This window comes from Streptomyces sp. NPDC048644 (genome assembly GCF_043199105.1).
Taxonomy (GTDB): domain Bacteria; phylum Actinomycetota; class Actinomycetes; order Streptomycetales; family Streptomycetaceae; genus Streptomyces.
The window spans coordinates 172,461-228,798 of record NZ_JBICVO010000004.1; the positions used below are offsets into that span (position 1 = coordinate 172,461).

54 protein-coding genes and 1 tRNA gene (2 of these 55 only partly in view) are annotated in these 56,338 nt (G+C 71.1%); 15 read left to right on the forward strand and 40 right to left on the reverse strand.

All coding sequences use genetic code 11. The annotated features are described in order from the left end of the window. Positions 1–543: the 5' portion of a methylmalonyl Co-A mutase-associated GTPase MeaB gene (gene meaB / locus ACGFNI_RS10405; protein ID WP_393682415.1), read on the reverse strand. The gene continues 414 nt to the left of window position 1, outside the view; the window shows 543 of its 957 coding nt (coding positions 1–543); its start codon is at positions 541–543; its stop codon lies beyond the left edge, outside the window. A 61-nt stretch (positions 544–604) separates the two neighbouring features. Further along, positions 605–1,780, reverse strand: coding sequence for an acetyl-CoA C-acetyltransferase (locus ACGFNI_RS10410; RefSeq protein WP_393683016.1), 1,176 nt, complete (start codon positions 1,778–1,780; stop codon positions 605–607). A gap of 173 nt (positions 1,781–1,953) precedes the next feature. Between ACGFNI_RS10410 and mce the strand changes: the two genes are divergently transcribed. The 7 genes from mce (at position 1,954) to ACGFNI_RS10445 (ending at position 12,498) form a co-directional block, all read left to right on the forward strand. Further along, entirely contained in the window at positions 1,954–2,394 is a 441-nt protein-coding gene (gene mce, locus ACGFNI_RS10415; protein WP_393682417.1) for a methylmalonyl-CoA epimerase, read from the forward strand. Positions 2,395–2,633: 239 nt separating this feature from the next. Continuing rightward, positions 2,634–6,896, forward strand: coding sequence for a polarized growth protein Scy (scy, locus tag ACGFNI_RS10420; protein ID WP_393682418.1), 4,263 nt, complete (start codon positions 2,634–2,636; stop codon positions 6,894–6,896). A 114-nt stretch (positions 6,897–7,010) separates the two neighbouring features. Then, positions 7,011–7,949: a cellulose-binding protein gene (locus ACGFNI_RS10425; RefSeq protein WP_393682420.1), complete on the forward strand. Its 939-nt coding sequence runs from the start codon at positions 7,011–7,013 to the stop codon at positions 7,947–7,949. A gap of 103 nt (positions 7,950–8,052) precedes the next feature. Continuing rightward, a complete protein-coding gene (locus tag ACGFNI_RS10430; RefSeq protein WP_393682422.1) occupies positions 8,053–9,060 on the forward strand; it encodes an ABC transporter ATP-binding protein in 1,008 nt (335 codons plus the stop codon). Positions 9,061–9,062: 2 nt separating this feature from the next. Then, on the forward strand, positions 9,063–9,833 hold the full coding sequence (locus ACGFNI_RS10435) for an ABC transporter permease (RefSeq protein ID WP_393682424.1): 771 nt from the start codon (positions 9,063–9,065) through the stop codon (positions 9,831–9,833). A 140-nt stretch (positions 9,834–9,973) separates the two neighbouring features. Beyond that, the gene (locus tag ACGFNI_RS10440; RefSeq protein WP_393682425.1) at positions 9,974–11,212 is read left to right on the forward strand and encodes an ATP-binding cassette domain-containing protein; all 1,239 of its coding nucleotides are present in this window, start codon (positions 9,974–9,976) and stop codon (positions 11,210–11,212) included. After that, positions 11,209–12,498, forward strand: a complete 1,290-nt coding sequence (locus ACGFNI_RS10445) for an ABC transporter permease (RefSeq protein ID WP_393682427.1) — start codon at positions 11,209–11,211, stop codon at positions 12,496–12,498. Before ACGFNI_RS10440 ends, ACGFNI_RS10445 begins: the two co-directional genes overlap by 4 nt. Positions 12,499–12,501: 3 nt before the next feature. Here the strand turns inward: ACGFNI_RS10445 and ACGFNI_RS10450 are convergent, their stop codons facing one another. Continuing rightward, a complete protein-coding gene (locus ACGFNI_RS10450) occupies positions 12,502–12,834 on the reverse strand; it encodes an ATP/GTP-binding protein (RefSeq protein ID WP_393682428.1) in 333 nt (110 codons plus the stop codon). Between the two features lie 190 nt (positions 12,835–13,024). On the opposite strand from ACGFNI_RS10450, the gene ACGFNI_RS10455 reads away from it, so the two are divergent. Then, the gene (locus ACGFNI_RS10455) at positions 13,025–14,074 is read left to right on the forward strand and encodes an LLM class flavin-dependent oxidoreductase (protein ID WP_393682430.1); all 1,050 of its coding nucleotides are present in this window, start codon (positions 13,025–13,027) and stop codon (positions 14,072–14,074) included. A gap of 167 nt (positions 14,075–14,241) precedes the next feature. Here ACGFNI_RS10455 and ACGFNI_RS10460 read toward each other — a convergent pair whose 3' ends face one another. Beyond that, positions 14,242–14,634 carry an SCO5389 family protein gene (locus ACGFNI_RS10460; protein ID WP_030080104.1) on the reverse strand — a complete coding sequence of 131 codons (393 nt, stop codon included), beginning with the start codon at positions 14,632–14,634 and terminating at the stop codon, positions 14,242–14,244. Positions 14,635–14,881: 247 nt separating this feature from the next. Here ACGFNI_RS10460 and nucS point away from each other — a divergent pair, with 247 nt between their 5' ends. Further along, positions 14,882–15,544 (forward strand): endonuclease NucS, encoded by a 663-nt coding sequence (nucS, locus tag ACGFNI_RS10465; protein ID WP_393682432.1) that lies wholly within the window; start codon positions 14,882–14,884, stop codon positions 15,542–15,544. Between the two features lie 97 nt (positions 15,545–15,641). On the opposite strand, the gene ACGFNI_RS10470 is transcribed toward nucS, so the two are convergent. The 4 genes from ACGFNI_RS10470 to ACGFNI_RS10485 all read right to left on the reverse strand — a co-directional run bounded on the left by ACGFNI_RS10470 (position 15,642) and on the right by ACGFNI_RS10485 (position 20,657). Beyond that, positions 15,642–18,212, reverse strand: coding sequence for an ATP-binding protein (locus ACGFNI_RS10470; protein WP_393682434.1), 2,571 nt, complete (start codon positions 18,210–18,212; stop codon positions 15,642–15,644). A 336-nt stretch (positions 18,213–18,548) separates the two neighbouring features. Beyond that, positions 18,549–18,872 carry an STAS domain-containing protein gene (locus ACGFNI_RS10475; RefSeq protein WP_393682435.1) on the reverse strand — a complete coding sequence of 108 codons (324 nt, stop codon included), beginning with the start codon at positions 18,870–18,872 and terminating at the stop codon, positions 18,549–18,551. 147 nt (positions 18,873–19,019) lie between these two features. Beyond that, positions 19,020–19,868 carry a 3-hydroxyacyl-CoA dehydrogenase family protein gene (locus ACGFNI_RS10480; RefSeq protein ID WP_393682437.1) on the reverse strand — a complete coding sequence of 283 codons (849 nt, stop codon included), beginning with the start codon at positions 19,866–19,868 and terminating at the stop codon, positions 19,020–19,022. Between the two features lie 147 nt (positions 19,869–20,015). Beyond that, positions 20,016–20,657, reverse strand: a complete 642-nt coding sequence (locus ACGFNI_RS10485) for a TetR/AcrR family transcriptional regulator (RefSeq protein WP_393682438.1) — start codon at positions 20,655–20,657, stop codon at positions 20,016–20,018. Between the two features lie 80 nt (positions 20,658–20,737). On the opposite strand from ACGFNI_RS10485, the gene ACGFNI_RS10490 reads away from it, so the two are divergent. The 3 genes from ACGFNI_RS10490 to ACGFNI_RS10500 are packed head-to-tail and all read left to right on the forward strand — an operon-like array spanning position 20,738 to position 22,908. Then, a complete protein-coding gene (locus ACGFNI_RS10490) occupies positions 20,738–21,520 on the forward strand; it encodes an ABC transporter ATP-binding protein (protein ID WP_393682440.1) in 783 nt (260 codons plus the stop codon). Between the two features lie 31 nt (positions 21,521–21,551). Continuing rightward, positions 21,552–22,325 (forward strand): ABC transporter permease, encoded by a 774-nt coding sequence (locus ACGFNI_RS10495; RefSeq protein WP_393682442.1) that lies wholly within the window; start codon positions 21,552–21,554, stop codon positions 22,323–22,325. Positions 22,326–22,335: 10 nt separating this feature from the next. Beyond that, a complete protein-coding gene (locus ACGFNI_RS10500; protein ID WP_393682443.1) occupies positions 22,336–22,908 on the forward strand; it encodes a cob(I)yrinic acid a,c-diamide adenosyltransferase in 573 nt (190 codons plus the stop codon). 31 nt (positions 22,909–22,939) lie between these two features. Here ACGFNI_RS10500 and ACGFNI_RS10505 read toward each other — a convergent pair whose 3' ends face one another. Next, positions 22,940–23,536 carry a hypothetical protein gene (locus ACGFNI_RS10505; RefSeq protein WP_393682445.1) on the reverse strand — a complete coding sequence of 199 codons (597 nt, stop codon included), beginning with the start codon at positions 23,534–23,536 and terminating at the stop codon, positions 22,940–22,942. Positions 23,537–23,699: 163 nt separating this feature from the next. Between ACGFNI_RS10505 and ACGFNI_RS10510 the strand changes: the two genes are divergently transcribed. Next, positions 23,700–24,935, forward strand: a complete 1,236-nt coding sequence (locus ACGFNI_RS10510) for a sensor histidine kinase (RefSeq protein WP_393682446.1) — start codon at positions 23,700–23,702, stop codon at positions 24,933–24,935. Continuing rightward, a complete protein-coding gene (locus ACGFNI_RS10515; RefSeq protein WP_393682448.1) occupies positions 24,932–25,624 on the forward strand; it encodes a response regulator in 693 nt (230 codons plus the stop codon). Before ACGFNI_RS10510 ends, ACGFNI_RS10515 begins: the two co-directional genes overlap by 4 nt. Positions 25,625–25,634: 10 nt before the next feature. On the opposite strand, the gene ACGFNI_RS10520 is transcribed toward ACGFNI_RS10515, so the two are convergent. The 25 genes from ACGFNI_RS10520 to ACGFNI_RS10640 all read right to left on the reverse strand — a co-directional run bounded on the left by ACGFNI_RS10520 (position 25,635) and on the right by ACGFNI_RS10640 (position 52,285). After that, positions 25,635–26,084 carry a DUF2550 domain-containing protein gene (locus ACGFNI_RS10520; RefSeq protein WP_393682449.1) on the reverse strand — a complete coding sequence of 150 codons (450 nt, stop codon included), beginning with the start codon at positions 26,082–26,084 and terminating at the stop codon, positions 25,635–25,637. A gap of 118 nt (positions 26,085–26,202) precedes the next feature. Next, on the reverse strand, positions 26,203–26,586 hold the full coding sequence (locus ACGFNI_RS10525) for a F0F1 ATP synthase subunit epsilon (RefSeq protein ID WP_393682451.1): 384 nt from the start codon (positions 26,584–26,586) through the stop codon (positions 26,203–26,205). A 108-nt stretch (positions 26,587–26,694) separates the two neighbouring features. Beyond that, the gene (gene atpD, locus ACGFNI_RS10530) at positions 26,695–28,149 is read right to left on the reverse strand and encodes a F0F1 ATP synthase subunit beta (protein WP_393682453.1); all 1,455 of its coding nucleotides are present in this window, start codon (positions 28,147–28,149) and stop codon (positions 26,695–26,697) included. A gap of 5 nt (positions 28,150–28,154) precedes the next feature. Beyond that, positions 28,155–29,075, reverse strand: a complete 921-nt coding sequence (locus tag ACGFNI_RS10535) for a F0F1 ATP synthase subunit gamma (RefSeq protein WP_393682455.1) — start codon at positions 29,073–29,075, stop codon at positions 28,155–28,157. A gap of 20 nt (positions 29,076–29,095) precedes the next feature. Continuing rightward, complete coding sequence (atpA, locus tag ACGFNI_RS10540) at positions 29,096–30,688, reverse strand: F0F1 ATP synthase subunit alpha (protein WP_393682456.1); 1,593 nt, start codon at positions 30,686–30,688, stop codon at positions 29,096–29,098. A gap of 213 nt (positions 30,689–30,901) precedes the next feature. Next, entirely contained in the window at positions 30,902–31,717 is an 816-nt protein-coding gene (locus ACGFNI_RS10545) for a F0F1 ATP synthase subunit delta (RefSeq protein WP_393682458.1), read from the reverse strand. Continuing rightward, positions 31,714–32,277, reverse strand: a complete 564-nt coding sequence (locus ACGFNI_RS10550; protein WP_227049433.1) for a F0F1 ATP synthase subunit B — start codon at positions 32,275–32,277, stop codon at positions 31,714–31,716. The genes ACGFNI_RS10545 and ACGFNI_RS10550 overlap by 4 nt, the downstream gene beginning before the upstream one ends. A 41-nt stretch (positions 32,278–32,318) precedes the next feature. Next, positions 32,319–32,585: an ATP synthase F0 subunit C gene (atpE, locus tag ACGFNI_RS10555; protein WP_393682459.1), complete on the reverse strand. Its 267-nt coding sequence runs from the start codon at positions 32,583–32,585 to the stop codon at positions 32,319–32,321. Between the two features lie 77 nt (positions 32,586–32,662). Beyond that, positions 32,663–33,460 (reverse strand): F0F1 ATP synthase subunit A, encoded by a 798-nt coding sequence (gene atpB, locus ACGFNI_RS10560; protein WP_393683018.1) that lies wholly within the window; start codon positions 33,458–33,460, stop codon positions 32,663–32,665. A gap of 279 nt (positions 33,461–33,739) precedes the next feature. Next, positions 33,740–34,177 carry a hypothetical protein gene (locus tag ACGFNI_RS10565; RefSeq protein ID WP_393682461.1) on the reverse strand — a complete coding sequence of 146 codons (438 nt, stop codon included), beginning with the start codon at positions 34,175–34,177 and terminating at the stop codon, positions 33,740–33,742. A gap of 289 nt (positions 34,178–34,466) precedes the next feature. After that, complete coding sequence (locus ACGFNI_RS10570) at positions 34,467–35,831, reverse strand: MraY family glycosyltransferase (RefSeq protein WP_393682462.1); 1,365 nt, start codon at positions 35,829–35,831, stop codon at positions 34,467–34,469. Between the two features lie 97 nt (positions 35,832–35,928). Continuing rightward, entirely contained in the window at positions 35,929–37,338 is a 1,410-nt protein-coding gene (gene glyA / locus ACGFNI_RS10575) for a serine hydroxymethyltransferase (RefSeq protein WP_393682464.1), read from the reverse strand. 95 nt (positions 37,339–37,433) lie between these two features. Beyond that, entirely contained in the window at positions 37,434–38,168 is a 735-nt protein-coding gene (locus ACGFNI_RS10580; RefSeq protein WP_393682466.1) for a protein-tyrosine-phosphatase, read from the reverse strand. Further along, on the reverse strand, positions 38,168–38,815 hold the full coding sequence (locus ACGFNI_RS10585; RefSeq protein WP_393682468.1) for an L-threonylcarbamoyladenylate synthase: 648 nt from the start codon (positions 38,813–38,815) through the stop codon (positions 38,168–38,170). Before ACGFNI_RS10585 ends, ACGFNI_RS10580 begins: the two co-directional genes overlap by 1 nt. Positions 38,816–38,865: 50 nt before the next feature. After that, a complete protein-coding gene (gene prmC / locus ACGFNI_RS10590; RefSeq protein ID WP_393682470.1) occupies positions 38,866–39,747 on the reverse strand; it encodes a peptide chain release factor N(5)-glutamine methyltransferase in 882 nt (293 codons plus the stop codon). A gap of 29 nt (positions 39,748–39,776) precedes the next feature. Then, positions 39,777–40,856 (reverse strand): peptide chain release factor 1, encoded by a 1,080-nt coding sequence (gene prfA, locus ACGFNI_RS10595; RefSeq protein ID WP_393682472.1) that lies wholly within the window; start codon positions 40,854–40,856, stop codon positions 39,777–39,779. A gap of 160 nt (positions 40,857–41,016) precedes the next feature. After that, on the reverse strand, positions 41,017–41,241 hold the full coding sequence (gene rpmE / locus ACGFNI_RS10600) for a 50S ribosomal protein L31 (protein WP_227049443.1): 225 nt from the start codon (positions 41,239–41,241) through the stop codon (positions 41,017–41,019). 185 nt (positions 41,242–41,426) lie between these two features. Beyond that, a complete protein-coding gene (locus ACGFNI_RS10605) occupies positions 41,427–42,551 on the reverse strand; it encodes an LCP family protein (protein ID WP_393682474.1) in 1,125 nt (374 codons plus the stop codon). A 333-nt stretch (positions 42,552–42,884) separates the two neighbouring features. Further along, positions 42,885–44,921, reverse strand: a complete 2,037-nt coding sequence (gene rho / locus ACGFNI_RS10610) for a transcription termination factor Rho (RefSeq protein WP_393682475.1) — start codon at positions 44,919–44,921, stop codon at positions 42,885–42,887. Positions 44,922–45,296: 375 nt separating this feature from the next. Continuing rightward, positions 45,297–46,214, reverse strand: coding sequence for a homoserine kinase (thrB, locus tag ACGFNI_RS10615; RefSeq protein WP_393682476.1), 918 nt, complete (start codon positions 46,212–46,214; stop codon positions 45,297–45,299). A gap of 330 nt (positions 46,215–46,544) precedes the next feature. Then, a complete protein-coding gene (gene thrC, locus ACGFNI_RS10620; RefSeq protein ID WP_393682478.1) occupies positions 46,545–47,630 on the reverse strand; it encodes a threonine synthase in 1,086 nt (361 codons plus the stop codon). 8 nt (positions 47,631–47,638) lie between these two features. Further along, positions 47,639–48,931 carry a homoserine dehydrogenase gene (locus tag ACGFNI_RS10625; protein WP_393682479.1) on the reverse strand — a complete coding sequence of 431 codons (1,293 nt, stop codon included), beginning with the start codon at positions 48,929–48,931 and terminating at the stop codon, positions 47,639–47,641. A gap of 139 nt (positions 48,932–49,070) precedes the next feature. Further along, the gene (gene lysA, locus ACGFNI_RS10630; RefSeq protein ID WP_393682481.1) at positions 49,071–50,462 is read right to left on the reverse strand and encodes a diaminopimelate decarboxylase; all 1,392 of its coding nucleotides are present in this window, start codon (positions 50,460–50,462) and stop codon (positions 49,071–49,073) included. Positions 50,463–50,488: 26 nt separating this feature from the next. After that, positions 50,489–51,580: an ArgS-related anticodon-binding protein NrtL gene (gene nrtL, locus ACGFNI_RS10635; protein WP_393682482.1), complete on the reverse strand. Its 1,092-nt coding sequence runs from the start codon at positions 51,578–51,580 to the stop codon at positions 50,489–50,491. Between the two features lie 153 nt (positions 51,581–51,733). Beyond that, positions 51,734–52,285 carry a response regulator gene (locus tag ACGFNI_RS10640; protein ID WP_393682483.1) on the reverse strand — a complete coding sequence of 184 codons (552 nt, stop codon included), beginning with the start codon at positions 52,283–52,285 and terminating at the stop codon, positions 51,734–51,736. Between the two features lie 240 nt (positions 52,286–52,525). Between ACGFNI_RS10640 and ACGFNI_RS10645 the strand changes: the two genes are divergently transcribed. Continuing rightward, positions 52,526–52,597 (forward strand) — tRNA-Arg (locus ACGFNI_RS10645). Positions 52,598–52,729: 132 nt separating this feature from the next. On the opposite strand, the gene ACGFNI_RS10650 is transcribed toward ACGFNI_RS10645, so the two are convergent. From ACGFNI_RS10650 to ACGFNI_RS10675, 6 genes are all read right to left on the reverse strand, one after another. Continuing rightward, a complete protein-coding gene (locus ACGFNI_RS10650) occupies positions 52,730–54,118 on the reverse strand; it encodes a tyrosine-type recombinase/integrase (RefSeq protein WP_393682485.1) in 1,389 nt (462 codons plus the stop codon). Positions 54,119–54,198: 80 nt separating this feature from the next. Next, the gene (locus tag ACGFNI_RS10655; RefSeq protein WP_393683019.1) at positions 54,199–54,369 is read right to left on the reverse strand and encodes a helix-turn-helix transcriptional regulator; all 171 of its coding nucleotides are present in this window, start codon (positions 54,367–54,369) and stop codon (positions 54,199–54,201) included. Between the two features lie 20 nt (positions 54,370–54,389). Continuing rightward, positions 54,390–55,124: an HNH endonuclease gene (locus tag ACGFNI_RS10660; RefSeq protein WP_393682486.1), complete on the reverse strand. Its 735-nt coding sequence runs from the start codon at positions 55,122–55,124 to the stop codon at positions 54,390–54,392. After that, the gene (locus ACGFNI_RS10665; protein ID WP_393682487.1) at positions 55,121–55,579 is read right to left on the reverse strand and encodes an XRE family transcriptional regulator; all 459 of its coding nucleotides are present in this window, start codon (positions 55,577–55,579) and stop codon (positions 55,121–55,123) included. The genes ACGFNI_RS10660 and ACGFNI_RS10665 overlap by 4 nt, the downstream gene beginning before the upstream one ends. Next, the gene (locus tag ACGFNI_RS10670; protein ID WP_393682489.1) at positions 55,576–55,971 is read right to left on the reverse strand and encodes a hypothetical protein; all 396 of its coding nucleotides are present in this window, start codon (positions 55,969–55,971) and stop codon (positions 55,576–55,578) included. Before ACGFNI_RS10670 ends, ACGFNI_RS10665 begins: the two co-directional genes overlap by 4 nt. Before the next feature lie 174 nt (positions 55,972–56,145). Continuing rightward, positions 56,146–56,338, reverse strand: the 3' end of a protein-coding gene (locus ACGFNI_RS10675; RefSeq protein ID WP_393682490.1) for a GntR family transcriptional regulator. It continues 554 nt past the right edge of the window; only the last 193 of its 747 coding nucleotides appear in the window; the start codon falls outside the window, past its right edge; it ends in the stop codon at positions 56,146–56,148.

Sequence of the window (56,338 nt, forward strand, 5' to 3'; positions counted from 1 at the left end):
GGCCTTCGCCGCCTGGATGCCGTCGCCCATGCCAGGGGCCAGCAGGACCACGCTGGTGTCGGCCTGCGAGGCGATCTCGACCTCGGACTGGCCGACGCCGACCGTCTCGACCAGCACCACGTCGCAGCCGGCCGCGTCCAGCACCCGGATCGCCTGGGGCGCGGCCCAGGCGAGGCCGCCCAGGTGGCCGCGGGTGGCCATCGAGCGGATGTAGACGCCGGGGTCGGACGCGTGCTCGCTCATCCGGATCCGGTCGCCGAGCAGCGCGCCGCCGGAGAACGGCGAGGACGGGTCGACGGCCAGCACCCCGACGCGTTTGCCGGCCTTGCGGTAGGCGGTCACCAGGGCCGATGTGGTGGTGGACTTCCCGACACCGGGTGAGCCCGTCAGCCCGACGACATAGGCGCCGCCGGTGAGCGGTGCCAGCGCCGCCATCACTTCACGGAGCTGCGGCGATGCCCCCTCGACGAGGGAGATCAGCCGGGCCACCGCCCTCGGCCGGCCCTGCCGTGCCTGCTCCACCAGCTGCGGGACGTCCACCATCGCTGCTCGGCTCCTTCGGCTCGCTCGTTCGCGCTCGTCTACCCGGCCCGCCCGGTGCCGCTCACTTGCCCGGGACGCGGATGATCAGGGCGTCGCCCTGGCCGCCGCCGCCGCACAGCGCTGCCGCGCCGGTGCCGCCGCCGCGGCGCTTCAGCTCCAGCGCGAGGTGCAGCACGATGCGGGCGCCCGACATGCCGATCGGGTGGCCGAGAGCGATGGCACCACCGTTCACATTCACCTTTTCGAGGGAAACTCCGAGGTCCTTCACCGACTGCACGGCGACCGCGGCGAACGCCTCGTTGATCTCGATCAGGTCAAGATCGTCGACGGTCAGGCCGTCCTTGCCGAGTGCGTGCCTGATCGCGTTGGACGGCTGGGACTGGAGGGAGTTGTCCGGGCCCGCGACGTTGCCGTGCGCGCCGATCTCGGCGATCCACTCCAGGCCCAGCGCCTCGGCCTTGGCCTTGCTCATCACGACGACGGCGGCGGCACCGTCGGAGATCTGCGAGGAGGTGCCGGCGGTGATCGTGCCGTCCTTGGCGAAGGCCGGGCGCAGCTTGCCGAGCGACTCGGTGGTGGTCTCGCCGCGAATCCCCTCGTCCTGGCTGAAAACCACCGGTTCGCCCTTGCGCTGCGGGATCTCGACCGGGGTGATCTCGGCCTCGAAGAGCCCGTTCTTCTGGGCAGCCGCGGCCCGCTGGTGGGAGCGCGCGGCGATCTCGTCCTGCTCGGGGCGCGCGATACCGAGACGCGTGTTGTGCTTCTCGGTCGACTCCCCCATCGCGACGCCTTCGTACGCGTCGGTCAGGCCGTCGTGGGCCATCGCGTCGAGCATCTGCACCGCGCCGTACTTGTAGCCCTCGCGGGACTTCGGCAGCAGATGCGGGGCGTTGGTCATCGACTCCTGGCCGCCGGCCACCACGACGTCGAACTCGCCGGCGCGGATCAGCTGGTCGGCCAGGGCGATGGCGTCCAGGCCGGAGAGGCAGACCTTGTTGACGGTCAGCGCGGGGACGCTCATGGGGATGCCGGCCTTGACGGCCGCCTGGCGGGCCGGCATCTGCCCGGCGCCGGCCTGGAGGACCTGCCCCATGATCACGTAGTCCACCTGGTCGCCGCCGATGCCCGCGCGGTCCAGCGCCGCCTTGATGGCCACCCCGCCGAGGTCGGCGCCGGAGAAGGAACGCAGGGAGCCGAGCAGCCGGCCCATGGGGGTGCGCGCACCCGCCACGATCACTGAGGTGGTGCCGTTCGTGCCGTTCGATGCAGACATGCGGTGCGGCCTTCCTTTGCAGGGAAGTTAACGAGGGTTCCCGTCAATGTACTGAGGGGTACGCGCCGGGTCACCGGCAAGTGGGTGTGATCGCGCGCACGTTGCGTAACCGGCCGTGCGGGCGGTGCACTGGAGGCATGCTGACGCGAATCGACCACATCGGGATCGCCTGTTTCGACCTGGACAGGACCGTCGAGTTCTACCGTGCCACCTACGGCTTCGAGGTGTTCCATTCCGAGGTCAACGAAGAGCAGGGTGTCCGGGAAGCGATGCTCAAGATCAACGAAACGTCGGACGGCGGTGCCTCCTACCTCCAGCTGCTCGAACCCATCCGCGAGGACTCCGCGGTCGGCAAGTGGCTCGCCAAGAACGGCGAGGGTGTGCACCACATCGCGTTCGGCACCGCGGACGTGGACACCGACGCCGCGGACATCCGCGACAAGGGCGTCCGGGTGCTGTACGACGAGCCGCGGAAGGGCTCGATGGGCTCCCGGATCACCTTCCTGCACCCCAAGGACTGCCACGGCGTGCTGACCGAACTGGTCACCGCCGCGCCTTCCTCCGCGACGGACCACTGACCTTCACCTTCCTCGGCCGGTAGAGTGCTGCTTCGGCCGGGGTAAGAGGTGCTCGCATCGCGTGCGGGAGCCTTCTGGGGATGGGGCTCGGTCCATACTCCGCCGATGATCTGACACCATTTCTTCGGAAGGGTCAGCTCCGGGGGGCGTAGCTCCGTACGACGTGACGTGTACGGGACGATCGCCTGTACGTCCGGGGACGGCCGCCACCATGACCAGGGGACGGATGGGACCGCGCAGTGCGGGGCAACGAGCGCCACGAACGTGAGTGGGCTGAGGCCGACCACCTCTCGCAGTTCGAAGCCGAGATGGAACGGCTGAAGACCGAGCGGGACAAGGCCGTCCAGCACGCCGACGATCTCGGGTACCAGGTCGAGGTGCTGCGCGCCAAGCTCCACGAGGCGCGCCGCAACCTCGCGGCCCGCCCTGCCTACGACAACGTCAGCCACCAGGCCGAACAACTGCTGCGCAACGCGCAGATCCAGGCCGACCAGCTGCGCGCCGACTCCGAGCGCGAGCTGCGCGAGGCCCGCGCGCAGACCCAGCGGCTGCTCCAGGAGCAGGCCGAGCAGCAGGCCCGTCTGGAGGCCGAGCTGCACGCCGAGGCGGTGTCCCGCCGGCAGCGGCTCGACGAGGAACTCAACGAGCGCCGGCAGACCGTCGAGTCACACGTCAACGAAAACGTCGCGTGGGCCGAGCAGTTGCGGGCCCGCACCGAGGCCCAGTCCCGCCGGCTGATGGACGAGTCGCGGACCGAGGCCGAGCAGGCGCTGGCGGCGGCACGCGCCGAGGCGCACCGGCTCGCCGAGCGGGCCCGTGAACGCCTGGGCACCGAGGCCGAAGAGGCACGCGCCGAGGCGGAGAGCATCCTGCGCCGGGCGCGCACGGACGCCGAGCGGCTGCTGAACGCCGCGTCCTCCCAGGCCCAGGAGGCCACCGACCAGGCGGAGCAGCTGCGTTCGACCGTCGGCAGCGAGTCGGAAGAGGCCCGCAAGCAGGCCGCCGAGCTGACGCGGACCGCCGAGGCGCGCATCCAGGAGGCCGACACCGCGCTGCGCGAGGCGCGCGCCGAGGCCGAGAAGCTGGTGGAGGACGCGCAGCAGAGCGCCACCAAGCGGCTGTCCGCCACCGAGTCCGAGAACGAGCAGCGCACCCGCACCGCCAAGGCGGAGATCGCCCGGCTGGTCGCCGAGGCCACCAAGGAGGCCGAGGCGCTCAAGGCCGAGGCCGAGCAACTGCGGGCGGACGCGGGCACGGAAGCCGAGCGGCTGGTCACCGAGGCGCGGGAGGCCGCGCGTTCGCAGGCGGCCGAGGACTCCGCGGCGCAGCTGGCGAAGGCCGCGCGGACCGCCGAGGAGGTGCTGACCAAGGCGTCCGACGACGCCAAGGCCACCACCAAGGCCGCGGCCGAAGAGGCCGAACGGCTGCGCAGCGAGGCCGAGTCGGAGGCCGACCGGCTGCGTGAGCAGGCCCATGACACCGCCGAGCAGCTCAAGGGCGCGGCGAAGGACGACACCAAGGAGTACCGCGCCAAGACCGCCGAACTCCAGGAGGAGGCACGGCGGCTGCGCGGCGAGGCCGAGCAACTGCGCGCCGAGGCCGTCGCCGAGGGCGAGCGGATCCGCAGCGAGGCGCGGCGCGAGGCCGTCCAGCAGATCGAGGAGGCAGCAGGTTCCGCCGAGGAGCTGCTGACCAAGGCGAAGTCGGACGCCGACGAGACCCGCGCCGGGGCCGGCGCGGAGAGCGAGCGGGTACGCACCGAGGCCATCGAGCGGGCCACCGCCCTGCGCAAGCAGGCCGAAGAGGCGCTGGAGAAGGCCCGCGCGGAGGCCGAGGAGCTGCTCACCGAAGGCGCCCAGGCCGCCGAGCTGGTCACCACCGAGGCGGAGGAGTCCGCGGCGCGGCTGCGCGCCGAGGCCGAGCAGGCCGCCGATGAGCGCCGGGAAGAGGCGCAGGCCGAGCTGGACCGGCTGCGGACCGATGCCGAGGAGAAGGTCGCCGCCGCCGAGGAATCGCTGCACGAGGCGCGCACGGAAGCGGAGCGGCTGCGCCGCGAGACGCAGGAGGAGGCCGCCCGGCTCAAGGCGGAGGCGGCCGAGCGGCGCCGTCACCTCCAGCAGCAGGCCGAGGACGAGGCCGAGCGGCTGCGCGCGGAGGCCGCGTCGGACGCGTCGGCGGCCCGTACCGAGGGCGAGTCCGTCGCGGAACGGCTGCGCGCCGAGGCCGCGGCCGAGGCGGAGCGGCTGAAGACGGAGGCGCAGGAGAGCGCCGACCGGGTACGGGCGGAGGCCGCAGCCGCGGCCGAGCGGGCCGGGAGCGAGGCGGCGCAGGCGCTGTCCGCCGCCCAGGAGGAGGCCGCGCGGCGCCGCAAGGAGGCCGAGCAGCAGCTGGGCGAGGCCCGCGAGGAGGCGCACCAGGAGCGCACCGCGGCCCGCGAGCAGAGCGAGGAGTTGCTGGCGTCGGCCCGTACCCGGGTCAGCGAGGCGCAGGCCGAGGCGGAGCGGCTGGTCGAGGAGGCCGACCGGCGGGCAGCCGAGCTGGTGGCCACCGCGGAGACCACAGCCCAGCAGGTGCGGGACGCGGTCGCCGGGCTCCACGAGCAGGCCGACGAGGAGATCGCCGGGCTGCGGTCGGCGGCCGAGCACGCGGCGGAGCGGACGAGGACCGAGGCGCAGGAAGAGGCCGACCGGGTCCGCACGGACGCGTACGAGGAGCGCGAGCGCGCCTCGGAGGACGCGGCACGGGTGCGGCGGGACGCGCAGGAGGCGTCGGACGCCGCCAAGGCCCTCGCGGAGCGGACCGTCGCGGAGGCCATCGAGGAGGCCGAGCGGCTGCGCGCGGAGGCCACGGACGCGCTCGACGAGGCCCGCCGGGACGCGCACGCCGCGCGGACCGACGCGGCCGAGCAGGCGGACCGGCTGATCGCCGAGGCGACCGCGCAGGCCGAGAAGCTGGTCGCGGACGCCACCGCCAAGGCCCAGCAGCTGCGGACCGACGCGTCGGACGCGCTGGCGGCCGGCGAGCAGGACGCGGCACGGGCACGGGCGGAGGCACGGGACGACGCCAACCGGATGCGGTCGGACGCGGCCGGGCAGGCCGACCGGCTGATCGCCGAGGCCCGTACGGAAGCCGAACGGATCGTCACCGAGGCGACCGAGCTGACGTCTTCGGCGCAGGACGACGCCGACCGTACGGTCAAGGAGGCCCAGGAGGCCGCCGAGCAGCTGCGGACGGCGGGCGAGGAGCAGGCGCAGGCGCGCCTGGCCGAGGCGACCGCCGAGGCCGAGCGGCTGCGGGCCGAGGCGTCCCAGGCGCTGGAGAGCGCGCGGGCGGACGCCGAGTCGACCGGCGACGAGGCACGCAAGGCGGCCAACAAGACCCGGTCGGACGCCGCCGAGCAGGCCGACCAGCTGGTGTCCGAGGCCACCACCGAGGCCGAGCGGCTGCGCACCGAGGCGGCGGAGACCGGCGCGGAGGCGGAGCGGGACGCCGACCGTACCCGCGCCGACGCCCGCGAGCAGGCCGACCGGATGATCGCCACGGCGACGGCCGAGGCGGACCGGCTGCGGGCCGAAGCGGCCGAGACGGTCACCGCGGCCCAGGAGCACGCCAACCGCACCCGCAGCGAATCGGCCAAGGTCGAGCAGGACGCCGAGGCGGCGGCCGAGCGGCTGCGCGCGGAGACCGAGCAGGAGGCCGAGCGGCTGCTCGACGAGGCCCGCAAGGACGCGGCCAAGCGCCGTGGCGACGCGGCGGAGCAGGCCGACCAGCTGGTCGCGAAGGCCCAGGAGGAGGCGCTGCGGGCCGCCGCCGCGGCCGAGGAGCAGGCCGACACGATGGTCGGGGCGGCCCGCACGGAGGCCGACCGGATCGTCACGGAAGCGACGGCGGACGGCAACTCCCGGGTGGAGAAGGCCCGTACGGACGCGGACACCCTGCTCAGCGAGGCGCGCGGGGACGCCACGGCGATCCGGGAGCGCGCCGAGGAGCTGCGGGTGCGGATCGAGTCCGAGGTCGAGGAGCTGCACGAGCGGGCCCGTCGCGAGTCCGCGGAGACGATGAAGAACGCCGGCGAACGCGTCGACAAGCTCATCGCGCAGGCCACCACCCAGCAGGTGGAGGCCGAGGAGAAGGCCGAGCAACTGGTGTCGGACGCAAACAGCGAGGCGAGCAAGGTCCGGATCTCGGCGGTGAAGAAGGCCGAGGGCCTGATCAAGGAGGCCGAGAACAAGAAGGCCGAGGCGGTGCGCGACGCGGAGCGGATGCGCACCGAGGCCGAGGCGGAGGCCGCCCGGATCGTGGCGGACGGCCAGCACGAGCTGGAGGTCCTGGTGCGCCGCCGCGCGGATATCAACACGGAAATCTCCCGCGTCCAGGATGTCTTGGAAGCGCTGGAGTCGTTCGAGGCGCCGTCAGGTGCAGCGGACGGCAAGACCGCGGGGTCCAAGACCGCCGCGGGAGCGGGTGCAACTCGTTCGAGTGGCAAGCAGTCTGAGGGGTAGCCACTCAAATGAGGGGTCATTCTCCACTTCAAACGGGCATTGACTCGATGACACGCCGTTTGGGCCCCTAGGATTCTCCTTATCACCTCACCGGTCTCTTTCGACAGGAACCCCATGAGCGACACTTCCTCCCCCTTCGGCTTCGAGCTCGTGCGGCGTGGGTACGACCGCGGTCAGGTGGATGACCGCATTACGAAGCTCGTCGCGGACCGCGACGGCGCGCTGTCCCGTATCACCTCGCTGGAAAAGCGGATCGAGGAGCTGCACCTCGAAACGCAGAACGCCCAGGCCCAGGTCAATGACGCCGAGCCGTCCTACGCGGGCCTCGGTGCGCGCGTGGAGAAGATCCTCCGTCTCGCCGAGGAGGAGGCCAAGGACCTGCGCGAGGAGGCCAGGCGGGCCGCCGAGCAGCACCGCGAGCTGGCCGAGTCGGCCGCCCAGCAGGTCCGTAACGACGCCGAGCAGTTCGCCGCCGAGCGGAAGGCCAAGGCCGAGGACGAGGGCGCCCGGATCGTCGAGAAGGCCAAGGGCGAGGCGTCCACGCTGCGTGCCGATGCGCAGAAGGACGCGCAGTCCAAGCGTGAGGAGGCGGACTCCCTCTTCGAGGAGACCCGCGCCAAGGCCGCGCAGGCGGCGGCCGACTTCGAGACCAACCTCGCCAAGCGCCGCGAGCAGTCCGAGCGTGACCTGGCCTCGCGTCAGGCCAAGGCCGAGAAGCGTCTTGCGGAGATCGAGCACCGCGCCGAGCAGCTTCGCCTGGAGGCCGAGAAGCTGCGGACGGACGCCGAGCGCCGGGCCCGCCAGACGGTGGAGACCGCGCAGCGCCAGGCCGAGGACATCGTGGCCGACGCGAACGCCAAGGCCGACCGGATCCGCAGCGAATCGGAGCGCGAGCTGGCGGCGCTGACCAACCGCCGCGACTCGATCAACGCGCAGCTCACCAACGTCCGCGAGATGCTGGCGACGCTCACCGGTGCGGCCGTGGCCGCCGCCGGTGCCCCGGGCGACGAGGAGTCCGCCACCCGCGGCGTCCCCGCCCAGCAGACCCGCTGACGGTCCGTCCGTCCCCCACCCGCCCCCGCGCCGCCTCTCCGGTGGCCGGGGGCGCAGGCGTGTCCGGTGGCGGGCGGCATCGGGCGCCCTTAGCGTGCAAGACATGATCGAGCTGGCTGGGCTGACCAAGCACTACGGCGACAAGGTGGCGGTGGATCACCTGACGTTCGTGGTGCGGCCCGGGATCGTCACGGGCTTCCTCGGGCCCAACGGCGCGGGAAAGTCCACCACCATGCGGATGATGCTCGACCTGGACAACCCGACGGCCGGCTCGGTCCGCATCGACGGCAGGCACTACCGCCAGTTGAAGGACCCGCTGCGGTACATCGGCGCGCTGCTGGAGGCCAAGGCGATGCACGGCGGGCGCAGCGCCTTCAACCATCTGCTGTGCCTGGCGCAGAGCAACGGCATCCCGCGCCACCGGGTCGGCGAGGTGCTGGACACCGTCGGGCTGACGACGGTGGCCAAGAAGCGCTCGAAGGGCTTCTCGCTCGGCATGGGCCAGCGGCTCGGCATCGCCGCCGCGCTGCTCGGCGACCCGCAGGTGCTGCTCTTCGACGAGCCGGTCAACGGCCTCGACCCCGAGGGCATCCTGTGGGTGCGCACCACGATGAAGAACCTCGCGGCGCAGGGCCGTACCGTCTTCGTCTCCTCGCACCTGATGAGCGAAATGGCGCTGACCGCCGACCACTTGGTCGTCATCGGCCAGGGCCGGCTGCTCGCCGACACCTCGATGGCGCAGTTCATCCGGGAGAATTCACGGTCCTACGTGCGGCTGCGGTCGCCTGATCAGGAGCGGCTGCTCGACGTGCTGCACGCGGAGCGGATCACCGCGGTCCAGGCCGGCGGCGGCACGCTGGAGGTCGACGGCGAACCGGCCGAGCGGCTGGGCGAACTGGCCGCCGCCCATCAGCTCGTGCTGCACGAACTGAGCCCCCAACAGGCTTCTCTGGAAGAGGCGTTCATGCAGCTCACCGCGGAATCGGTGGAGTATCACGCACATGACGGCGAGCCGCCTGCCGGGGCGATGGACGGCCCGGCGGGGGCTCCGGCCGCGGCTCCGGCCCCGGCCGGAGGCTGGGGTGCCGACTGGCGGAAGAAGGGGGGCTGACGATGGCGGTCGTCGGGCAGGTGCTGCGCTCGGAGTGGACCAAGATCCGGTCGGTGCGGTCCACGGTGTGGACGCTGGGCGTCGCCGTGGTGGTCACCATCGGCATCGGTGTGCTGATCTGCGCCCTCGCCAAGAGCGACTTCGACGCGATGCCGGTGCGCGACCGGATCGGCTTCGACGCCACCAACATCAGCTTCGCGGGCATGGGCCTTGGCCAGCTCGCGATGATCGTGTTCGGGGTGCTGGTCGTCTCCAACGAGTACAGCACCGGCATGATCCGCAGTTCGCTGGCCGCCGTACCGCAGCGCGCCACCTTCCTGTTCTGCAAGCTCGCGGTGGCCACCGCGCTGGTCTTCCTCGTCGGGCTGGCCACGAGCTTCCTCGCGTTCTTCGCCGGGCAGGCGATGCTGGGCGGCCACGCGGCGCGGATCGGCGATCCCGGGGTGCTGCGCGCGGTGATCGGCGGCGGGCTCTACATGACGCTGATCGCGCTGTTCTCGATGGCCGTCGCCACGATGCTGCGCTCCCCGATGCTCTCGCTCGGCATCCTGATGCCGTTCTTCTTTCTGATCTCCAACATCCTCGGGAACGTCTCGGCGACGCGGAAGGTCGGCCACTACCTGCCCGACCAGGCGGGCCGGCGGATCATGCAGGTGGTCCCGACGGGCGACGAGGTCCCGTACGGGCCGTGGGGCGGTCTCGGCATCATGGCAGCCTGGACGGTGGCCGCGCTGATCTGCGGATGCGTCCTGCTGAAGCGGCGCGACGCGTGAGGAAGGCGCGGGCGGGACACCGCCGGGTGACGCCCGCCTCTTCCCTGTTTTGGCGGGAACCGTCAAGGGACCGATAGCCTCCTAACCCGCACGGGGGTACGAGGGCGCCTCTGCCCCGACGATCTCGCGAGGGGCGGAGAATGATCGAGGCAGTCGGCCTGACGAAGCGCTATGGCGCCAAGACGGCCGTGCACAACCTGTCGTTCCAGGTACGGCCGGGCACCGTGACCGGCTTCCTGGGGCCGAACGGCTCCGGCAAGTCGACCACGATGCGCATGATTCTGGGCCTGGACGCCCCCACTTCGGGACGCGCCACCATCGGTGGCCGCCCCTTCCGTGAACTCCCCAACGCTCCCCGCCAGGTGGGCGCGTTGCTCGACGCCAAGGCCGTGCACGGCGGACGCAGCGCCCGCCAGCACCTGCTGTCGCTCGCGCAGCTGTCCGGCATCCCGGCCCGCAGGGTCGACGAAGTGCTCGGCGTGGTGGGCCTCCAGGAAGTCGCCAATCGCCGTTCCAAGGGCTTCTCGCTCGGCATGGGCCAGCGGCTCGGCATCGCCGCCGCGCTGCTCGGCGACCCGCAGGTGCTGCTCTTCGACGAGCCGGTCAACGGCCTCGACCCCGAGGGCATCCTGTGGGTGCGCAACCTCATGAAGCAGCTGGCGTCCGAGGGCCGTACCGTCTTCGTCTCCTCGCACCTGATGAGCGAAATGGCGCTGACCGCCGAGCACTTGATAGTGATCGGCCGCGGCCAGCTGATGGCGGACATGGCGGTCAAGGACTTCATCTCCGCCAACTCCGCCGATTTCGCCCGGGTCCGTACCCCCGACACCACACCCGAACTGCGCGAGAAGCTGACCGCGACGCTCGGCGAGGCGGGCGGCCAGGTCACCCCTGAGCCGGACGGCGCGCTGCGGGTGACCGGCCTGCCGCTCCCCCGGATCAGCGACCTCGCGCACGAGGCGGACGTCCGCCTGTGGGAGCTGTCGCCGCACCAGGCGTCCCTGGAAGAGGCGTACATGCGACTCACCCAGGGCGCCGTGGACTACCGCTCGACGGCCGACCCGCGGGCCGGCCTCCAGCAGCAGCCCGCCGGGTACGCGTTCCAGGGCGGCGCACCGCAGGGCTACCCGCCCGTCCAGGGACAGCAGGGCATGCCCGGCGGCCCCGTCCAGGGACAGCCTCACCCGTACGCCCAGCCGGGGCCCTACGCCCCGCAGGCGCCGGGGGCGGTCCCCGGCCAGGGGTACCCGCCGCCCGTCCAGGGACAGCCCTACGGGGCACCCCACCCCTACGGGGCCCCGCAGCCGCAGCCCGCGGCGCCGATGCCGCCCGCCGCCCCCGCCGACCCGACCGTGCCCCACAACGAGGACGCCCGATGACCAGCCCTCAGCAGCCGCAGCCGCAGGCACAGCCTGAGCGCGGACCGAACGACCAGGCCGCGGCGCAGGGACAGACGCCGCCCGCGCCCCCGATGCCGCCCGCCGCACCGGCGCAGCAGCCGGCGCCCGAGCAGCCCGCGCCCGCCCGTGAGGCCGGGACGATGGTGCTCCAGGCCCAGCAGCAGCCGCAGCAGCAGCAGCAGCCCGCCAAGGAGGCGGGCACGATGATGCTCCAGGCCCAGGCGCCCCAGCAGGCCAGGGGCGAGGGCCCGGCGCCGCAGCCGCTCGCGGCCGGCGGCAGCCTGGCGAAGGACCCGGGCACGATGATGCTCCAGGCCCAGGCGCCCCAGCAGCAGCCCCCGGTACCCCCGCAGGGCCACCCCCAGCAGGGCCACGCGCCCCAGGGAATCCCGCAGGGGAACCCCCAGGGGAACCCGCCCGGCGGCCCCCAGGGCGCACCGCAGAACGGCGGCGCCAACTGGCAGGGCGGTCAGCCCGGTTATGTCTCGCCGATCCCGGTGCGGAGCACCCACATCGGGCACGCGCTGGCCTCCGAGTGGACGAAGATCCGCTCGGTGCGTTCGACGATCTGGACGCTGAGCGCGATGGTCGTGCTGATCGTCGGCATCGGCCTGCTGACGGCTCTGGCCCTGGGCTCGCAGCGGGAGGTCGACCCGAAGCTCGGATTCTCCTTCTTCGGCGTCCTGTTGGGCACGCTGTGCGTCATCCCGCTCGGCGTGCTGGTGATCTCGTCCGAGTACGGCACGGGCATGATCCGCACGACCATGACCGCCTGCCCCAGCCGGGCCCGGGTGCTCGCGGCCAAGGCGATCGTCTTCTTCGTGCTGGCCTTCGTCATCACGACGCTCGCCACCGCCGTCGTCTCGGTGCTCACCGCCGGGATGGTGAACGGCCCCGACCCGACGGCCGACGCGTGGCTCCGCGCCACCGTGGGCGCCGGCCTCTACGTGTCGGTGCTCGGCCTGCTGGCGCTGGCCGTCGGCTCGCTGCTGCGGCACTCGGCGGGCGCGATCAGCGCCATGCTCGGACTGGTGCTGCTGCCGATGCTGCTCGCGGTCTTCATGCTGGGCTCGGAGAGCCTGAAGTCGGTGAGCCAGGCGCTGATCGAGTACTCCGTGCCCAACTCGCTGGCGACGCTGTACGGCAACCCGTTCCTCGGCGCCGACACCGGCCCGCAGGGCTGGACCCCGCTGTGGGTGCTCGCCGGGGTGACCGCGCTCGTGCTGGGCGGGGCGTTCGCCGCCCAGTCGCAGCGCGACGTGTAGCGCTCAGTACCTGGGCGCGTTACGGGACCGCTGGAGCCGCGCGCTCCGGCGGTCCCGTGCGTTCCAGCACGCCTTGTGCCAGTGCCTGCGGTCGTCGACGTCGCCGCCCTGCGGCCAGGCCACGATGTGCCCGACGCCGGGCGGGATCTCCTGGTCGCAGCCGGGGCAGCGGTAGTGCTTGGCGGCCCCGGAGCCGCCGACCTGCCGCACGACCCAGTCCTCGCCGCGCCACTCCTCGGTCTTCTCCCAGCCGAAGCCGGACGTTCCGTAGCCGCCCGTGCCGGAGTGTTCGGCGGGCTTCGCACCGCCGCGCTGGCGGTTTCGACGCGGAGACACAAGGCACCTCGGGAGATCTACGGGGTCACGGGCTGTCACCAGCGTAGCGGCGCCGTCGACCCCGGTGGCGGCCCGGCCCTTTCCTGCGATGATCGGGAAATTCCGCTGTACGGACCGTGCCTTTGGCACGTGTCAGGCGTTAGTGCCGGTAGGGGGGGAAGCCGCGTCGGCTGCGAGGAGGCAGAGAGCGATGCGCGTTGGGGCTTTCATCCTGGCCGCTCAATTCCCCGGCCAGGGACAGGGGGAAGCACTGTATCGGGCGGTCCGTTCCGCGGAGATCGCGGAGACGGCCGGGCTCGATGACGTCTGGCTTGCGGAGCACCACTTCGTTCCGTACGGCGTCTGTCCTTCGGCGGTGACGCTCGCCGCCCTGCTGCTGGGGCGCACCCGCCGGATCGGGATCGGGACAGCGGTCAGCGTGCTGCCGACCCAGCATCCGGTGGCGCTCGGCGAACAGGCCGCGCTGCTGCATCTCACGTCCGGCGGGCGGTTCACGCTCGGCGTCGGCCGCGGCGGCCCGTGGGTGGACCTGGAGGTCTTCGGCTCCGGCCTCGCCGCGTACGAGCACGGCTTCCCCGAGGCGCTGGATCTGCTGCTGCGCTGGCTGCGGGAGCCGCGGGTCGGCGCCCGGGGCGAGCGGTACGCCTTCCGCGAGGTGGCGGTCGTCCCGAGCCCGGCGGAATCCCTGGTGCCGCTCGACGATCCCGCGTCCGGGCCTCCGGGACCTGGCGTGGTGGTGGCGTGTACGTCCCCCGCGTCGGTCCGGCTGGCGGCCGAGCGCGGGCTGCCGATGCTGCTCGGCATGCACTGCGGGGACGAGGAGAAGGCGGACATGATCGCGCTGTGGCGGTCCGCGGCCATCGAAGCCGGCCGGGACGGCGACGAAGTGGCCGCCGCCGGGCACGTATCGGCGGGTGTGGTGCAGATCGCCGACGACCGCACGGCCGCGGTGGAGTCGCTGACGAAGGCGATGCCCGGCTGGCTGCGGCAGGGACTCGGCGCGCATGTGACGGTCGACGGGCGCTACCGGTCGATGCGCGATCCCCTCGCGTACACGGAGCAGCTCTGCGGGCTGCATCCCGTCGGGCCGCCGCGGCTGTGCGCCGACCGGCTCGCGGCGACGGCGGAGCGTACGGGCATCACGAAGTACGCGCTGCTCGTCGAGGGATCGGGCGATCTGGCCGCGACCGAGGAGAACGTCCGCCGGCTGGGCACGGAGGTACTGCCGCAGCTCGGGTGACCCGGCCGGCTCGGCAGGGCGGCGTGCGGCGGTGCTTCCGTGGTGCGGTCATGCACTGTTCGTCGAAGGGCCTGTCGGGTGACCGGTGGTGCTGCCGCCGGCGCACCGGCACCGGACGGTGCCGTGATGAGCGCAGGACATGACGCGCGCAGCGGCAGCAACTCCGGTCAGCAGTCGCGGAGTTCGGGCGACTGGTTCAGCAACTGCCCGCGGATGGAGGTGAAGCGGGCCAGGCGGTCGTCGACCACCGGGTCGAGCGGGAAAACCGCGACGCGATGGCAGTTCTGAAAGGCGAGACGCACACCGAAGTGGCGCTCCAACGATCCGCGTATCGCGTCACTCGCCAGTGCGCGCAGCAGCTGGCCGCGCGCCTGCTCGTCCGGCGGCGGCGTCTGATTGTCGGCGAACTCTCCGCCGTCCACCTTCAGCTGGGCCACCAGAGAGCTGATCATCCCCCATGCATAGGGCAGGGAGGTCCGGACGCAGTCGACAAACGCGGCTTCGTCGACCTCGCCTCGCTCGGCCTGTTCGAGGAGGGCCGGTGAGACGTCGAGCGACATGAGGTTCTCCTCTCGCGGCCCCGCCGGGACGGGGCCTCAGGAATGGGACAGGGGTCATCGCGACGGAGCGTGTTCGCTTCACGACCCCCTGCATCAACGGTATGCCGCACAAGGGCCCCGCACCAGGAGATTGCACATACAACCGGCCAAGCGCAGGCGCCGGGGGTGCGGGGGTTTCCCCCGTAAACGCACGGCGGTCCCGGGCCGAATCGCGTCGGCGGCCCTCGGTCGAGTAGCGTGACGCCCCATGCGTCTCGTCATCGCCCGCTGCTCCGTGGACTACGCGGGCCGGCTCACCGCCCACCTGCCCTCCGCCCCCCGCCTCATCCTGGTGAAGGCCGACGGCTCCGTTTCCGTCCACGCGGACGACCGCGCCTACAAACCCCTCAACTGGATGTCCCCGCCGTGCTCCCTCAAGGAGGGCGACGGCGACGTGTGGACGGTGGAGAACAAGGGCGGCGAGAAACTCATCATCACCCTGGAGGAGGTCATCCACGACTCCTCGCACGAGCTGGGGGTCGACCCCGGACTCATCAAGGACGGTGTGGAGGCGCACCTCCAGGAGCTGCTCGCCGACCGGATCGAGACCCTGGGTACGGGCTATTCGCTGATTCGGCGTGAATACCCCACCGCCATCGGCCCGGTGGACATTCTGTGCCGGGATGCGGATGGCCAGACCGTCGCCGTCGAGATCAAGCGGCGGGGCGAGATCGACGGTGTCGAGCAGCTCACCCGCTACCTCGAACTCCTCAACCGCGACCCGCACTTGGCGCCGGTGAAGGGCATCTTCGCGGCGCAGGAGATCAAGCCGCAGGCCCGGGTCCTGGCCACCGACCGCGGGATCGGCTGCGTGGTGCTCGACTACGACGGCCTGCGCGGCATCGAGGACGACAAGCTGCGCCTGTTCTGAGCGCCGCGCACGCGCACGACGCGACGGCCCGGTACGTGACCTGCCGCCCCGAGGGGCGGCGTCCGTACCGGGCCGTCGTGCGCTGCGCCGGGGGCGGTCAGCCGGCCGGGGCGTCCTCGCTGTAGGTGGCGGGGGCACTGCCCTCAGGAGCCGTGTCCGACGGGGCGGTTTCCGGCGGGGCGGCCTGCTGCGGGGCGGTTTCCGCCGGGGTGGTGTAGCCGGCCGAGCTGCTGCTCATCGGGCCCGACGCGCTCTGCGACGGGCTCTGGGTGGTCGGCTTGCCGGTGGGCTCGCCAGTCGGCGTCGGGGTCGTCGGCTCGTCCGTCGGGTCGTCCGTCGGGGTGGGGTCGGTCGGCTTGCCGGTCGGCTTGTGCGTGGGGTCGGTGGGCCCGTCCGTGGGTTCGGTGGGCCTGCCGGTCGGGCCGGTCGTCGGGTCCGTCGGCGCCGTACTCGGGTCCGTGGGCGAGGCGCTGGTGGCGGGGGCGCTGGTGGACGGGGACGGGCTGGCTTCGGTGCTGGGTGCGCCGGACGGTGAGGCCGCCTCGACGGGAGGCAGGCCGGGCCCGGTGCCCGTGACATCGGCCGGGGGCTCCTGGCCCTGGTTGTCGGGCGCGGTGCTCTGCTCGGTGCTGACCTGGCCGCCGTGGCGGCCCTCGCCGCCCGAGGTGAAGCCGAGGGTGACGACGGTGCCGAGGACCGCGGCCAGCAGGACGCCGGCGCCGATGGCGACGAGGTTGCGCCGGGCCCGGCCGAGAACCGGCCGCTCACCGGCGGCGCCCTTGTGCCGGGCGGGTCCGACGGGTGCGGACGGCGCACCGGAACGGGCGGCCGGGCCGCGGACGACGACGGTCGGCGCGGTGGTGCCGGCCGCCGGTGTCGCAGGGCCCTGGCCGTCCGCTGCGGACAGCGGCGCGGCGGGCGTGACGATCCGTTCGCCCGGCACCGGCGGCGTGGGGATGACCGAGGGGAAGGCGCGGGTGCGGTCGGCGACGAGCGCCAGCGCCCGGCGTCCGGCGACCGCGCCGCTGCGGTCGGAGAGCACCCCGCGCAGCCCGATGGCGGCCTCCAGCTCGGCGCGCGCCCGGTCGAGGCTGTCGGTGCACAGGGCCAGCACGCCCAGCTCGTGGTGGAAGTACGCCTCTTCGGCGACCTCACCGGCCAGCCGTGCGGCCTCCTGCCCGTGCCGCAGGCTGCGCTCCCAGGCGCTCCAGTGCAGCGCGGCGGCGAACGCGGGTGCGGCGGTACGGGCGAGCAGCACGGCGGCGCTGGGGTGGCCGCTCTCGCGGCTGCCGGTCAGCACACCCATCGCGGCGAGTACGGCGTCGGACTCGGCGGCGGCCCGCTCGGGGGTGACCGAGGGATGGCCCGCCCACCAGGCGTAGTGCTGGGCCGCGGTGTGCGCGCGGGCAGCCGCGTCCTCGCCGTATCCGGCGGCCTCCAGCTGCTCCTGGACGGTCGCGGCGAGGCGGTAGTGGGTGCCTGCCGGGGTGATCAGGCCGCAGCCCAGCAGATCGCCGAGTGCGGCGTCGGCGTGGGTGTCCTGGGTGAGGGCCGGCAGGTGGGCCTGGTGCGGCAGTTCCCCGCCGAGCGCGACGGCGAAGCGGAGGGTCTCCCGGGCGGCCCGTCCGAGGTGGCCTGCCAGCAGGGGCGCGGGCGAGGCGGCCTCGGCGAGGGTCGGCAGCGGGATCTCGGCGGGCTCCGCCGCGTCGTCATCGTCGGCCGGCTCGGCGAACAGGCCGTAGCCGTCGTCGAGGGCGCCGGGCGCGCTGCGCTGCCGGTCGCGTCTGCGCAGCAGTGCCGCCGCCTGGACGAAGCGCAGCGGCAGCCCTTCGGACTCGAACCAGAGGTCACCGGCCCAGGCGCTCTCCTCGTCGGTGAGCGGGCGCTGCACGGCGCGCTCCAGCAGCCGCAGGCAGGCGGCGCGGCCGATGCCGCCGAGGAAGACCTCTTCGACGTGCGAGTCGGTGCTGGGGGCGGCGATGTCCGGGGTCGCGGAGAAGAGGAAGGCGCACTCGGGGGTGGCGTCGAGGAGTTCGTCGAGTGCCCGGCCGCCGAATTCGAGGTCGTCGACGACGACGATCGCGCCGATGCCGCCCAGCAGCCGCAGCAGCTCAGCGCGGTCGGGACGGTGCCTGGGCGCGCGGTGGACGGCGGCGAACAGCGCGTACAGGAGGTCGTTGGGGGTGCGGTGGTAGCCGGAGAGGCGGACGACGCCGTCGGGCGCGATGTCGGCGCAGGCGTGCGCGACGGCGGCGAGCAGCCGGGTGCGGCCCGCGCCCGAGGGGCCGGTGAGCCGTACGGAGCGCCCGCGGGAGAGCAGGCGCACCAGGCGTTCGGTCTCCTCGCCGCGTTCTTCGAGTGCGGCGGTGTGGCCGGCGTAGACGGGCGCTCCCGGCGGGACCGGGGGCGTGGCGGCCCGGACGACGTCGGCGCGCTCCTCGGGGCCGAGCTTCCCGGGGGCGGCCGGCAGCTCGCCGGGCGGACAGGGTTCCATCTCGCTGCCGTCAAGGGGGTTGACGGTGACGAGGTAGCTGCCGGAGATGAGCCGCACGACGCGGACCGGTTCGTCGGGGCCGGTCTGCTTGCCGCCGAAGGCCGGCACGGGCGGCTCGGCGGTGTGTGCCCGCTCGCCGTTCTCCTCAGGTCCCCGCTGGGTGTTCGGGTCCATGCTCACAACCCCCAGATGCCCTTCTTGTCGCTCCGGCTGCGCCGCGTGGGTCCGTCCGGGAGGGCGGGCGCGGGTACCGTCCGTCGCCCGGCCGGGGCGTGCCCCGCGTGGCTGCGGCCGGTGCCGCCGCGGCTGCTGGCGGACGGCGCGATGAACCCTAGCCGCGGGGGTGGTGCCGTCACACCGCCGGGGCCCTGACTTGTCCGGAAAGGACCACTCCGGTGCGGATGGCGCGGTTGGTGACGTACGGGGTGTTGCACACCGCATCGCTCCCCGGCGCCGTGCCCCGGCCGTCCGCACCGGACACCCACCGCCCCGCCGGGTGGATGCCGTGCCTCACACGCGAGGAAGCGATTCCGCTGCGAGCCCGCCCTCGATGGCGAGGATGCGGTGCAGGCGGGTGGCGACCAGCAGCCGCTGCATCTGGGGCGGGACGCCGCGCAGCACGAGCCGTCGGCCCACCCGGCCCGCGCGGCGGTGCGCCCCCATGATCACGCCGAGCCCGGTGGCGTCCCAGGAATCCAGCTCGGTCAGATCCAGCACGAGATCGCCGCGACCGGAGTCGACGGCGGTGTGCAGGGCCGTACGGGCGTCCGCCGCGCTGCGGACATCGAGGCGGCCCCCGACGACCAGCTCGGCGTGGTCGCCCCTGATATGCATATGTACTCCCCGGAATGGTGGTTCTCGTACGGTGAGGTCTACCGAACTGACGGCCTCTCACGCGGCGAAGTTTCCGCCTGTAAGCGAACCGATACCGAATTCACCCCACGGAGTGACGAATCGGGCCCGCCCGGCCCTGACGCGGTATCAGTGCGCGTAGAAGCCCTGCCCGCTCTTGCGGCCGATATCGCCCGCGTCGACCATCCGCCGCATGATCTCCGGCGGCGCGAACTTCTCGTCCTGGGACTCGGTGTAGATGTTGCCGGTGGCGTGCAGCAGGATGTCGACGCCGGTGAGGTCGGCGGTGGCCAGCGGCCCCACGGCGTGACCGAAGCCCAGCTTGCAGGCCACGTCGATGTCCTCGGCGCTCGCCACACCCGATTCGTAGAGCTTGGCGGCCTCGACGACCAGCGCCGAGATCAGCCGGGTGGTGACGAAGCCGGCCACGTCGCGGTTGACGACGATGCAGGTCTTGCCGACGGATTCGGCGAACTCCCGCGCGGTGGCGAGGGTTTCGTCGCTCGTCTTGTAGCCGCGCACCAGCTCGCACAGCTGCATCATCGGCACCGGCGAGAAGAAGTGCGTGCCGACCACACGCTCCGGGCGGGACGTGGCCGCGGCGATCTTGGTGATCGGGATGGCGGAGGTGTTGGAGGCCAGCACCGCCTCGTCCTTGGCGATCTTGTCGAGGGCCTGGAAGATCTCCCGCTTGACCTCGATCTTCTCGAAGACCGCCTCGACGACGACATCCGCGTCGGCCACCGCGTCCAGGTCGGTCGTGGTGGTGATCCTGGCCAGCGCCTGCTCGGCGGCGGCGGCTTCCAGCTTGCCCTTGGAGACGAACTTCTCGTACGAGGCCGCGATGCCGTCCTTGCCGCGGGCCAGCGCCTCGTCCGTCACATCCCGGAGGACGACATCCCATCCCGCCTGGGCGGAGACCTGCGCGATGCCGGACCCCATGAGTCCGGCTCCGATGACGGCGAGCTTCCTTGCCACTGCTGTCCCCTAACACGCTGTGCATTTGAGAGCCTGTGAAGGTGACGTTAGCGTCCGTGAGCGATCGTTTGGTAGGTAAGAGAGGCGCGTCACGTCTCACATGACGGACATCACACCGACCGGAGCCGTTCACCGTCCGGAAGGCCGTCAGCCGCCCGCCCGTACGGCGTAGTTGAGGACCCGCTCACTGAGCAGTTCCTCCATGTCGTCGAGCAGGACCAGCGCTTCACGGGAGACCTCGGCGGGCTTGCGGCCGGCCAGCATCTCGCGCGCGATGGCCGCCGTGAGCGACTGGTGCACCCAGGCGATCTGGCCCGCCATCAGGCCGGGCAGCGGGTCGTCAGCGGCGGCGCCGGTCTCCTCGCGGAGCGTCGCCTCCAGGTCGTCGAGGATCTCCTGCTGCAGGTACCAGAGGCGGGCCTTGAGGGTGGGGGCGCCGTGCACCACGCGCATGAAGCGGTCATAGCCCTCCATCAGGCCGACGCGCGGCGAGACCGCCTCGACCTCGTCGCGCAGTTCGCGCAGCACGGCGACGGCGGCGGACTCGCCGGCCGCCCGGCCCCGTACGAAGCGCGAGAGCCGGTCGAGCACACCCTTGCTCCGGTCGAAGAAGAGGTCTTCCTTGGCCGGGAAGTAGTTGTAGACGGTGTTGACGGAGACCTCCGCCGCCTCGGCGATCTCCGCGATGGTCACCGCGTCGAAGCCGCGCTCCAGGAAGAGGCCGGTGGCCACGTCCGAGAGGTACTGGCGGGTCTGCCGCTTCTTCCGCTCCCTGAGTCCCTCAGCCATGGCGCCATCCTACCTTTCACTGGGGACGGTTGATTTTTGGAGGCGTTGCAATTTTTCAGTCCCTCTGTTTTTCTGAGGCCATGCCCGTCCTCAGCACGTCCCAACTGGCCCGGACCTTCACCACCAAAAGCGGCACTGTCGAAGCGGTCCGCGGCATCGATCTCACCGTCGAGCGCGGCGAGATCCTCGGCTTCCTCGGCCCCAACGGCGCGGGCAAGACCACCACCCTGCGGATGCTCACCACCCTGCTGGCGCCCACCGGCGGCAGCGCGACCGTCGCCGGCTGCGACCTGGCGGGAGACCCGGCCGGGGTGCGGCGCGCGTCCGGTTACGTCGCCCAGTCCGGCGGCGTGGACCCGAACGTCTCGGTACGCGAGGAACTGGTCACCCAGGGCCGCCTCTACCGGCTCGGCAGGGCGCGGGCCACGGCTCGCGCCGCGGAGGTGGCCGGCGAACTCGGCCTGGGCGGGCTGCTCGACCGCAGGACCGCCACGCTCTCCGGCGGCCAGCGGCGCCGGCTGGACATCGCGCTGGGCCTGACCCACCGCCCCGAGATCCTCTTCCTCGACGAGCCGACCACAGGACTCGACCCCGGCAGCCGCGCCGACCTGTGGGACCTGATCCGCCGCATCCGCGCCGAGCACGGCACCACCGTCTTCCTGACCACCCACTACCTCGACGAGGCCGACGCGCTCGCCGACCGGCTGGTGATCGTCGACAAGGGCGTGGTCGCCGCCGACGGCACCCCCGCCGCGCTCAAGACGCGGTACGCGGGCTCGGCAGGCGCGACCCTCCAGGACGCGTTCCTCGCCGTCACCGGACGCGGCGCCGCGCCGCAGCCGCACACCCCCGTCACCGTCTGACCGGTCCGCCGCCCACACCACAGGAGTCCCCGTGCCGCCGCCCCCGTCCCCCGCCGCGTTCCTCTCCGACACCGCGCTGATCTTCGGCCGCTATGCCAGACAGACCCTGCGCTCCCGGATCCAGATGCTGTTCGGCGTTCTGATGCCGCTGCTGTACCTGCTCTTCTTCGGCCCGCTGCTGACCGGTCTGCCGCTGGCGTCGCAGGGCAGTTCCTGGCAGTTGCTGGTTCCCGGACTGCTGCTCCAACTCGCCCTGTTCGGGGCCTCGTTCTGCGGTTTCGGCATCGTCGTCGAGAAGCAGTACGGCGTGGTCGAGCGGATGCGGGTGACGCCGGTGAGCCGCCCGGCGCTGCTGCTGGGCCGGGTGCTGCGGGACGCCGCGCTGTTCGTCTTCCAGTCCGTGCTGCTGGTGCTGGCCGCGCTGGTCATGGGCCTGCGCGCGCCGCTGCCCGGCATCCTCATCGGCTTCGCCTTCGTCGCCGTCCTGACCGTGGCGCTCGGCTCGCTGTCGTACGCGCTGGCGCTGCGGGTCAGCACACCGCAGGAGTTCGGTCCTGTGGTCAACGCCCTCACGCTGCCCGCGATGCTGCTGTCCGGGCTGATGCTGCCGATGACGCTGGGGCCCAAGTGGCTCGACGTGCTCTCGCACTTCATGCCGTTCCGCTACCTCGTGGACGCCGTGCGGGCCGCCTTCGTCGGTGCGTACACCTCGCCGGACCTGCTCCGCGGCGTGCTGGTCGCGGCCGGCTTCGCCGTGCTGTCAGTGGTCCTGTGCGCCCGGACCTTCCGCGGATCCGCCGCGTAGGCTCGCCCGCATGGTGAATCTGACGCGCATCTACACCCGCACCGGCGACAAGGGCACCACCGCCCTGGGCGACATGAGCCGCACCGCCAAGACCGACAGCCGGATCTCGGCCTACGCGGACGCCAACGAGGCCAATGCCGCGATCGGCGTGGCGCTGGCGCTCGGTTCGCTGCCCGACGAGGTGGCGACGGTGCTGCTGCGGGTGCAGAACGACCTGTTCGACGTCGGCGCCGACCTGTCCACGCCGGTCGTCGAGAACCCCAAGTACCCGCCGCTACGCGTCGAGCAGGGCTACATCGACAAGCTGGAGGCGGACTGCGACCGCTTCCTGGAGCAGCTGGAGAAGCTGCGCAGCTTCATCCTCCCCGGCGGCACCGCGGGCGCGGCCCTGCTCCACCAGGCGTGCACGGTCGTCCGCCGCGCCGAGCGGTCGACGTGGGCGGCCTTCGACGAGCACGGCGACACCATGAACCCGCTCACCGCCACCTACCTCAACCGACTCTCCGACCTCCTGTTCATCCTGGCCCGCATGGCCAACAAGGAGGTCGGAGACGTGCTGTGGGTGCCGGGCGGCGAACGGTAGCCACCGCCCGCCGCCCGGCCCGGGGCGCTTGCTAACGCAGCGACTTCTGCGGCCGGGCGGCCCCGTCCCCTGCGGCCTCTCCCCCGCCCTTGCCCGCCGGGTCCTTCTTCGGCCAGATCAGGTACGTCAGCGCGATCACGCCGTGGATGGCCGCGAGGCGCGCCACGTTGACCTGCCAGCCGTGCAGGGACGCGGTGTCGCCGCCGTCGCCGACGTACCACGCGGCGAGCTGGAGCAGACCGGCGGCGACCGCGGCCATCAAGGCCGTACGCAGCCACAGTTTGCCCTCGTGGGCGGCGCGCGCCAGGCCGTAGCGCGGCGGCTTGGGAGGCGGCGGGGCGCCGCCGAAGCGGTGCGCGACGTGCCCGTCGACCCAGTTGATCGTGTAGTGACCGTAGGCGACGGTGTAGCCGATGTAGACGGCGGCCAGGCCGTGCTTCCAGTCCGCGCTCGCGCCGTTCTTCAGGTCGATCGCGGTGACGATCAGCAGGGTCAGCTCCAGCAGCGGCTCCATGAGCAGCACGGCGGCGCCGGTGCGGGGCATCCGCGCCAGGTAGCGCAGCGCCAGACCGCCGGCCAGCAGAACCCAGAAGCCGACCTCGCAGGCAATGATCAGCGTGACGACCATGACGGCCTCCTCTTCACTCGGGCACTCCCAGCCTGTCGCGTCCGCAGGCCCCGTTCGTCGTCGCCGGTGACGATCCCGGCTGCATCTTTCGATGTAGCGGACGCGCCGGGGGAAGCGCCGTCGTGTGGAGGCGGGGCGCCGCGGCGCCGTGTTGGATGGAGGGGTGAGAGCCCGCCTGCCCGCCGTACCCGCGAGGCCGCACCGCGACGATGTCCTCATCGCGGCGGCCGGGCTGCTCGGCGGCCTGCTGCTGTGGGTGCTGGGACTGCACGGCAGACCGCCGGTGCCCGGCCTGCCGGCATGGCTGACGCTGGTCGCGCTGGCCGCCATCAGCGGCGCCGAACTGCTGCGCCGTACCGCCCCGCTGACCGGTCTCGCCGTCGCCGTCGCCGCGCTCGCCCTGGACACCTGCACCGGGACGCTCATCGCCACCGTCGTGATGTTCACGGACCTGGTCTACGCCGCGGTGCTCTACGGAGGCCCCCGGACGGCCCGTCGGATCCCGCAGTGCGCCGTGCTGGTGACGGTCGTGACCACGGTGGTGCTGCTCGCCGTGCGGCGCGACCCGGAGATGCTGATGTTCGGCATCGTCATCGGCGTCCTCACCGCCACCCCCGCCTGGACCGGCCTGATCATCCGCAACCACCGCGACGCGGCCCAGGCCGCCAGACTGCGCGCCGAGCAGACCGCGCTGCTCGCCGAGATGGACAGGACCCAGGCGGTGGCGGGCGAGCGCGCACGGATGGCCCGCGAGCTGCACGACATGGTCGCCAACCACCTGTCGGCCATCGCCATCCACGCCACCGCGGCGCAGACCATCGACGACCCGGGCGCGACCCGTCAGGCGCTCGGCGTCATCCGCGAGAACAGCGTCCAGGGTCTGGCCGAAATGCGCCGTCTCATCGGGTTGCTGCGGGACACCGGCACCGCGGGCGGCGCGGACGAACCGGCCGCCGTCCCCACCCTCGACGGGCTGGAAGCCCTGCTCGGCCAGGCCAGGACGAACGGCGCGGGCAGCGGGCTCACCTTCACCCTGGACGACGCCCGGCACGCCGACGGCACCGGCCCGCGGACCGCGCTGCCCGCACCGGTGGAGCTGGCCGCCTACCGCATCGTCCAGGAGTCCCTGACCAACGCGCTCAAGCACGCCGAGCCCGGCGAGGTCGCCGTCCGCATCGAACAGACCCAGGACGGCCCGCTCGGCATCGCCGTGATCAGCCCGTTCGGCGACCGCTCTGGCCCCCGGGCACCCGGCTCCGGCGCCGGACTGGTCGGCATGCGGGAGCGCACCACCCTGCTGGGCGGCACCTTCGAAGCCGGCCCGGCACCGGGTCCTGACGGCACCGTATGGCAGGTACGGGCCCAGCTCCCGGCCACCGAGGAGGAAACACCGTCATGACAGGCGCGCCCACGCAGCCGATCCGGGTACTCGTCGCCGAGGACCAGTCCGCCGTCCGCGCCGGTCTGGTGCTCATCCTGCGCTCGGCCCCCGACATCGAGGTCGTCGGCGAGGCGGCGGACGGCGAGGAAGCCGTACGGCTGGCCCGCGAGCTGCGCCCCGCGCTCGTGCTCATGGACCTCCAGATGCCGCGGCTCGACGGGGTCTCGGCCACCCGCCAGGTTGTCTCCGATGGCCTCGCCGACGTGCTGGTGCTGACCACGTTCGACCTGGACGCGTACCTCTTCGGCGCGCTGCGGGCGGGCGCCGCCGGCTTCCTGCTCAAGGACAGCGACGCGACCGCGCTGCTGACCGCGGTGCGCACGGTGGCGTCGGGCGAGGGCCTGATCTCCCCCGCGGTGACCCGCAGGCTGCTCGCGGAGTTCGCCGCGCACTCGGTCCCGGCACGTCACGAGCGGCCCGGCGAGGCACCGGACCCGGCAGTCCTGGACGTGCTGACGCCGCGCGAGCGCGAGGTCCTGGGCGCGCTGGGCCGCGGTCTGTCGAACGCCGATGTGGCGGTACGTCTTGAGATGGCGGAGGCCACGGTGAAGACGCACGTCAGCAGGCTGCTCGCCAAGCTGGGACTGCGCAGCAGACTCCAAGCCGCGGTCCTGGCACAGGAGTTGGGAATCGACGCCCGGCCGTGATCCGAGAGCCCTACGCCACGTTCACCCTCTGGCCGGGCGGCGCCGCCTCCAGCCAGGCCAGGAAGCCGGTGAGTGCGTCCTCGCTCATCGCCAGCTCCAGGCGGACGCCGCGGTGGCGGCAGGCGAGCACGATCGAGTCGGAGAGCAGCGCCAGCTCTTCCTCGCCCTGCGGGGTCCTGCGCTCCAGGACCTCGATGGCGGAGCGCTCCAGAATGCGGCGGGGCCTGGGCGCGTAGGAGAAGACCCGGAACCACTCGATCCGGTCACCGTTGTAGCGCGCGACGCCGTAGATCCAGCCCTTGCCGCTTGGCTCGCGCTCGTCATCGGAAACGTTCCAGCGCAGGCTGCAGTCGAACGTGCCGCCGGACCGCTGGATGAGCCGCCGCCGCAGCCCGAAGACGAACAGTCCCAGCAGCACCAGCACCACGACCGCGCCGCTCACAAGCAGAGCGAGGACCATCTCGACCGACCTCCTCGCCTCGTATTCCGGAAACGCACCTGCATTGCCTCAGCCGCGGGCCGCTCCGGAGGTCTCCGGGCAGCCCGCGGCTGAGGATCGATCTCGTCGGTGCCGGGGCTCAGTGAACGCCCGTCACCGAGCGCAGCCGGACATCGGCGCGGCGTTCGGCAGCCGCGTCGGCCTCCGACTTCGCCCGCTCCAGTGCCCGCTCCGCGCGCTGGACATCGATCTCGTCCGACAGTTCCGCGATCTCCGCGAGCAGAGACAGCTTGTTGTCGGCGAAAGAGATGAAACCGCCGTGCACAGCGGCGACGACGGTGCCGTCCCCGCTCTCGCCGGTCGTACGAATCGTCACCGGGCCGGACTGCAGCACGCCGAGCAGCGGCTGGTGTCCGGGCATGACGCCGATGTCGCCCGACGAGGTGCGCGCGACAACCAGGCTGGCCTCGCCGGACCAGACCTGTCGGTCCGCTGCGACCAACTCGACGTGCAGCTCAGCCACGATGGCTCCTCGGGTCTCCACCTGCCAGGCTCGGCAGATGTTGGGTCAAATACTAGTGGTCGTACGGACCGGGGGCGGCCAGGGCCGCCCCCGGGACCGGGGCCGGGGTCAGGAGACGCCCAGCTCCTTGGCGTTCTTCTCCAGGTCCTCGATGCCGCCGCACATGAAGAAGGCCTGCTCGGGGAAGTGGTCGTACTCGCCGTCCGCGATCGCGTTGAAGGCGTGGATCGACTCGTCGAGCGAGACGTCCGAGCCGTCGACACCGGTGAACTGCTTCGCCACGTGGGTGTTCTGCGACAGGAACCGCTCGATCCGACGGGCGCGGTAGACGGTGAGCTTGTCTTCCTCGCCCAGCTCGTCGATACCCAGAATCGCGATGATGTCCTGGAGGTCCTTGAACTTCTGCAGGATCGTCTTGACGCGCGAGGCGCAGTCGTAGTGGTCCTGCGAGATGTAGCGGGGGTCCAGGATCCGGGACGTCGAGTCCAGCGGGTCAACCGCCGGGTAGATGCCCTTCTCCGAGATCGGGCGCGACAGCACGGTCGTCGCGTCCAGGTGGGCGAAGGTGGTCGCCGGCGCCGGGTCGGTCAGGTCGTCCGCGGGGACGTAGATCGCCTGCATCGAGGTGATCGAGTGACCACGGGTCGAGGTGATGCGCTCCTGGAGGAGGCCCATCTCGTCCGCCAGGTTCGGCTGGTAACCCACCGCGGACGGCATACGGCCGAGCAGCGTGGAGACCTCGGAACCCGCCTGGGTGTAGCGGAAGATGTTGTCGATGAAGAACAACACGTCCTGCTTCTGCACATCGCGGAAGTACTCCGCCATGGTCAGACCGGCGAGCGCGACGCGCAGACGGGTGCCCGGGGGCTCGTCCATCTGACCGAAGACCAGGGCGGTCTTGTCGATGACGCCGGACTCCGTCATTTCCTCGATCAGGTCGTTGCCCTCACGGGTGCGCTCGCCGACACCGGCGAACACCGACACACCGTCGTGGTTGTTGGCCACGCGGTAGATCATTTCCTGGATGAGGACGGTCTTGCCGACGCCCGCACCGCCGAACAGACCGATCTTGCCGCCCTTGACGTACGGGGTCAGCAGGTCGATGACCTTGACGCCGGTCTCGAACATCTCGGTCTTCGACTCGAGCTGGTCGAAGCTCGGGGCCTTGCGGTGGATCGGCCAGCGCTCGGTGATCTCCGACTCGGCCTCGGGCTTGTTCAGGATGTCGCCGAGGGTGTTGAACACCTTGCCCTTGGTGATGTCGCCGACCGGGACGGTGATCCCGGCGCCGGTGTCGGTCACCGGGGCCTGGCGGACCAGGCCGTCGGTGGGCTGCATCGAGATCGCACGGATGACGCCGTCACCCAGGTGCTGCGCGACCTCAAGGGTCAGCGTCTTGGTCTTGCCCTGCTCCGCCGGGTCGACGACGTCGACGTGCAGCGCGTTGTAGATCTCCGGCATCGCGTCGACGGGGAACTCCACGTCGACAACCGGGCCGATGACCCGCGCGACGCGGCCTGCGGCCACGCCCGACGCGGCGGTCGGCTCAACAGTGGTGGTCATAGTTGTCAGTCACTCCCCGCGGTCGCGTCGGCCAGGGCGCTGGCGCCACCGACGATCTCGCTGATTTCCTGGGTGATTTCGGCCTGGCGGGCCGCGTTGGCAAGCCGCGAGAGCGACTTGATGAGCTCTTCGGCGTTGTCGGTGGCCGACTTCATCGCACGCCGGGTGGCGGCGTGCTTCGAAGCGGCGGCCTGCAGCAGCGCGTTGTAGATCCGCGACTCGACGTACCGCGGCAGCAGGGCGTCGAGGACGTCCTCGGCCGACGGCTCGAACTCGAAGAGCGGCAGGATCTCGCCGTCCTTCCCCTCGTCGACGGCCGCGGCCGTCTCCGTGAGGCTGAGCGGCAGCAGCCGGTCGTCGAGCGCCGTCTGCGTCATCATCGAGATGAACTCGGTGAAGACGATGTGGAGTTCGTCCACGCCGCCCTCGGCCGTGTCCTGCTGTACGGCGGCGATCAGCGGCGCGGCGACCGCCTTGGCGTCGGCGTACGTCGGGCTGTCGGTGAAGCCGGTCCACGACTCCTGCACCGTCCGCTCGCGGAAGGCGTAGTACGACACGCCCTTGCGTCCGACGATGTAGGCGTCGACCTCCTTGCCCTCGGCCCGGAGCCGCTCGGTGAGCTGCTCCGCGGCCTTGATGACGTTGGAGGAGTAGCCGCCGGCCAGACCGCGGTCGCTCGTGATGAGCAGCAGCGCGGCACGGGTCGGCCGCTCCGCCTCGGTCGTGAGCGGGTGCTGCGTGTTCGAGCCGGTGGCAACCGCCGTCACCGCGCGGGTCAGTTCACTCGCGTACGGCGTCGATGCCGCCACCTGGCGCTGCGCCTTGACGACGCGCGAGGCGGCGATCATCTCCATCGCCTTGGTGATCTTCTTGGTCGCGGTGACGGAGCGGATGCGACGCTTGTAGACCCGGAGCGTGGCTCCCATGGATCAGGTCCCTTCCGTCGTCACTTGGCGGTGCTGACCGGAGCGTCCTCACCGAGAAGCTTGCCGTCCGAGGTCTCGAACTGCTGCTTGAAGGCGGCGACGGAATCGGTGAGCGCCTGGATGGTGTCGTCGGACATCTTGCCGCCCTCGACGATGCTGGTCAGCAGCTCCTTCTTCTCCCGGCCCAGGTAGTCGAGAAGCTCCCGCTCGAAGCGGCGGATGTCCTCGACCGGCACGTCGTCCATCTTGCCGGTGGTGCCGGCCCAGATGGAGACGACCTGGTCCTCGACCGGGTACGGCGCGTACTGGCTCTGCTTGAGCAGCTCGGTCATGCGCTTGCCGCGCTCCAGCTGAGCCTTGGAGGCCGCGTCCAGGTCGGAACCGAAGGCGGCGAACGCCTCCAGCTCGCGGTACTGGGCGAGGTCCACGCGCAGACGTCCGGAGACCTGCTTCATGGCCTTGTGCTGGGCCGAGCCACCGACACGGGAGACCGAGATACCGACGTTGATCGCCGGGCGCTGGTTCGCGTTGAAGAGGTCGGACTCCAGGAAGCACTGACCGTCGGTGATGGAGATGACGTTGGTCGGGATGAACGCCGACACGTCGTTCGCCTTGGTCTCGACGATCGGCAGGCCGGTCATCGAACCGCCACCCAGCTCGTCGGAGAGCTTCGCGCAGCGCTCCAGCAGACGCGAGTGCAGGTAGAAGACGTCACCCGGGTACGCCTCACGGCCCGGCGGGCGGCGCAGCAGCAGGGACACGGCGCGGTAGGCGTCGGCCTGCTTCGAGAGGTCATCGAAGATGATCAGGACGTGCTTGCCGGAGTACATCCAGTGCTGGCCGATGGCCGAACCCGTGTAGGGCGCCAGGTACTTGAAGCCCGCCGGGTCGGACGCCGGGGCGGCGACGATGGTCGTGTACTCCAGAGCGCCGGCCTCCTCCAGCGCACCGCGCACGGACGCGATGGTGGAGCCCTTCTGGCCGATGGCGACGTAGATGCAGCGGACCTGCTTCTTCGGGTCGCCCGAGCGCCAGTTGTCGCGCTGGTTGATGATCGTGTCGACGGCCAGGGCGGTCTTGCCGGTCTGACGGTCGCCGATGATCAGCTGACGCTGGCCACGGCCGATCGGCACCATCGAGTCGACGGCCTTGTAGCCGGTCTGCATCGGCTCGTGGACGGACTTACGGACCATGACGCCCGGAGCCTGCAGCTCCAGGGCGCGGCGGCCCTCGGACTCGATCTCGCCGAGGCCGTCGATCGGGTTGCCCAGCGGGTCGACGACGCGGCCGAGGTAGCCCTCGCCCACGGCGACCGAGAGCACCTCACCGGTGCGCTGCACCGGCTGGCCCTCCTCGATACCGCTGAACTCGCCGAGGACAACCGCACCGATCTCGCGCTCTTCGAGGTTCAGCGCAAGACCGAGCGTGCCGTCCTCGAACTTCAGCAGCTCGTTCGCCATCGCCGAGGGAAGGCCCTCGACCTTCGCGATGCCGTCTCCGGCCTCGCTTACCGTGCCGACCTCCTCGCGCGAGGCCGCGTCCGGCTTGTACGCCTGGACGAAGTTCTCCAGCGCGTCCCGGATCTCCTCCGGCCGGATCGTGAGCTCCGCCATCTGGGTTCCCTGCTCTCCTTGTTGGGCCCGAAGTTACTTGCGGGGGTCTGGGGGTTGTCCCCAGGGGGTTTCCGCCTACGGCCCAACTCGGGCCGCCGTCGTGCTTGTGCTGTCTTCCGGGGCCGACCGCGGGCCGCAGCCGGACCTCGTCGGTCCGGCCGTCCGGCCCGGCGTCCTGCCGCCGGTGGTGCAGCTCTTGAGTTGGTGGCTGGGTCAGCCGGCCATCCGCCGTGCCGCCTCGTCGAGACGGTCCGCGATGCTCCCGTTGATGACCTCGTCGCCGATCCGTACCTGGATGCCGCCGATGATCTCGGGGTCCACATCGAGGTTCAGGTGAACCTGCCGTCCGTAGACCTTGGCGAGCGAGGCACCGAGGCGCGCGCGCTGTCCTTCGCTGAGCGGCACCGCGGAGGTGACCACCGCGACCATCCGGCCCCGGCGGTGCGCGGCCAGCTTGGAGAGGGCGTCGAGCCCTGCTTCCAGGCTACGGCCTCGCGGGTTGCCGACGAGCCGGACCACGATGCGTCCGGTGACCGGGTTGGCCCGGCCGCCGAGCAGCGTGTTCAGCAGCTCCGTCTTGGCCGCCACGGAAGCACTCTGGTCGGTCAGCGCACGGCGCAGCTCACCGGTCGAGGTGACGATCCGGCCGAACCGGAACAGCTCGTCCTCGACGTCGTCCAGCTGACCGGCCCGCTGCGCCGCCGCGAGGTCGGCGCTGTAGGACAGCTCCTCCATCGCGTCGGCGAGGTCACGCGAGCCCGACCAGCGGGCGCGGACCATACCGGCGACCAGCTCGGCGGCCGGGCCGCCGATCTTGCCGCCGAGCAGCCGGTCGGCCAGCTCGGCACGTGCCTCGCCGGACTGCGCCGGGTCGGTCAGGACCCGACGCAGCGAGACCTCGCGGTCGAGCAGAGCGGTGACGGCAGCCAGCTCCTCGGCGAGCTTCGCCGCGTCGACGGAGGAATTGTCCGTCAGCGCGTCGAGCTGCTCACGTGCGGAGGCGAGTGCCTCGCGGCTCGCTCCGTTCATCGGCCGGCCTCAGCCTTCGTCGCGTCCGACGCCGCCTTGGCCTCGATGTCGTCGAGGAAGCGGTCGATGGTCCGGCTCTGCCGGGCGTGGTCCTCAAGGGACTCGCCGACGAGCTTGCCGGCCAGGTCGGTGGCGAGCTTGCCCACGTCCTGACGCAGCGACTGCGCGGCCTGCTTGCGGTCCGCCTCGATCTGGGCGTGACCGGCAGCGATGATTTCCTCACGCTGCCGCTGGCCCTCGGCGCGCATCTCGGCGATGAGCGTCGCGCCCTGCTCCTGCGCCTCCTGGCGCAGACGCGCGGCCTCGTGGCGGGCGTCGGCGAGCTGGGCCCGATAGTCCTCGAGCACCTGCTGAGCCTCGGCCTGGGCGGCCTCGGCCTTCTCCATGCCGCCCTCGATCGCCGCCCGGCGCTCGTCCAGAACCTTGTTGATGTTCGGGAGCAGCTTCTTGGCGAGGAAGCCGAAGACGATGAAGAAGGCGATCAGGCCGATGACCAGCTCTGGAATCGGCGGGACCAGGGGGTTCTCAGGAACCTCCGCCGCCAGGTTCAGGGCGTTCACATCAGTGCCTTCCGTCTGAATGGATAGTCGATGTGCTTCGTTTACTTGTAGACGAAGCCCATGACGATGCCGATCAGGGCGAGCGCCTCACAGAACGCGAAACCCATGATCTGGTTGGTGCGGATCAGGCCGGCGGCCTCGGGCTGACGGGCCAGAGCCTGGGTGCCGTTACCGAAGATGATGCCGACGCCGACGCCGGGGCCGATCGCGGCGAGGCCGTAACCGATCGAGGCGACGTTGCCGACCACGGTGCTCTTGGCGGTGTCGCCGGCGGCAGCGAGGTTGATCATTTCGAGAGCAGCGGACATGCCGTTACTTCCTTCTCATTTCACGGACCGGTGGGGGTTGGCCACCAGACAGCTGTTGGGCTGGGAGACGAGGGTGCTCAGTGGTGCTCGGCGAGCGCGCCCTGGACGTAGTTACAGGCCAGGAGCACGAAGACGTACGCCTGGACGGCCTGGATGAAGAGCTCGAAGGCAGTCATCACGATGGTCATCACGAAGGACGCACCGGCGTAGACGAAGCCGATGCCGTTCAGCATGTACCAGCTGGCGATGGTGAACAGCAGGATCAGCAGGTGGCCCGCGAACATGTTCGCGAAGAGCCGGACCGCGTGGGTGAACGGGCGGATGATCAGGTGCTGGAGAAGTTCGAGCACCATGATCAGCGGCAGCACCCAGCCGAGCGACTTGTCGTAGCCCGAGATGTTCTTCAGTCCGCCGACGAAGCCCTGCTTCTTGAACGTGAGGAACAGCCAGGTGACGTAGACGACCAGGGCGAGGGCCACCGGGAAGGCGATCACCGACGTCACGGGGAACGCCATCAGCGGGATGATGGACCAGAGGTTCATGATCCACACGAAGAAGAACAGCGAGACCATGAAGGGGACGTACTTGTCGCCCTCCTTCTTCCCCAGTGCGTCATAGACGAGCCCGCGGCGCACGAAGTCGTACCCCGCCTCGCCGACCATCTGGAGTTTTCCGGGAACGACCTTCGCCTTGCCGAACGCGACCCAGAAGAACCCCACCACCACGATCGTGCTGAGGAATGCCAGCAGCATCGGCTTGTTGAACTCGAAGCCGCCGACTGTGAAGAGGGGTTCGAAAACGAACGAATGAAGACCCGGGGCCTCGAAGCCACACCCCGGGATGAAGAGGTGGCACTCCGTGTCGAAGGCGAGCATCGTTTCAGCACTCACCGCGGGCTCCTTCAGCGTGGCGCATGGGTACGGCAACCTCGTTGTGTCGGCGCGGCGTTGAGCCACGGAGCGGCACTGGACTGGTCTTACGGATGTGGGGGCGGCGTCTCGGCGCTGGGCCGGGTCGGATCACAGGCATCGGCTGCGAGGGCTGCCGGTTCCAACTCGTGGAACTCGGGCGCTCAGCCGCCTGCGCCAACTGTGCCGCAGTTGGCACCGGACGATAGCAGGCCCGTGAGTGGGCTTTTATTCCGGCCCTACGTGTCACGTCGGCGACCCCGCCGTCTCCGCCTTCTTCGCTTCCGCGGAGTCGGGGTCGACGTACAGAATCTTGGCCTTCATATGACCGCGGGTCTGCGCGGCGATCCACACGAGAGTGGTGCCGAGCAAGGTGAAGGCAAATGCCTTCGTGTCAAAGAGCGTTGTGTCCTTGAACGCCATCAGGAAGACGGCCACCAGCAGGACCTGCACCGTGTACAGCAGCAGCCCCATCATCTGGAAAAGCTGCGGGTGATTTCGTGCGGTGCTCTGCAGGACGACGAGTCCTGCACCCATCACCAGCAACACGAGCGCGGTACCGATGACCGCGCCGATCGCTCCCGTTCCACCCGCGACCACGGCGCTCACGGCAACGGCGATGGCGCCGGTGGCGAGGGTGGGCACAACGGCGTGAAGGAGAAGTCGGGCGTCATTCGACTGCATGGCGGCGCTCCGGCAAGGGGTGGGGGTGTGTCGTCAAGGACGAGCGTAGACCCGGCCTGCAGGCAGAACCTGAGGCCAAAGGACCGTCGCACGAAGCCCCTTCGGCTCTATCGCCGGGTTTCGTGAACGGTATCACAAACTATTTGATGAGGTCTTTACCTCGATAGTGTGCCACCTGTCACACGTGAGCGTGAACCTGCGCGTTGGTGCACCGCACGACAGTCTTTTGCCTGCTATGGGGTCAACTTGTCCTGTTTCTGAGGCCGGTTGACCGGTTCGAACCTCTGCTTCAGGAGTGACTGTCCGCTTTTCTTCGCTCCACGAAGCGTGACCGGTCGCCGATCGCGGTGGCCCCGTGCAGCCCGGCGGGAAGAGGCTCGCGCTCCCCCTCGCGCCGCTCCTGTCCCTCGTGCCCCGGCAGCTCGCCGCCCTCGCCGGCCGCCGCCACAGCGCCGTCGGGCAGCGCCGTACGGACCACCCTGCGGTAACGCGGCGGCACCATCCGCTCGGCCCAGCGCGGCGCCCGCGGCGTGAACCGCGGCAGCAGGAGCAGCACCAGACCGACCGCGCTCAGCAGCACGATGCCCAGCACGATCCACATGCTCGCGTTGTTGACCGAATAGGCGACCGCGCCGAAGGCGATCAGCGCCGACCAGAAATACATGATCAGGACAGCGCGGCTGTGGGAATGGCCGATTTCCAGCAGCCGGTGGTGGAGATGGCCGCGGTCGGCGGCGAACGGCGACTGGCCGTGCCAGGTACGCCGGACGATCGCCAGGATGAGGTCGGCGACCGGCACCGCGATGATGGTCAGCGGCAGCAGCAGCGGGATGTAGACCGGCACCATCGCATGGGTCGCCTCCCGCAGGCCGCCCGCCTTGAGGTTGAGCAGATCCGGGTCGACCTGGCCGGTGACCGAGACCGCGCCGGCCGCCATCACCAGACCGATCAGCATCGAACCCGAGTCGCCCATGAAGATCCGGGCCGGATGCATGTTGTGCGGCAGGAAGCCCAGGCACATGCCCATCAGCACGACGGAGAACAGCGTGGCGGGCGCCGCCGCCTCGATGCCGTAGCCGAACCACATGCGGTACGCGTACATGAAGAAGGCCGCGGCGGCGATGCACACCATGCCCGATGCCAGGCCGTCGAGCCCGTCGACGAAGTTGACCGCGTTGATGGTGATCACGACGAGCGCGACGGTCAGCAGCGTGCCCTGCATCGGGGTCAGCGAGACGGTGCCGACGCCGGGGATCGGGATCCACAGGATCGTCAGCCCCTGGAGGACCATCACACCTGCGGCGATCATCTGGCCGCCGAGCTTGACCAGCGCGTCCACGCCCCACTTGTCGTCCAGGACGCCGAGCAGCCAGATCAGCGCGGCGCCGGAGAGCAGCGCCCGCGGCTCGTTGGAGTTGTCGAAGACGCTCCGGAGATTGGTCAGGTGCGAGGCGACCAGCAGCCCCGCGCACAACCCGCCGAACATCGCGATGCCGCCGAGCCTCGGTGTCGGCTCGCGGTGTACGTCCCGGGCGCGGATCTCCGGCATCGCCCCGGCCGCGATCGCGAACTTCCGCACCGGGCCGGTCAGCAGGTAGGTCACCGCGGCCGTGACGCACAGCGTCAGCAGGTATTCACGCACGGGCTGCCCCATAGATATAGCTGGCCATCACAGCCACACACCCTATGCGTGCCAGGACCCCGCCCGTGAACCCGTCCGGGACCTGGCAGCCCGCGGGCCTCCCCCGGCGTCAGTCCCGATCGGGATAAGGGGGATGCCGGCGGACCAAAGCGACGGTGCGCGCACGGGCCGTACCGTCCTCGCGCAGCGCGGCGCCGATCAGCTCGCCGATCTCCGCCATCTCGGCCTCGCCCATCCCCTGGGTCGTCACCGCCGCGGTGCCGAGGCGGATGCCGGTGCGGCGGGCGGGCGCCGCGTCCGGCGTCGCGGAGGTGGGCAGGGCGCAGATGTCCAGCACGATCCCGGCGGCGGCGAGCCGGCCGCGGGCGGTGCGTGCGTCGATGCCGAGCGGCGCGGTGTCGGCGCAGATCAGGTGGGTGTCGGTGCCGCCGGTGGCGATCCGCAGCCCCTGGCCTGCCAGCGCGTCGGCCAGCGCGCGGGCGTGGGCGACCACCTGGTGCGTGTACGCCCGGAAGGCCGGGGTGGCTGCCTCGCCGAAGGCGACGGCCTTGGCCGCGACGGAGTTCATCTGGGCGCCGCCCTGGCTGAAGGGGAACACCGCCCGGTCGATCCGCTCGGCCAGCCGCGCCCCGCACAGGATCAGCCCGCCGCGCGGCCCGCGGAGCACCTTGTGGGTGGTGCCGCACACCACGTCGGCGTACGGGACGGGGCTGGGCGCAGCTCCCCCGGCGATCAGCCCGAGTGGGTGGGCGACGTCGGCGATCAGATAGGCGCCCGTCTCGTCGGCGATGTCGCGGAAGGCGGCGTAGTCGATGCCCCGCGGGTAGGAGATCGAGCCGCAGACCAGGGCCTTGGGCCGGCGGGCGCGGGCCAGGTCGCGGATGGCGTCGTAGTCCAGCAGGCCGGTTTCCTCGTCGACGCCGTAGCCGGCGAAGTCGAACCAGCGGCCGGAGAAGTTGGCGGGCGATCCGTGGGTGAGGTGGCCGCCGTGCGGCAGCGACATGGCCAGGACGGTGTCTCCAGGGCGCAGCAGGGCGGCGTAGGCGGCCAGTACGGCCGAAGACCCGGAGTGGGCCTGGACGTTGGCGTGTTCGGCGCCGAACAGGGCCTTGGCGCGCTCCACGGCGATCCGCTCGGCGAGGTCGACGATCTCGCAGCCGCCGTGGTGCCGGGCGCCCGGGTAGCCCTCGGCGTACTTGTTGGCGAGGGGTGAGCCGAGGGCGGCGAGCACGGCGGGCGAGGTGAAGTTCTCGGCGGCGATCAGCTGGAGGCCGTCGGCCTGCCGGGCGCTCTCGCCGAGCAGCACGCCGGCGATCTCGGGGTCGGCGGCGAGCAGCGCGCCGAAGTCGGGCCCGCCGGCCGGTACGGCGTCCCCGTCGCGCGCGGCGTCCCGTACCCGGTCGGCGAGGGACGCGGCGGTGGCCTCGTCGTCTCCGGGAAGGCCGGCGGCCTCGGGACCTCCGGCGGGAACGCGGCCGGCCGGGTGCCGGCTGCGGGCTGACGCGGTGGTGGCGGACATCGCTGCTCCGGGCCTCGTGCGGGACGTAGTCCCAATGTAGGCGCGACGGGGCGAACGGGCGCGGCGGCCGGGTCCGGCCGCCCCGCGGGCAGGCGTCAGGCGCGGGCCGGGACTCCGGTGAGCGCGGTGACGACCGGATCGAGTGCCTGGTTGATCTCGTCGCCGATGGAGCGGAAGAAGGTGATGGGCGCGCCGTAGGGGTCGTGGACCTCGTCGGACTCCGGAGTGGGCGCCAGCAGCCAGCCGCGCAGCGCGGCGGCGGCACCGACCAGGGCGCGGGCGCGCTCGACCAGGCCGCCGTCCGGCAGCCGCGGGTCGGGCTCGGGCAGCGTGGCCGGGTCTATGGCGCGTACCAGCCGGTTGAACTCCTTGAGCGTGAAGGTGCGAAGACCCGCGGAGTGGCCCATGGAGATGACCTGGGCGCGGTGGTCGCGGGTGGCGGTCAGCACCAGGTCGGCGCGGATGACGTGCTCGTCGAGCAGTTCGCGGCCGGTGAAGCCCGCCGGGTCGGCGCCGTAGTCGGCGAGTACCGTCGCGGCGTGCGTCTCCATCGGGGCGCCTTCGTGGCCCCAGGTGCCGGCGCTCTCCACCAGCAGCCCGCCGCTGCCCTCGTCGCCCAGGCGCAGGTCCAGGGCGTGGCGGTGCAGCCGCTCGGTGATCGGCGAGCGGCAGACGTTGCCGGTGCTGACGTGCAGGATCCGGAAGCGGCCCGGCACGCCGTTCACCGGCGCGAAGGCGGTGTGGGGGGCAGGGGCGGAAAAACCGGAAGGGGCGGCCGGCGGGAAGGTCGCATCGCCGTGCCCCGCTATGCCACGCCCCAGGGGCGCCATCAATTGGCCACCTCGAGCTCGGGCACGACCTTGCGCAGTTCCTCCGCGCTGAGCGCGCCCTCGCGCAGCAGCACCGGGGTCTTTCCGGTGACGTCGACGATCGAGGACGGCACGGCGGCGGGTGTGGGGCCGCCGTCGAGGTAGACGGAGACGGAGTCGCCGAGCATTTCCTGGGCCGCGTCGCAGTCCTGCGGGGACGGGTGTCCTGTGAGGTTGGCGCTGGAGACGGCCATCGGGCCGAATTCGGTGAGCAGCTCGATCGCGACGGGGTGCAGCGGCATCCGGACCGCGACGGTGCCGCGGGTCTCGCCGAGGTCCCAGGTCAGCGACGGCTGGTGGGTGGCGACCAGGGTCAGCGCGCCGGGCCAGAAGGCGTCGACCAGTTCCCACGCCTGCTCGGAGAAGTCGGTGACCAGGCCGTGCAGGGTGTTCGGGGATCCGACGAGTACCGGGGACGGCATGCCGCGCCCGCGGCCCTTGGCCTCCAGCAGGTCGCCGACGGCCTCGGCGCTGAACGCGTCGGCGCCGATGCCGTAGACGGTGTCGGTCGGCAGCACGACCAGCTCGCCGCGGCGGACGGCCGACGCCGCTTCACGCAGACCGGTCGCGCGGTCGGTCGCGTCGCTGCAGTCGTATCGCCGTGCCATTTAACGGTCCTCCTCGTGCGGAACGGATACATCGGGCCTCGGGGCGGCCGTCATGGCGTCGCCCGGCGCGCGGTGGCGAAACGGGGCCTGTTGTTGAGGTCGGGATGGTCGGCCGCGTCAGCCCAGCCCCGTTCCTCGGTGAAGATCCACGGCACTTGGCCGCCCTGGGTGTCCGCGTGCTCGATGACGACGAGGCCGCCGGGCCGCAGCAGCCGGTGTGCGGTGCGCTCGATGCCCCGGATGGTGTCCAGGCCGTCCTCGCCGGAGAACAGCGCGAGTTCGGGGTCGTGGTCGCGGGCCTCGGGGGCGACGTACTCCCACTCGGTCAGCGGGATGTACGGCGGGTTGGAGACGACCAGGTCGACCTGTCCGTCCAGTTCGGGGAGCGCGGTCAGCGCGTCGCCCTGGTGGAGGTGGACGCGGGAGCCGTCGACGTTCTGCCGCGCGTACTTCAGTGCCTGGTCGGACAGCTCGACCGCGTGCACCTTGGAGCGCGGCACTTCCTGGGCCAGGGCGAGGGCGATGGCCCCCGAGCCGGTGCACAGGTCGACGATGAGGGGTTCGACGACGTCCATCGCACGGACCGCGTCTATGGCCCAGCCGACGACGGACTCGGTCTCCGGGCGGGGCACGAACACCCCGGGCCCGACGTGGAGTTCGAGGTACCGGAAGAAGGCGCGGCCGGTGATGTGCTGGAGCGGTTCACGCGCCTCGCGGCGGGCGACGGCCTCCCAGTAGCGGGCGTCGAAGTCCGCGTCGGGGACCGTGTGCAGCTGGCCGCGCTTGACGCCGTGCACGTGCGCGGCCAGCTCCTCGGCGTCGAAGCGCGGTGAGGGCACGCCGGCGTCGGCCAGCCGCTGGGTGGCCTGGGCCACCTCGGCGAGCAGCAAGGTGCGGGGATTTTGGGGTCGTCCCCCAGGGGACTGCTGCACGGGGGTCCTCCAGCCGGTGCGTACGGGTCTTACTGGGCGGCGGCGAGCTTGGCCGCCGAGTCGGCGTCCACGCATGCCTGGATGACCGGGTCAAGCTCGCCGTCGAGCACCTGGTCCAAGTTGTACGCCTTGAAGCCCACGCGGTGGTCCGAGATGCGGTTTTCCGGGAAGTTGTACGTCCGGATGCGCTCGGAGCGGTCGACGGTGCGGACCTGGCTGCGACGGGCGTCCGACGCTTCCTTCTCGGCTTCTTCCTGGGCGGCGGCCAGCAGCCGCGAGCGCAGGATGCGCAGGGCCTGCTCCTTGTTCTGGAGCTGGCTCTTCTCGTTCTGGCAGGAGACGACGATGCCGGTGGGCAGGTGGGTGATGCGCACCGCGGAGTCGGTGGTGTTGACGGACTGGCCGCCGGGGCCCGACGAGCGGTACACGTCGATCCGCAGGTCGTTGGGGCCGATCTCGACCTCGACCTCCTCGGCCTCCGGGGTGACCAGCACGCCGGCCGCCGAGGTGTGGATGCGGCCCTGCGACTCGGTGGCCGGCACCCGCTGCACGCGGTGCACACCGCCCTCGTACTTGAGCCGTGCCCAGACGCCCTGGCCCGGTTCGGTGGCCCCGCCGCCGCCCTTGGTCTTCACGGCGACCTGGACGTCCTTGTAACCGCCGAGGTCGGACTCGTTGGCTTCCAGGATCTCGGTCTTCCAGCCGGCCCGCTCGGCGTAGCGCAGGTACATCCGCAGCAGGTCGCCGGCGAACAGCGCGGATTCCTCGCCGCCCTCGCCGGCCTTGACCTCAAGGATGACGTCCTTGTCGTCGCTGGGGTCGCGGGGCACCAGCAGCAGTCGCAGCTTCTCGGTGAGTTCCTCGCGCCTGGCGTCGAGTTCCTTCACCTCGTCGGCGAAGTCCGGGTCGTCCGCGGCGAATTCGCGCGCGGTCTCCATGTCCTCGCCGGTCTGCTTCCAGGAACGGTACGTCGTGATGATCGGGGTCAGCTCGGAGTAGCGCTTGTTGAGCCGCATGGCCTCGCGCTGGTCGGCGTGGACCGCGGGGTCGGCCAGCCGCTTCTCGAGACCGGCGTGCTCGCCGATCAGTTCCTCGACCGCCTCGAACATCGTGGGGTTCCTTCTGACTGGTGGTTCCGGGGGCCGGTCACCTGGTGCGGCGGTGCCGCGGCGTTCGCGGACCCCCGGCCGGGTCCGCGGCCTGGACGACAAAGCGCCGGTCCGGTCACCCCTGCGAGGGGGCGACCGGAAACCGGCGCCTTGCGGGTCGCTACTTCTTGGCCGAACCGGCGGCCTTGCCGAAGCGGGCCTCGAAGCGGGCCACACGGCCACCGGTGTCCATGATCTTCTGCTTGCCCGTGTAGAACGGGTGGCACTCGGAGCAGACGTCGGCGCGGATGGCGCCGCCGTCGACGGTGCTACGGGTGGTGAACGACGCGCCACAGGTGCAGCTGACCTGGGTCTCGACGTATTCCGGGTGGATGTCGCGCTTCAAGGGGTTCTCCTAGGTTCGGGAGTGCTCCGGGTCGTGGTGCGGGTTGCGTCACGTGAACCGGGGCCGACGGTCCAGTCTGCCAGGACTTGCCGTATCTCCCAAAACCGGGGTAGGGCGTCAGGTATTCCCCCGAGACCGGCCTGGCGGCACAGGGTGGGCGGCCTGCTACAGCTGGTAGGCGCCCGCTACTTCACGTACGAGCTGGTGCCGCCCTTGTCGCCGGCCGAGTCCTTGATCGCGGACTTCGGGATGGGCCGGTCCCGGTGCAGCGCGTCCCAGACCTGCTGGGTCTGCCGGGGCAGCGGGAGCACCCGCGCGGGGTCGAGCTTGTCGTACGTCACGGGCAGCGTCACCATGTCGATGTGCTCTGAGCCGATGCCGCCCAAGCTCTTGGCCAGGCCGGTGAGTTCGCCGACCGAGTTGAGGTCGGTGTCGGTGGTGACGGCCTTGGTCGCGGTGTCCGCGATGTCGTAGAGCTTGCTCGGGTTGGTGAGCACGCCGACGTGCTCGACCTGATCCATCAGGGCCTTGATGAAGGTCTGCTGGAGCTGGATGCGGCCCAGGTCGCTGCCGTCGCCGCCGGGCACACCGTGCCGGGTGCGGACGAGGCCGAGCGACTGCTCGCCGCTGAGGGTGTGCTTGCCGGCCGGCAGATGCAGGTGGCTGCTGTCGTCGTCGATCGGCTTGCTGGTGGTGATGTCCACCCCGCCGAGCGCGTCGATGAGCTTCTTGAAGCCGGTGAAGTCCACCTCGACGAAGTGGTCCATCCGGATGCCGCTGAGCGATTCGACGGTCTTGACGGCGCAGGCGGGGCCGCCGACCTCGTACGCGGTATTGAACATCACCCGCTGCGCGCCGGGGACGTCCTTGCCGTCCTTGGTGCAGTCGGGGCGCTTGATGAGGGTGTCGCGCGGGATGCTGACGACGCTGGCCTTCTTGTGGCCCTTGTAGACGTGCATGACCATCGCGGTGTCGGAGCGGGCGCCGCCCTCGTCGGTGCCGTACTGCCCGTTCTTGCCGGCCCGCGAGTCCGAGCCCAGGACCAGGATGTCCATCGAGCCGTTGTCGACGTTCTGCGGCCGGTCCTTGCCGAGGGCGGCGTTGATGTCGACGCCCTTCAGGTTGCCGTTGAGCTTGAAGTAGACGAAGCCGAGACCGGCGCCGCCGAGCAGGGCGCAGCTGACCAGGGCGGACAGGGTGAGGGTCAGCGCGCGGCGGCGCCGGGTCGGGGCCTTGCGCCGACGGCCCGTGGCACGTATCCGGCGGGCGCGGCTTTCGGCCGTCTTCACGGTCCCCTTGCTGTCCGCCATCTGCTCCTCAGTCCTCGTTCGCTCGGCAAACCCCTCGTCATCACCGCGCAGGCACGCTGCGTTGCGCCCTGTGAGACGGGGGGACGACCGGAAGGGTTGCACAGCAACGTATGAGCCCTTTCTTAGAAAGCGCTGCGCGGATGTCCCGGGTGTGCCTGCGATCCGACGTCTCTCACCTGGGGTTTCGGGCCGCCGTCGACCCACGCGGCCGGCGGCGCCGGCGGCCGGTTCCTGTGCGGAAGGTCTCAGCCCCGCGCCCGCCAGGGCAGCACGAAGCCCTCCTCACCCGGCAGGGCGAGAAGGGCTTCGGTGTCGGCGCTGCGGCCAGGGGCGTCAGTCGTTGCCGTTGCCGCCCATGCCCGGCGTCGTCTTCTGGATCTGGAGCAGGAACTCCGCGTTGGACTTCGTCTGCTTCATCTTGTCCAGCAGCAGCTCGATGGCCTGCTGCTGGTCCAGCGCGTGCAGCACCCGACGCAGCTTCCAGACGACGGACAGCTCCTCGCTGCCCATCAGGATCTCTTCCTTACGGGTGCTGGACGCGTCGACGTCCACCGCCGGGAAGATGCGCTTGTCGGAGAGCTTGCGGTCGAGCTTCAGCTCGAGGTTGCCGGTGCCCTTGAACTCCTCGAAGATCACCTCGTCCATCCGCGAGCCGGTCTCGACCAGCGCGGTGGCCAGGATGGTCAGCGAACCGCCGTCCTCGATGTTGCGCGCGGCACCGAAGAAGCGCTTCGGCGGGTACAGCGCGGTCGAGTCGACACCACCGGACAGGATGCGTCCGGAGGCGGGCGCCGCGAGGTTGTACGCGCGGCCCAGGCGGGTGATGGAGTCCAGCAGGACGACCACGTCGTGACCCAGCTCGACGAGACGCTTGGCGCGCTCGATGGCCAGCTCGGCGACGGTGGTGTGGTCCTCGGCCGGGCGGTCGAAGGTCGAGGAGATGACCTCGCCCTTGACCGACCGCTGCATGTCGGTGACTTCTTCGGGCCGCTCGTCGACGAGGACGACCATCAGGTGGCACTCGGGGTTGTTGCGGGTGATCGAGTTGGCAATCGCCTGCATGATCATGGTCTTGCCGGTCTTCGGCGGGGCCACGATCAGGCCACGCTGGCCCTTGCCGATCGGCGTCACCAGGTCGATGATCCGGGTCGTCAGGCCGCCCGACTCACCTTCCAGGCGCAGCCGCTCCTGCGGGTAGAGGGGCGTCAGCTTCCCGAACTCGGCGCGCTGGCGGCCCTGTTCGGGCGCCACGCTGTTGACGGTGTCGAGGCGGACCAGCGCGTTGAACTTCTCGCGCCGCTCGCCGTCGCGCGGCTGGCGGACCGCGCCGGTGACGTGGTCACCCTTGCGCAGACCGTTCTTGCGGACCTGGGCCAGCGAGACGTACACGTCGTTCGGGCCCGGCAGGTAGCCGGAGGTCCGGATGAACGCGTAGTTGTCGAGGATGTCGAGGATGCCCGCGACGGGGATCAGGACGTCGTCGTCGGAGACCTGCGGCTCGTTGCCGAAGTCCTCGCGGCCACCGCGGCGGCCCCGGCGGTCGCGGTAGCGGCCCCGGCGACCGCGACGGCCGCCCTCGAAGTCGTCACCGTCGTCGTCGGGCCTGCGGTTGTCGCGCTGCTGACGGCGCTCGCCCTGCTGGCCGCCGCCGTCACCGCCGCCGTCGTTCTTGTTGCGGCGGTCGCGCTGGCCGCGCTCGCGGCGGTCGCCGCCCTTCTGGCCGCGGTCCTGACGGTCCCCGCGGTCCTGGCGGTCGCCGCCCTTGTTCGCCCGGCCCTCGCCGTCCTGCTGCGTGGCCGTCGACTCGCCCTTGGCGGGCTGCGTCTCGGTCTTCGTCTCGGCCTTGACCTTGGTCTCGGTCTTGACGTCGCCGGAGGCCGCGTCGGGGCTGCCCGCAGCGGCGGTGGCGCGGCGCCGGCGGCGCTCGCCGGCCGGCTGCTCGTCGCTGACGGGCTGGCCGGGGATGTCGATCTGCTGCTGGGCAGCCTTGCTGTCGGCGGCCTTCTCGGCCTTGCCCGCCTTGTCGGCGGCCTTCTCGGCGCCGTCCTCACCGGTACGGGCCTTGGAGGTCGTACGGCGCTTGGGCTTGGTCTCGGCGGGCGCGTCGGCCTTGGCCGCGGAGCCGCCGGCCTGCTTCTCCTTGATGACCTCGATCAGCTGGCTCTTGCGCATCCGCGCGGTGCCCTTGATGCCGAGGCCGGAGGCGACCTGCTGCAGCTCTGCCAGGACCATGCCGTCGAGGCCGGTACCGGAACGGCGACGCCGCGAGGTACCGGCAGCACCGGTGGCAGGCGCGGCGGGAGCGTCCGTGGCGGGCGCGGTGGCACTGCCATCGGTGCGCACGCCCATCAGATCGGTGGTGTCGCTCACGAAGGGTCCTTCCCTGGAGCGGGCGTCGGCCTGTCTGGCTCGGCGACCGGTTGTGCTGTCCGGCTGTGGTCCTGTGCTGCGTGGACCGGGCCGGGGCGGTGGTCCCGCCGGATACGGCGGAAAGATCAGTTCATTGGTTCCGGCGCAAAGGATGCTGTGTGACTCATGCCCGTCACGCCGATTCCGGAGCGTGCTCACTTCTGCTCAGGCCATTGCTCCAAGCAGTTTGGGAGGCTCCCGGAAGAAAGTGGTCCCGATGGGGGACACGAAGCACCGCGCCACTCAGGCGTCGAGTACTGACTTGAGGTTAACACTACCGGATCCAACAAACATTCCCCCTTCCCAAGACCGGTAATCGCCGATCACCCGCGTCGATCACCCGGCGAGCGGCAGGACACTCGCGCCCGCCGCATCGAGGGCCAGCCGGTTGGCCGCCCACCCCTCACCCGCCAGCGCCGCGACCTTGTCGGCCGCCGCGTCCTCGACCAGCGCGAGCACCGTCGGGCCCGCGCCGGAGATGACTGCGGGGACGCCGTCCGCACGCAGTCGGTTCACCAGTGCCACGCTCTCCGGCATCGCGGGGGCGCGGTATTCCTGGTGAAGTCGGTCCTCGGTCGCGGCGAGCAGCAGCTCCGGGCGCCTGGTCAGCGCCTCGACGAGCAGTGCGGCGCGACCGGCGTTGGCCGCGGCGTCCACGTGCGGGACGGTGCGCGGCAGCAGTCCGCGTGCGGTTTCGGTGAGCACCGGTTTCCCGGGCACGAAGACCACCGGAACGATGGACGCGGCGGGATCCATCCGGATCGCCCGAGCGGCACCGGTGTCCGTCCAGGCGAGGGTGAACCCGCCGAGCAGGCAGGCGGCGACGTTGTCGGGGTGGCCCTCGATCTCGGTGGCCAGCTCCAGCAGCGCGTCGTCGTCGAGCTTCTGCTCGCCGCCTATGGTCACGGCGCGGGCGGCGACGATTCCGGCGCAGATGGCGGCGGACGATGAGCCCAGACCACGGCCGTGCGGAATGCGGTTGGCGCAGACGATTTCCAGACCGCGCGGCTGTCCGCCGAGCAGGTCGAAGGCGGTGCGCAGGGAGCGCACGAGCAGATGACTCTCGTCGCGCGGGAGGGTGTCGGCGCCCTCACCTGCGATGTCGACGTGCAGACCGGAATCGGCCACCCGCACCACGACATCGTCGTAGAGCCCCAGGGACAGACCTAGTGCGTCGAAGCCAGGACCGAGATTGGCGCTGGTAGCGGGGGTGCGCACCCGGACGGCGGCGGCACGGAACGCGGGACCGGCCATCGCTCGATGACTCTCCTTGATTGATGCTGCGGTACTGCCCCACGGCACCGCGGCACCGGAGTGCCCGGTCGGCTCGTGGGGTCTGTTCTGACCTGCCCTGAACACCACTGCGTTATGCCGTGGGGAGGGGAGTTGGCTGCCAGCCTATCGAAGGAAGGTTCTGTGGCGACATAGGGCGCACAGGAGGCGCACGATGCGTGTCGCACGCCTTTCTGTGCCCCGAGGCGTCTTTGCAGCCTTTGCGCAATTTGCTGTACGGCGGGTTGTCCGGCACGGACGGCCGGATGCCCCCGCCGTACGGCGGGACGTACGGGAGCCCGGGCCCCGAAACTACGCGAGACCGAGGCGCTCGGCCGCGGCGTCCGCGTCGATCGGGATCGTGACCGGCTGCGGCGCTCCGGCCACCGCCCAGTCCGGGTCCTTGAGGCCGTTGCCGGTCACCGTGCAGACGATGCGCTGGCCCGGGTCGACCTTGCCCTCCTCGGCCGCCTTGAGCAGCCCGGCGACCGAAGCGGCCGAAGCGGGCTCCACGAAGACACCCTCCTGCGAGGCCAACAGGCGGTAGGCCGCCAGGATCTGACGGTCGGTCACCTCGTCGATGAAGCCGCCGGACTCGTCCCTCGCCTGCTCGGCGAAGGCCCACGAAGCGGGGTTGCCGATGCGGATCGCGGTGGCGATGGTGTGCGGGTCCTTGACGACCTCGCCGCGCACGATCGGTGCGCTGCCGGACGCCTGGAAGCCCCACATCCGCGGCGTGCGCGAGGAGATGCCGTCCGCCGCGTACTCCTGGTAGCCCTTCCAGTACGCGGTGATGTTGCCGGCGTTGCCGACGGGCAGCACGTGAATGTCGGGCGCGTCGTCGAGCATGTCGACGATTTCGAAGGCCGCGGTCTTCTGGCCCTCGATGCGCACCGGGTTGACGGAGTTCACAAGTGCGACCGGGTAGTTGTCCGAAAGTCGCCGTGCGAGGGTCAGGCAGTCGTCGAAATTTCCGTCGATCTGGAGGATCTTGGCGCCGTGGACCAGCGCCTGCCCCATCTTGCCGAGGGCGATCTTGCCCTGCGGGACGAGCACCGCGCAGACCATGCCGGCCCGCACCGCGTACGCGGCGGCCGACGCGGAGGTGTTGCCGGTGGACGCGCAGATGACGGCCTTGGCACCCTCCTCCTTCGCCCGGGTGATCGCCATCGTCATGCCGCGGTCCTTGAAGGACCCGGTGGGGTTGGCACCCTCGACCTTGAGGTGCACCTCGCAGCCGGTGCGCTCGGACAGCACCTGGGCCGGTACGAGGGGTGTGCCGCCCTCCCGGAGGGTGACCACCTCGGTCGTGTCGCTGACCGGCAGCCGGTCACGGTATTCCTCGATGATTCCGCGCCACTGGCGGCTAGCCGTGGACACAGTGGAATTGGCAGACATGGGTTCCTTTACTCCCCTTCGACCCGCATGATGCTGGCGACACCGCGGACGGTGTCCAGCTCGCGCAGTGCCCCGACGGTCGACGACAGGGCAGCGTCGGCCGCTCGGTGGGTGACGACGACGAGGGATGCCTCGCCGTCCTTGCCCTGCTGACGGACCGTATCGATCGATACGCCGTGCTCGGCGAAGACCGTGGCGACCTGCGCGAGGACGCCGGACTTGTCGGCAACGTCGAGACTGATGTGGTACCGCGTGACGACGTCGCCCATGGGGCTGACCGGCAGCCGCGTGTACGCCGACTCCCCGGGCCCGGTGGCGCCGGCGAGCTTGTTGCGGCAGACCGCGACGAGGTCGCCGAGCACCGCGGACGCGGTCGGCGAGCCGCCGGCGCCCGGCCCGTAGAACATCAGCTGGCCGGCCGCGTCGGACTCCACGAACACCGCGTTGTACGCCTCGCGGACGGAGGCCAGCGGGTGGCTGAGCGGGATCATCGCGGGGTGCACGCGCGCGGTGACGGACGCGCCGTCCGCGGCACGCTCGCAGATCGCGAGCAGCTTGACCGTGCAGCCCATCCGCTTCGCGGAGGCGATGTCGGCGGCGGTGACCTCGGTGAGGCCCTCGCGGTGCACATCGTCGATGGTCACGCGGGTGTGGAAGGCGATGCCCGCCAGGATCGCGGCCTTGGCCGCGGCGTCGAAGCCCTCGACGTCGGCGGTCGGGTCGGCCTCCGCGTAGCCGAGCGCGGTGGCCTCGTCCAGCGCCTCGCTGTACCCGGCGCCGCTGGAGTCCATCTTGTCGAGGATGAAGTTCGTGGTGCCGTTGACGATGCCGAGGACGCGGTTGACCTTGTCACCGGCCAGCGACTCGCGCAGCGGACGCACCAGCGGGATCGCGCCGGCCACCGCGGCTTCGTAGTACAGGTCGGCACCGTGCCGCTGCGCGGCGGCGTGCAGCGCGGCGCCGTCCGCGGCGACCAGCGCCTTGTTCGCGGAGACGACGCTCGCGCCGTGCTCGAACGCGGTGGTGATGAGCGTGCGGGCCGGCTCGATGCCGCCGATCACCTCGATCACCACGTCGATGTCGCCGCGTTTGACCAGCGCCGTCGCGTCGGTGGTGACCAGCTCGGCCGGGATGCCGTCGCGCACCCTGTCGGGGCGGCGGACGGCGATCCCGGCGAGCTCCACGGGTGCACCGATGCGGGCCGTGAGGTCGTCGGCGTGCGTCGTCATGATGCGCGCCACCTCTGAGCCGACAACACCACAGCCCAGGAGCGCCACCTTCAGCGGACGCGTACGCATCATTCGACCTCTGCTTTTCATCGATTCAGCCGTTTTCCTGCTTGTTGATCCACCAGTCTCACGCACCGGACGGCACTTTCCGTGCCTCGTCCGGATGCCGAGACATTTACGTCATCCGCGCCGGACGCGCGAACGAGCTTCCCTATCCGACATCCAACCGCAGGAGATCCTCTTCCGTCTCCCGGCGGACGATGACCCGACCCTCACCATTCTTGACGGCCACCACCGGCGGGCGCAGCGCATGGTTGTAATTGCTGGCCATCGAGCGGCAGTACGCGCCGGTCGCCGGCACCGCGAGCAGGTCACCGGGCGCCACGTCGGCCGGCAGGAACGCGTCCCGCACCACGATGTCCCCGCTCTCGCAGTGCTTGCCGACCACCCGCGACAGCATCGGCGCGGCATCCGACGTCCGCGACACCAGCGCCACGGTGTACTCCGCGTCGTAGAGGGCGGTGCGGATGTTGTCCGACATCCCGCCGTCCACGGACACATACGTCCGCAGCCCTTCCAGCTCCTTGACCGTGCCCACCTCGTACAGCGTGAACGCGGTGGGCCCGACGATCGCGCGCCCCGGTTCCACCGAGAGCCGCGGCACGCTCAGCCCGGCCGCCGCGCACTCCTTGGTGACGATCTCGCCCAGCGCCCTGGCGATCTCGTGCGGCTCGCGCGGGTCGTCGTCCGAGGTGTACGCGATGCCGAGTCCGCCGCCGAGGTCGATCTCCGGCAGCTCCACGCCATGCTCGTCGCGCACCTGGGTCAGCAGTTGCACGACCCGGCGGGCCGACACCTCGAAGCCCGCCATGTCGAAGATCTGCGACCCGATGTGGCTGTGGATCCCGATGAGTTCGAGACCGTCCAGCTTCAGCGCCCGCCGCACGGCCTCCGCGGCCTGCCCGTCGGCGAGCGCGATGCCGAACTTCTGGTCCTCGTGCGCGGTGGCGATGAACTCGTGCGTGTGCGCCTCGACGCCGACCGTGACCCGGATCTGCACCCGCTGCCGCTTGCCCAGCCGCTCGGCGATGTGCGCGACCCGCACGATCTCCTGGAACGAGTCGAGCACGATCCGTCCCACACCGGCCTCGACGGCGCGGGTGATCTCCCGCGTGCTCTTGTTGTTGCCGTGCAGCGCGATCCGCTCGGCGGGCATCCCGGCGGCCAGCGCGGTCGCCAGCTCACCCTCCGAACACACGTCGAGGTGCAGCCCCTCTTCGTTCAGCCACCGCACCACGGCGCGCGACAGGAACGCCTTGCCCGCGTAGAACACGTCGGCGCCCGCCCCGAACGCGTCCTTCCAGGCCCGGCAGCGCGCCCGGAAGTCGTCCTCGTCCAGGAAGAAGGCGGGCGTCCCGAACTCGTCGGCGAGCGCGTTGACGTCGATCCCGCCGACGGTCACCACGCCATCGGCGTTGCGCCGGACGGTACGGGACCAGACGCGCGGATCAAGGGTGTTGAGGTCGGCGGGCGGCCCTGCGTAGTGGCCCTCGGGCAGCACATCGGCATGGCGGGGCCCGGCGGGGTGGGCGGAACGGCTCATAACGGTGAAGATCCCCTCAAGTTCGTTCAGAGGTGTTCGGGCGCGGAGATGCCGAGCAGGCGCAGGCCGTTGGCGAGCACCGTTCCCGTGGCTTCGGCGACGGCCACCCGGGCGCGGTGAACGGCCGAGGGTTTCTCCTCGCCGACCGGCAACGGCTGACACCCGTCGTGCCACCGGAAGAACGCGTCGGCCACCGCCTCCAGATGCCGCACCAGCCGGTCCGGCGCCCGGTGCCGCGCGGCGGCTTCCACCACGTCGGGAAATCCGGCGAGCAACGCGTTCAGCGTGGGGCGCGCGGGCCGGGGGCCATGGGCGGGCGGCGCGCTCGCGACGGCGGGGGACGCGACGGCGGTAACGGGCCTTGCGGCTCCGGCCTCGCCCTCCGCTCCTTCCCCCGCACCCGGCTCGTCCCCGGGCTCACCCGCGAATCCCAGCTCCCGCGCGTTGCGCACCACCGCCAGGGCCCTCGCGTGCGCGTACTGCACCCGGAACCGGGGATTGCTCTCCCGCTGCTCGGGCCGCGCGGGCAACCGCACCGGATCGTGCGCCGCGGGACGCAGCAGCGCCCACCGCACCTCGTCGGCACCGAGCCGCGCCACCAGCCGTACGAGTGCGGCCCGCGCGGGGCCGGAGGCCGGTGCGCCGTCCCCGGGAGACGGGACGCGGAGCCCACCGGCCGCCGCGTCGATCCGCTCCAGCGCCTCGCCCACGACCACGCCCCGGGCGCCGTCCGGCAGCCTCGCCGGGCCGCCGGCGGTCCGCACCGGGCTGTCGGAGCCCGTGCCGTACCGTGCGCCCTGCGCCAGAATGCCGCGCACCAGCGCCGTCTGCGCGCCCTCGTCCAGCGTGAAATTCAAGAACCCAGGACCGGCGATCTCCACCCGGGCGATCCCGGCACACCCGGCCAGCCGCTTTTGCAGCACCTCGGCGACCTCACGAGCGGGCCGCCCCGCGGCCTGGGCGAGCTGGAGCGCCACATTGGACGCGTAGTCCCCACAGCCGGGCCGCGGCGGTCGCCGCACCACGACCCGTGCCGGCACCGGCACGGAAAGCTCCTGCTCATCCACGGCACCACGCACGGAGCGCAGGACGGTACGGGAGAGCTCAGCAGGGGTCACAGGACAAGCGTATGGGAGGAGTGGGGCAGTCACGCGACCAGGTTTCGCCCACTGGACACTTCAGCCCCGCAACTCACCCCGGGCCGACGGCCGCACACCCGCCCCTGGACCTTCCGCTACGCCCCCGAGCCGCTGCCGTCCGGCCCGATCCGGTCACTCCGCATGATCGTGGCAACCGGCCTGACCGTGCTGCCCCCGGCGACCGTGCCGATCCTGACGATCACGATGTTCCTGCTGGTCACGGGACTCACCACGGTCCGCATGACCATCGCGCTCGGCCGTCCCCTGCTGCCGCCGCACCAACTCGGCCCGCTCTGCCGCGACCCGCCCCTGGACACCGCCACCGGGCTCCGCCCGCCGCCCCTCCTGGACCAGCCGGCCCACCGTCCGCACCAGCTCCGTCGGCTCGAACGGCTTCGTCAGGAAGGCGTCCACCCCCATCGACTCACCGCTGTCCACCTCGCCCTGGGTGCAGGCGCTGACTATCGCGATGGGGATGTCCCACGTCCGCGGATCGGACCGGAGCCGGGCCGCGGTGTGCAGACCGTTGAGCCGCGGCATCACGACGTCAAGGGTCACGACATCAGGTCTCACGTGGTGCACGACATCCAAACACTCGGCACCATCAGCCGCGGTCACGACCTCGAAGCCCTCCAGCTCGAGATTGACCCTGATCAACTGCCGGATCACCTTGCTGTCGTCCACAACAAGGATCCGACCGGACAAGCCAGGCACACCATGAGACTAGGTGGCCACCTGCGACTGCGTCCCGGTTTTCCCCACTTCCGCCCCCGTGCGGGGGACCTTTCCCCGACCACCGCCGCCACCTCCCCGACATGCGCTAAGGACCGCCGCCCCGCCTCCCCCGCCCCCGCGAAACCCCGTTCATGAACACCCCATCAGAGCTGGTAGTGTTCTACCCGTCGCCGAGAAACACGGCGAAACGCCCCCGTAGCTCAGGGGATAGAGCAACGGCCTCCGGAGCCGTGTGCGCAGGTTCGAATCCTGCCGGGGGCACTTGCCTAGGCAACAGCGAAAACACGTCGCTGACCAGGGCAGATGCCGACATGAAAGAGCGGGAGTCAGTCTCACTGACTCCCGCTCTTTCTCGTTGCCTCTCACTGTTCGCGACACATGCGCGACACACTTTCAGGCGGTGTCGCCGTCCTCCGACAGAGCCTTTGCGATCTTCTCGTTGGCGGCTTGCTCATGACCGTCGATGCACCCGTGGTACCGGCGGTGGATGACCTCCGGGGAGTTCCCCACCCGCCGGGCCACTTCCGCGATCGGCACCCCCGCGTTCAACCACCGTGTGATGCACGCGTGCCGCAGGTCGTACGGCCGACCCGCCAGCGGGGAGTCAACGCGCTCCGGAGGAAGGGCAATCTCTCGCGCTTCCTCCCAGACGCGCCAGTACGAGGAGCTGCCCACCACGTCCCCACGCTCGTTGCTGAACAGGCGGCCGTCCTTGGCCGTGCCGTGCAGCCGGATGTGCTCCCGCAGGATCGACACCAGCACGGGCGGAATGGGGACCGGCCGATCCTCGGCGGCCTCACGGGCCTTGAGGCCGCGCCGGTCGTGACGCTCCCCTGAGTCCGTCCACTGCTTCCCGGACACCGGCCGCGTCTCCTGAAGCGTCAGGGTGCCCCAGGGCGCCGCAGAGCCGCCCGGCGGGCGCTCGGGCAGGTCGCAGTCGGACAGCCGGAGTCCGACCGCCTCAGCGGGCCTCAGCGCCGCGTAGTACATCACCGCGTAGAACGCCACCAGGCGGCGCCCCCGCTTGCGGTGCCACGACCCGATGTACGAGACAGCAGCCAGGAGTTGACGCCCCTGTACGGGGTTCACGAGGACGCGAGGGTCAACGCGGTCGTTGGATCCAAGCCGCTTCATGCTGGCGCTCTGCAGTGGGTTCTCGGTGAGGATCTGCGCGCCAACCGCGTACTCCAGCGCGGTATTGAGGGCCCGGCGGCGCCGCCGGAACGTGTCGCCCTTGGCAGGCACTCCGTCCAGGCGGAAGCTCAGCCGATACTGCACGTCTCGGAAGACCTCCGGCTTCAGGAGGTCCGTCACGGGCCGGTCCGCCGTGCTCAACCAGTCGTACGCAGCCTTGAGTTCGGCCGGCGCTTCCGCGCCCTGGTTCGCGGGCACGACCGCCCACCGCAGGGCAAGCCGCAGATCCTCGTCCGGCGGTACGCCGTCGCCACGCTCGACCATGGCAAGGGCGACGGCAGCAAGGCTGTCTGCCATGCTCTCCCGCGACTTGGCGGCGCTGGTCTGCCACCGTACGGCTACGTAGTCCCGGCAGAAGTCGAACCACCGGACCGGCGCCATGGCCACCGCGGCTTCATCGGCCGCGCGTACCTCGGACTCGGGGAGGCCGGTCTCAACGTGGAAGGCGTCCCCGCGCTTCATGGCCTGCCAGAGTTCAGACCGGCGACTTTCGGCAAGGCCGGAGGCCGAGTACGTGTCGCCGTGGACGCGACCACCAACGACCCAACGAAGCCTGTACGGGCGGGACTTACGGCCGGTCTTGGTCACCTTCCACAGCTTGACGTCCAGGGAGTACCCCGGACGGGCGGACCCTCGCGGGCGCCGGTCCGGGGTGTCGGTCGTGCCGGTCACGCGCACTCCTCCAGCTCTGACAGCCACCGGTCGAACTCCGACCGGCGGATGCGCACAGCACCGTTCGGCAGCTTGATCGAGCGCGGCCCTTTGCCCAACTGACGCCACCGGTAGAACGTCGACTGCGGTACGCCGAGTTCGGAGAGGACCTGCGAGATGGTCAGCATCTGCTCCTGAGTCGTGGCGCTCATGCCGCCGCCCCTTCCTCGGTAGACGGCTTGAGGCGACCCGACCGGTCGGGTGCGGAAGGGCGCCACACGGGCTTGGTCCCGTACGGGCCCCACCAGTCCGGTCGGTTGGGGTCGGGGATCGGGCATAGGGGAGTTCCGTCGGCGTGAGACCAGTCGGGACGCGGGTAGTCCACCGACCGCCATGCCTTCGGCGGTCGGTTGACTGCTTCGTCACCGCACCCCCGGCACACCGGGGTAGTCGGCTCCTTCGAGTTGGGCACGGCGTTGCCTTTCGGTCGATCGGGGGTGGACGTGAAGGGGATGGGCTGGTCAGGGGTAGACCGTTCGCCCCGTTCCGGTGCGCAGTCGGCCGACCGGTCGGCCGACTGACGGGCGTACGCGAGGCGGGCCAGCAACGGCCAGACGGGCGTGAACACCGCACCAGCGCGTTGCTCACGAGCCCGCGTCGGGTGTTCACGGTCGGCCGACTGAGCGCACAGCAGCAGGGCGAAGGACAGGGGCAGTCGGCTGCCCTTGGCCGTGTTGCAGGAGCGGCAGGCCAGCACCAGGTGCGCGGCGCTCCAGGTGCGGAACAGGGAGAGTGGCACGACGTGATCGAAGGTCGCGTTGCGCAGGTCGGCGGCGAACGGGGCCCGGCAGTAGGTGCAGCGGCGGCCGTCCCGCCGGGCGAGGACACGCTTCCGCGCCCGGCGACGAGCCGCGTTGAGATGCGGCGTGGCGTGCTGGCTCATGCGGGAGCTCCCAGAGTCCGGGAGAGCGCGTCGGTAAGCTGCATGACCATCGACTCCAAGGACTCCACCCGCGCACTGAGCGCGGTCTTGGTCGTGGCCTGCGGCGCGCTGACGGTGAAGCCCAGAGCCTGCGGTGTGGCCTGGAAGACCGCGCACAACAGGACCCGGTACGTCTCGCTGGGCCTGCTGTCCTGGTGCTCCCAGCGGTGGAGCTGCACGCGCATCGAGCCTTCCGTGGCGGTCTGCCAGCCCCACCGGTCCGCAAGCGCCATCAGCGCCCGCACGGTCCGCTCGCGCGACCATCCCCGGGCCAGCCGCGCACGCCCAAGCGGGGTGTCCGGCGCCCGCAGCGGTTGCGAGGGCGGCTGCACCGGCGCATCCCCGGAGAACGTGACCTCTGCCTTCGGGGCGGCAGCCTCACGGAGCCACCTGCGCTCAGGAACTACGGCAGTCATGCCGCCACCCCGAAGACGCGGGTGACGGCACGGCCGACTGCCGCCAGGTACTCGCTTTCGACGGCCGGGTACGCGCGCCGGGTGTCCAGCACCTCCGCACCCTGGTAGAGGGCCGTGGCGTACGCGGCCAGGTAGTGCAGGTCCGTGATGTCGACGGTCAGCGCGGCGAACTGCACTCCCCACTGAACCGCTTCGTCGTCGTCCAGTTCCTCCCACAGGAGGTTCAGAGCGGGCGTGAACACCAGCAGCGCGAGCAGTTCGCCGAACGAGAAGCAGGCGCGGACCTGCACCGTGACGCGAGTCGGTGCGCCCTGCTCAGGCTCACCGAACACGTCAAGGTTGTCGACGATCCGACCAGCGGTGGACGGGTGGCTGACGATTTCAGGCATCATGGAGATACCCCTTCGAGGGTCAGGGAGCGGCTATCTGCTTGGTGGTGGAGGCCGCTCCTTGCTGTTTCGGCGTGCACAGCCTAGCGGTGGCCTAGGCCACCGTCTACCTCTCGGGGCATGAAAAAAGGGGGCGGGTTGTCCCGCCCCCTTCCTCCCCCGTCAACGCCAGAAGCGCTACTGCGTGACGTCGTAGTCGTACGAAGCCCAGCGGCCGGCCTGAGACACGGACTCGCCGTACTCGATGACGCCTCCCTCTGTGTCGTAAAGCCAATTGCGGCTTACCCGCACGGGAGAACCCTCCTCGACCCCAAGACTTTCTGCGTCGGCAGCACTAGCAGCTCGCGCGGTCACCTGGTCTCGCCCTGTA

Coding starts and splice junctions, on each gene's coding strand:
- mce (WP_393682417.1), top strand. CDS start 1,954: ATGCTGACGCGAATCGACCACATCGGGATCGCCTGTTTCGACCTGGAC.
- ACGFNI_RS10425 (WP_393682420.1), top strand. CDS start 7,011: ATGAGCGACACTTCCTCCCCCTTCGGCTTCGAGCTCGTGCGGCGTGGG.
- ACGFNI_RS10430 (WP_393682422.1), top strand. CDS start 8,053: ATGATCGAGCTGGCTGGGCTGACCAAGCACTACGGCGACAAGGTGGCG.
- ACGFNI_RS10435 (WP_393682424.1), top strand. CDS start 9,063: ATGGCGGTCGTCGGGCAGGTGCTGCGCTCGGAGTGGACCAAGATCCGG.
- ACGFNI_RS10440 (WP_393682425.1), top strand. CDS start 9,974: ATGATCGAGGCAGTCGGCCTGACGAAGCGCTATGGCGCCAAGACGGCC.
- ACGFNI_RS10445 (WP_393682427.1), top strand. CDS start 11,209: ATGACCAGCCCTCAGCAGCCGCAGCCGCAGGCACAGCCTGAGCGCGGA.
- ACGFNI_RS10455 (WP_393682430.1), top strand. CDS start 13,025: ATGCGCGTTGGGGCTTTCATCCTGGCCGCTCAATTCCCCGGCCAGGGA.
- ACGFNI_RS10460 (WP_030080104.1), bottom strand. CDS start 14,634: ATGTCGCTCGACGTCTCACCGGCCCTCCTCGAACAGGCCGAGCGAGGC.
- nucS (WP_393682432.1), top strand. CDS start 14,882: ATGCGTCTCGTCATCGCCCGCTGCTCCGTGGACTACGCGGGCCGGCTC.
- ACGFNI_RS10470 (WP_393682434.1), bottom strand. CDS start 18,212: ATGGACCCGAACACCCAGCGGGGACCTGAGGAGAACGGCGAGCGGGCA.
- ACGFNI_RS10475 (WP_393682435.1), bottom strand. CDS start 18,872: ATGCATATCAGGGGCGACCACGCCGAGCTGGTCGTCGGGGGCCGCCTC.
- ACGFNI_RS10485 (WP_393682438.1), bottom strand. CDS start 20,657: ATGGCTGAGGGACTCAGGGAGCGGAAGAAGCGGCAGACCCGCCAGTAC.
- ACGFNI_RS10490 (WP_393682440.1), top strand. CDS start 20,738: ATGCCCGTCCTCAGCACGTCCCAACTGGCCCGGACCTTCACCACCAAA.
- ACGFNI_RS10500 (WP_393682443.1), top strand. CDS start 22,336: ATGGTGAATCTGACGCGCATCTACACCCGCACCGGCGACAAGGGCACC.
- ACGFNI_RS10505 (WP_393682445.1), bottom strand. CDS start 23,536: ATGGTCGTCACGCTGATCATTGCCTGCGAGGTCGGCTTCTGGGTTCTG.
- ACGFNI_RS10515 (WP_393682448.1), top strand. CDS start 24,932: ATGACAGGCGCGCCCACGCAGCCGATCCGGGTACTCGTCGCCGAGGAC.
- ACGFNI_RS10520 (WP_393682449.1), bottom strand. CDS start 26,084: ATGGTCCTCGCTCTGCTTGTGAGCGGCGCGGTCGTGGTGCTGGTGCTG.
- atpD (WP_393682453.1), bottom strand. CDS start 28,149: ATGACCACCACTGTTGAGCCGACCGCCGCGTCGGGCGTGGCCGCAGGC.
- ACGFNI_RS10535 (WP_393682455.1), bottom strand. CDS start 29,075: ATGGGAGCCACGCTCCGGGTCTACAAGCGTCGCATCCGCTCCGTCACC.
- atpA (WP_393682456.1), bottom strand. CDS start 30,688: ATGGCGGAGCTCACGATCCGGCCGGAGGAGATCCGGGACGCGCTGGAG.
- ACGFNI_RS10545 (WP_393682458.1), bottom strand. CDS start 31,717: ATGAACGGAGCGAGCCGCGAGGCACTCGCCTCCGCACGTGAGCAGCTC.
- atpE (WP_393682459.1), bottom strand. CDS start 32,585: ATGTCCGCTGCTCTCGAAATGATCAACCTCGCTGCCGCCGGCGACACC.
- atpB (WP_393683018.1), bottom strand. CDS start 33,460: ATGCTCGCCTTCGACACGGAGTGCCACCTCTTCATCCCGGGGTGTGGC.
- ACGFNI_RS10565 (WP_393682461.1), bottom strand. CDS start 34,177: ATGCAGTCGAATGACGCCCGACTTCTCCTTCACGCCGTTGTGCCCACC.
- ACGFNI_RS10570 (WP_393682462.1), bottom strand. CDS start 35,831: ATGGGGCAGCCCGTGCGTGAATACCTGCTGACGCTGTGCGTCACGGCC.
- glyA (WP_393682464.1), bottom strand. CDS start 37,338: ATGTCCGCCACCACCGCGTCAGCCCGCAGCCGGCACCCGGCCGGCCGC.
- ACGFNI_RS10580 (WP_393682466.1), bottom strand. CDS start 38,168: ATGGCGCCCCTGGGGCGTGGCATAGCGGGGCACGGCGATGCGACCTTC.
- ACGFNI_RS10585 (WP_393682468.1), bottom strand. CDS start 38,815: ATGGCACGGCGATACGACTGCAGCGACGCGACCGACCGCGCGACCGGT.
- prfA (WP_393682472.1), bottom strand. CDS start 40,856: ATGTTCGAGGCGGTCGAGGAACTGATCGGCGAGCACGCCGGTCTCGAG.
- ACGFNI_RS10605 (WP_393682474.1), bottom strand. CDS start 42,551: ATGGCGGACAGCAAGGGGACCGTGAAGACGGCCGAAAGCCGCGCCCGC.
- thrB (WP_393682476.1), bottom strand. CDS start 46,214: ATGGCCGGTCCCGCGTTCCGTGCCGCCGCCGTCCGGGTGCGCACCCCC.
- thrC (WP_393682478.1), bottom strand. CDS start 47,630: ATGTCTGCCAATTCCACTGTGTCCACGGCTAGCCGCCAGTGGCGCGGA.
- ACGFNI_RS10625 (WP_393682479.1), bottom strand. CDS start 48,931: ATGATGCGTACGCGTCCGCTGAAGGTGGCGCTCCTGGGCTGTGGTGTT.
- lysA (WP_393682481.1), bottom strand. CDS start 50,462: ATGAGCCGTTCCGCCCACCCCGCCGGGCCCCGCCATGCCGATGTGCTG.
- ACGFNI_RS10655 (WP_393683019.1), bottom strand. CDS start 54,369: ATGCTGACCATCTCGCAGGTCCTCTCCGAACTCGGCGTACCGCAGTCG.
- ACGFNI_RS10660 (WP_393682486.1), bottom strand. CDS start 55,124: ATGAGCCAGCACGCCACGCCGCATCTCAACGCGGCTCGTCGCCGGGCG.
- ACGFNI_RS10665 (WP_393682487.1), bottom strand. CDS start 55,579: ATGACTGCCGTAGTTCCTGAGCGCAGGTGGCTCCGTGAGGCTGCCGCC.
- ACGFNI_RS10670 (WP_393682489.1), bottom strand. CDS start 55,971: ATGATGCCTGAAATCGTCAGCCACCCGTCCACCGCTGGTCGGATCGTC.